At 44.4% G+C, this 56425-nt stretch carries 58 protein-coding genes, 1 rRNA gene and 1 riboswitch (1 of these 60 cut by a window edge); of the genes, 37 read left to right on the top strand and 22 right to left on the bottom strand.

Annotated elements, in window-relative coordinates; all coding sequences use genetic code 11:
- The 7 genes from rrf to RG959_RS16445 all read left to right on the top strand — a co-directional run.
- Positions 1-77: ribosomal RNA gene (gene rrf / locus RG959_RS25615) — 5S ribosomal RNA — on the top strand; the annotation flags it as partial.
- A gap of 468 nt (positions 78-545) precedes the next feature.
- Entirely contained in the window at positions 546-1514 is a 969-nt protein-coding gene (locus RG959_RS16420) for a glycosyltransferase family 2 protein (protein ID WP_242235390.1), read from the top strand.
- Entirely contained in the window at positions 1498-1914 is a 417-nt protein-coding gene (locus tag RG959_RS16425; RefSeq protein ID WP_342798039.1) for a GtrA family protein, read from the top strand. Before RG959_RS16420 ends, RG959_RS16425 begins: the two co-directional genes overlap by 17 nt.
- Complete coding sequence (locus RG959_RS16430; protein WP_342798040.1) at positions 1872-4508, top strand: YfhO family protein; 2637 nt, start codon at positions 1872-1874, stop codon at positions 4506-4508. Before RG959_RS16425 ends, RG959_RS16430 begins: the two co-directional genes overlap by 43 nt.
- Before the next feature lie 84 nt (positions 4509-4592).
- Positions 4593-5309, top strand: coding sequence for a hypothetical protein (locus RG959_RS16435; RefSeq protein ID WP_342798041.1), 717 nt, complete (start codon positions 4593-4595; stop codon positions 5307-5309).
- A 104-nt stretch (positions 5310-5413) separates the two neighbouring features.
- On the top strand, positions 5414-6502 hold the full coding sequence (locus tag RG959_RS16440; RefSeq protein WP_342798042.1) for a type III polyketide synthase: 1089 nt from the start codon (positions 5414-5416) through the stop codon (positions 6500-6502).
- A complete protein-coding gene (locus RG959_RS16445) occupies positions 6499-7023 on the top strand; it encodes an isoprenylcysteine carboxyl methyltransferase family protein (protein ID WP_342798043.1) in 525 nt (174 codons plus the stop codon). The genes RG959_RS16440 and RG959_RS16445 overlap by 4 nt, the downstream gene beginning before the upstream one ends.
- Positions 7024-7063: 40 nt before the next feature.
- Here the strand turns inward: RG959_RS16445 and RG959_RS16450 are convergent, their stop codons facing one another.
- The 3 genes from RG959_RS16450 to RG959_RS16460 form a co-directional block, all read right to left on the bottom strand.
- On the bottom strand, positions 7064-7765 hold the full coding sequence (locus tag RG959_RS16450) for an exonuclease domain-containing protein (RefSeq protein WP_342798044.1): 702 nt from the start codon (positions 7763-7765) through the stop codon (positions 7064-7066).
- A 6-nt stretch (positions 7766-7771) separates the two neighbouring features.
- On the bottom strand, positions 7772-8752 hold the full coding sequence (locus RG959_RS16455) for a DUF294 nucleotidyltransferase-like domain-containing protein (protein WP_342798045.1): 981 nt from the start codon (positions 8750-8752) through the stop codon (positions 7772-7774).
- Between the two features lie 62 nt (positions 8753-8814).
- Positions 8815-10086: an ammonium transporter gene (locus tag RG959_RS16460; protein ID WP_309091742.1), complete on the bottom strand. Its 1272-nt coding sequence runs from the start codon at positions 10084-10086 to the stop codon at positions 8815-8817.
- A gap of 326 nt (positions 10087-10412) precedes the next feature.
- Between RG959_RS16460 and RG959_RS16465 the strand changes: the two genes are divergently transcribed.
- The gene (locus RG959_RS16465) at positions 10413-11174 is read left to right on the top strand and encodes a YwaF family protein (RefSeq protein WP_342798046.1); all 762 of its coding nucleotides are present in this window, start codon (positions 10413-10415) and stop codon (positions 11172-11174) included.
- 62 nt (positions 11175-11236) lie between these two features.
- On the opposite strand, the gene RG959_RS16470 is transcribed toward RG959_RS16465, so the two are convergent.
- Both RG959_RS16470 and RG959_RS16475 read right to left on the bottom strand, forming a co-directional pair.
- Positions 11237-12124 (bottom strand): DMT family transporter, encoded by an 888-nt coding sequence (locus RG959_RS16470; protein WP_342798047.1) that lies wholly within the window; start codon positions 12122-12124, stop codon positions 11237-11239.
- Positions 12124-12507 (bottom strand): VOC family protein, encoded by a 384-nt coding sequence (locus RG959_RS16475; RefSeq protein ID WP_342798048.1) that lies wholly within the window; start codon positions 12505-12507, stop codon positions 12124-12126. The genes RG959_RS16470 and RG959_RS16475 overlap by 1 nt, the downstream gene beginning before the upstream one ends.
- A 96-nt stretch (positions 12508-12603) precedes the next feature.
- On the opposite strand from RG959_RS16475, the gene crcB reads away from it, so the two are divergent.
- From crcB to RG959_RS16490, 3 genes are all read left to right on the top strand, one after another.
- Positions 12604-12969 carry a fluoride efflux transporter CrcB gene (gene crcB, locus RG959_RS16480; protein WP_342798049.1) on the top strand — a complete coding sequence of 122 codons (366 nt, stop codon included), beginning with the start codon at positions 12604-12606 and terminating at the stop codon, positions 12967-12969.
- A complete protein-coding gene (locus RG959_RS16485) occupies positions 12966-13277 on the top strand; it encodes a fluoride efflux transporter FluC (protein WP_342798050.1) in 312 nt (103 codons plus the stop codon). Before crcB ends, RG959_RS16485 begins: the two co-directional genes overlap by 4 nt.
- A gap of 80 nt (positions 13278-13357) precedes the next feature.
- Positions 13358-14182, top strand: a complete 825-nt coding sequence (locus RG959_RS16490) for an aldo/keto reductase (protein ID WP_342798051.1) — start codon at positions 13358-13360, stop codon at positions 14180-14182.
- A gap of 56 nt (positions 14183-14238) precedes the next feature.
- On the opposite strand, the gene RG959_RS16495 is transcribed toward RG959_RS16490, so the two are convergent.
- Complete coding sequence (locus tag RG959_RS16495; RefSeq protein WP_342798052.1) at positions 14239-15186, bottom strand: LacI family DNA-binding transcriptional regulator; 948 nt, start codon at positions 15184-15186, stop codon at positions 14239-14241.
- A gap of 328 nt (positions 15187-15514) precedes the next feature.
- Here RG959_RS16495 and RG959_RS16500 point away from each other — a divergent pair, with 328 nt between their 5' ends.
- The 4 genes from RG959_RS16500 (at position 15515) to RG959_RS16515 (ending at position 19368) form a co-directional block, all read left to right on the top strand.
- Positions 15515-16279: an NUDIX domain-containing protein gene (locus tag RG959_RS16500; RefSeq protein ID WP_342798053.1), complete on the top strand. Its 765-nt coding sequence runs from the start codon at positions 15515-15517 to the stop codon at positions 16277-16279.
- 9 nt (positions 16280-16288) lie between these two features.
- The gene (locus tag RG959_RS16505) at positions 16289-16849 is read left to right on the top strand and encodes a cysteine hydrolase family protein (RefSeq protein ID WP_342798054.1); all 561 of its coding nucleotides are present in this window, start codon (positions 16289-16291) and stop codon (positions 16847-16849) included.
- On the top strand, positions 16846-18297 hold the full coding sequence (locus RG959_RS16510) for a nicotinate phosphoribosyltransferase (protein WP_342798055.1): 1452 nt from the start codon (positions 16846-16848) through the stop codon (positions 18295-18297). Before RG959_RS16505 ends, RG959_RS16510 begins: the two co-directional genes overlap by 4 nt.
- A gap of 153 nt (positions 18298-18450) precedes the next feature.
- Entirely contained in the window at positions 18451-19368 is a 918-nt protein-coding gene (locus tag RG959_RS16515) for a polyprenyl synthetase family protein (protein WP_342798056.1), read from the top strand.
- Position 19369: 1 nt separating this feature from the next.
- On the opposite strand, the gene RG959_RS16520 is transcribed toward RG959_RS16515, so the two are convergent.
- Entirely contained in the window at positions 19370-19528 is a 159-nt protein-coding gene (locus tag RG959_RS16520) for a hypothetical protein (RefSeq protein ID WP_315693290.1), read from the bottom strand.
- Between the two features lie 94 nt (positions 19529-19622).
- Between RG959_RS16520 and RG959_RS16525 the strand changes: the two genes are divergently transcribed.
- Positions 19623-21665 carry a sensor histidine kinase gene (locus RG959_RS16525; protein ID WP_342798057.1) on the top strand — a complete coding sequence of 681 codons (2043 nt, stop codon included), beginning with the start codon at positions 19623-19625 and terminating at the stop codon, positions 21663-21665.
- Positions 21662-22234 (top strand): response regulator, encoded by a 573-nt coding sequence (locus RG959_RS16530; RefSeq protein WP_342798058.1) that lies wholly within the window; start codon positions 21662-21664, stop codon positions 22232-22234. The genes RG959_RS16525 and RG959_RS16530 overlap by 4 nt, the downstream gene beginning before the upstream one ends.
- 149 nt (positions 22235-22383) lie before the next feature.
- Here RG959_RS16530 and RG959_RS16535 read toward each other — a convergent pair whose 3' ends face one another.
- Together RG959_RS16535 and RG959_RS16540 are read right to left on the bottom strand one after the other, a co-directional pair.
- Positions 22384-24003, bottom strand: coding sequence for an ATP-binding protein (locus RG959_RS16535; RefSeq protein WP_342798059.1), 1620 nt, complete (start codon positions 24001-24003; stop codon positions 22384-22386).
- A 114-nt stretch (positions 24004-24117) separates the two neighbouring features.
- Entirely contained in the window at positions 24118-25134 is a 1017-nt protein-coding gene (locus RG959_RS16540; protein WP_342798060.1) for a potassium channel family protein, read from the bottom strand.
- 188 nt (positions 25135-25322) lie between these two features.
- Between RG959_RS16540 and RG959_RS16545 the strand changes: the two genes are divergently transcribed.
- Positions 25323-25856 carry a GNAT family N-acetyltransferase gene (locus RG959_RS16545; RefSeq protein WP_342798061.1) on the top strand — a complete coding sequence of 178 codons (534 nt, stop codon included), beginning with the start codon at positions 25323-25325 and terminating at the stop codon, positions 25854-25856.
- A 27-nt stretch (positions 25857-25883) separates the two neighbouring features.
- Here RG959_RS16545 and RG959_RS16550 read toward each other — a convergent pair whose 3' ends face one another.
- Positions 25884-27149, bottom strand: coding sequence for a dicarboxylate/amino acid:cation symporter (locus tag RG959_RS16550; protein WP_342798062.1), 1266 nt, complete (start codon positions 27147-27149; stop codon positions 25884-25886).
- Positions 27150-27281: 132 nt separating this feature from the next.
- Positions 27282-28337 (bottom strand): DctP family TRAP transporter solute-binding subunit, encoded by a 1056-nt coding sequence (locus RG959_RS16555; protein ID WP_342798063.1) that lies wholly within the window; start codon positions 28335-28337, stop codon positions 27282-27284.
- Between the two features lie 121 nt (positions 28338-28458).
- On the opposite strand from RG959_RS16555, the gene RG959_RS16560 reads away from it, so the two are divergent.
- From RG959_RS16560 to RG959_RS16585, 6 genes are all read left to right on the top strand, one after another.
- Complete coding sequence (locus tag RG959_RS16560; RefSeq protein ID WP_342798064.1) at positions 28459-30063, top strand: ATP-binding protein; 1605 nt, start codon at positions 28459-28461, stop codon at positions 30061-30063.
- Positions 30060-30734, top strand: a complete 675-nt coding sequence (locus tag RG959_RS16565; RefSeq protein ID WP_342798065.1) for a response regulator — start codon at positions 30060-30062, stop codon at positions 30732-30734. The genes RG959_RS16560 and RG959_RS16565 overlap by 4 nt, the downstream gene beginning before the upstream one ends.
- 67 nt (positions 30735-30801) lie before the next feature.
- Complete coding sequence (locus RG959_RS16570) at positions 30802-31752, top strand: bile acid:sodium symporter family protein (protein ID WP_342798066.1); 951 nt, start codon at positions 30802-30804, stop codon at positions 31750-31752.
- Positions 31749-33326, top strand: coding sequence for a DcuS/MalK family sensor histidine kinase (dcuS, locus tag RG959_RS16575; protein WP_342798067.1), 1578 nt, complete (start codon positions 31749-31751; stop codon positions 33324-33326). Before RG959_RS16570 ends, dcuS begins: the two co-directional genes overlap by 4 nt.
- Complete coding sequence (locus tag RG959_RS16580) at positions 33323-34027, top strand: response regulator (protein ID WP_342798068.1); 705 nt, start codon at positions 33323-33325, stop codon at positions 34025-34027. Before dcuS ends, RG959_RS16580 begins: the two co-directional genes overlap by 4 nt.
- Before the next feature lie 117 nt (positions 34028-34144).
- Positions 34145-35479 carry a 2-hydroxycarboxylate transporter family protein gene (locus RG959_RS16585; protein ID WP_342798069.1) on the top strand — a complete coding sequence of 445 codons (1335 nt, stop codon included), beginning with the start codon at positions 34145-34147 and terminating at the stop codon, positions 35477-35479.
- A 39-nt stretch (positions 35480-35518) separates the two neighbouring features.
- Here the strand turns inward: RG959_RS16585 and RG959_RS16590 are convergent, their stop codons facing one another.
- A complete protein-coding gene (locus tag RG959_RS16590) occupies positions 35519-35743 on the bottom strand; it encodes a hypothetical protein (protein WP_342798070.1) in 225 nt (74 codons plus the stop codon).
- 165 nt (positions 35744-35908) lie between these two features.
- Here RG959_RS16590 and RG959_RS16595 point away from each other — a divergent pair, with 165 nt between their 5' ends.
- Positions 35909-37318: a DHA2 family efflux MFS transporter permease subunit gene (locus RG959_RS16595; protein ID WP_342798071.1), complete on the top strand. Its 1410-nt coding sequence runs from the start codon at positions 35909-35911 to the stop codon at positions 37316-37318.
- A 449-nt stretch (positions 37319-37767) separates the two neighbouring features.
- On the opposite strand, the gene RG959_RS16600 is transcribed toward RG959_RS16595, so the two are convergent.
- The 5 genes from RG959_RS16600 to RG959_RS16620 are packed head-to-tail and all read right to left on the bottom strand — an operon-like array spanning position 37768 to position 41465.
- On the bottom strand, positions 37768-38793 hold the full coding sequence (locus RG959_RS16600; RefSeq protein WP_342798072.1) for a ThiF family adenylyltransferase: 1026 nt from the start codon (positions 38791-38793) through the stop codon (positions 37768-37770).
- The gene (locus tag RG959_RS16605; RefSeq protein WP_309091323.1) at positions 38790-39557 is read right to left on the bottom strand and encodes a thiazole synthase; all 768 of its coding nucleotides are present in this window, start codon (positions 39555-39557) and stop codon (positions 38790-38792) included. Before RG959_RS16605 ends, RG959_RS16600 begins: the two co-directional genes overlap by 4 nt.
- 2 nt (positions 39558-39559) lie before the next feature.
- Complete coding sequence (thiS, locus tag RG959_RS16610; RefSeq protein WP_342798073.1) at positions 39560-39763, bottom strand: sulfur carrier protein ThiS; 204 nt, start codon at positions 39761-39763, stop codon at positions 39560-39562.
- The gene (thiO, locus tag RG959_RS16615) at positions 39760-40896 is read right to left on the bottom strand and encodes a glycine oxidase ThiO (protein WP_342798074.1); all 1137 of its coding nucleotides are present in this window, start codon (positions 40894-40896) and stop codon (positions 39760-39762) included. Before thiO ends, thiS begins: the two co-directional genes overlap by 4 nt.
- An 8-nt stretch (positions 40897-40904) precedes the next feature.
- Positions 40905-41465, bottom strand: a complete 561-nt coding sequence (locus tag RG959_RS16620) for a thiamine phosphate synthase (protein WP_342798075.1) — start codon at positions 41463-41465, stop codon at positions 40905-40907.
- Between the two features lie 73 nt (positions 41466-41538).
- A riboswitch (TPP riboswitch) is annotated at positions 41539-41649 on the bottom strand.
- Positions 41650-41816: 167 nt separating this feature from the next.
- Between RG959_RS16620 and RG959_RS16625 the strand changes: the two genes are divergently transcribed.
- Entirely contained in the window at positions 41817-41963 is a 147-nt protein-coding gene (locus RG959_RS16625; protein ID WP_342798076.1) for a Fur-regulated basic protein FbpA, read from the top strand.
- A gap of 7 nt (positions 41964-41970) precedes the next feature.
- Here the strand turns inward: RG959_RS16625 and RG959_RS16630 are convergent, their stop codons facing one another.
- A complete protein-coding gene (locus tag RG959_RS16630; protein ID WP_342798077.1) occupies positions 41971-43203 on the bottom strand; it encodes an MFS transporter in 1233 nt (410 codons plus the stop codon).
- A 110-nt stretch (positions 43204-43313) separates the two neighbouring features.
- Between RG959_RS16630 and RG959_RS16635 the strand changes: the two genes are divergently transcribed.
- The 5 genes from RG959_RS16635 (at position 43314) to RG959_RS16655 (ending at position 47805) form a co-directional block, all read left to right on the top strand.
- The gene (locus RG959_RS16635) at positions 43314-44210 is read left to right on the top strand and encodes a LysR family transcriptional regulator (protein ID WP_342798078.1); all 897 of its coding nucleotides are present in this window, start codon (positions 43314-43316) and stop codon (positions 44208-44210) included.
- A 62-nt stretch (positions 44211-44272) separates the two neighbouring features.
- Positions 44273-45277: a lactonase family protein gene (locus tag RG959_RS16640; protein WP_342798079.1), complete on the top strand. Its 1005-nt coding sequence runs from the start codon at positions 44273-44275 to the stop codon at positions 45275-45277.
- 1 nt (position 45278) lies between these two features.
- Positions 45279-46058 (top strand): SDR family oxidoreductase, encoded by a 780-nt coding sequence (locus RG959_RS16645; protein WP_342798080.1) that lies wholly within the window; start codon positions 45279-45281, stop codon positions 46056-46058.
- Positions 46059-46212: 154 nt separating this feature from the next.
- Complete coding sequence (locus RG959_RS16650; RefSeq protein WP_342798081.1) at positions 46213-47082, top strand: DUF6612 family protein; 870 nt, start codon at positions 46213-46215, stop codon at positions 47080-47082.
- A 78-nt stretch (positions 47083-47160) separates the two neighbouring features.
- Entirely contained in the window at positions 47161-47805 is a 645-nt protein-coding gene (locus RG959_RS16655; protein WP_342798082.1) for a uracil-DNA glycosylase, read from the top strand.
- On the opposite strand, the gene RG959_RS16660 is transcribed toward RG959_RS16655, so the two are convergent.
- Positions 47776-49047: an MFS transporter gene (locus RG959_RS16660; RefSeq protein ID WP_342798083.1), complete on the bottom strand. Its 1272-nt coding sequence runs from the start codon at positions 49045-49047 to the stop codon at positions 47776-47778. The genes RG959_RS16655 and RG959_RS16660 overlap by 30 nt on opposite strands.
- 194 nt (positions 49048-49241) lie before the next feature.
- Here RG959_RS16660 and RG959_RS16665 point away from each other — a divergent pair, with 194 nt between their 5' ends.
- From RG959_RS16665 to RG959_RS16680, 4 genes are all read left to right on the top strand, one after another.
- The gene (locus RG959_RS16665; protein WP_251273274.1) at positions 49242-50174 is read left to right on the top strand and encodes a manganese-dependent inorganic pyrophosphatase; all 933 of its coding nucleotides are present in this window, start codon (positions 49242-49244) and stop codon (positions 50172-50174) included.
- A 127-nt stretch (positions 50175-50301) separates the two neighbouring features.
- Positions 50302-51204 carry a YitT family protein gene (locus tag RG959_RS16670; RefSeq protein ID WP_342798084.1) on the top strand — a complete coding sequence of 301 codons (903 nt, stop codon included), beginning with the start codon at positions 50302-50304 and terminating at the stop codon, positions 51202-51204.
- 129 nt (positions 51205-51333) lie between these two features.
- Positions 51334-51864 carry a YceI family protein gene (locus RG959_RS16675; protein ID WP_342798085.1) on the top strand — a complete coding sequence of 177 codons (531 nt, stop codon included), beginning with the start codon at positions 51334-51336 and terminating at the stop codon, positions 51862-51864.
- Positions 51865-52250: 386 nt separating this feature from the next.
- On the top strand, positions 52251-52865 hold the full coding sequence (locus RG959_RS16680) for a PH domain-containing protein (protein ID WP_342798086.1): 615 nt from the start codon (positions 52251-52253) through the stop codon (positions 52863-52865).
- A gap of 33 nt (positions 52866-52898) precedes the next feature.
- Here RG959_RS16680 and RG959_RS16685 read toward each other — a convergent pair whose 3' ends face one another.
- The 3 genes from RG959_RS16685 to RG959_RS16695 form a co-directional block, all read right to left on the bottom strand.
- The gene (locus tag RG959_RS16685; RefSeq protein WP_342798087.1) at positions 52899-53324 is read right to left on the bottom strand and encodes a hypothetical protein; all 426 of its coding nucleotides are present in this window, start codon (positions 53322-53324) and stop codon (positions 52899-52901) included.
- A 70-nt stretch (positions 53325-53394) separates the two neighbouring features.
- On the bottom strand, positions 53395-54180 hold the full coding sequence (locus tag RG959_RS16690) for an HAD family hydrolase (protein WP_342798088.1): 786 nt from the start codon (positions 54178-54180) through the stop codon (positions 53395-53397).
- A 36-nt stretch (positions 54181-54216) separates the two neighbouring features.
- Positions 54217-54630 carry a MerR family transcriptional regulator gene (locus tag RG959_RS16695; protein ID WP_251273279.1) on the bottom strand — a complete coding sequence of 138 codons (414 nt, stop codon included), beginning with the start codon at positions 54628-54630 and terminating at the stop codon, positions 54217-54219.
- A 137-nt stretch (positions 54631-54767) separates the two neighbouring features.
- Here RG959_RS16695 and RG959_RS16700 point away from each other — a divergent pair, with 137 nt between their 5' ends.
- Positions 54768-55898 (top strand): diacylglycerol/lipid kinase family protein, encoded by a 1131-nt coding sequence (locus RG959_RS16700; protein WP_342798089.1) that lies wholly within the window; start codon positions 54768-54770, stop codon positions 55896-55898.
- Between the two features lie 124 nt (positions 55899-56022).
- Positions 56023-56425: the 5' portion of a DUF4178 domain-containing protein gene (locus RG959_RS16705; protein WP_342798090.1), read on the top strand. 107 nt of this gene lie beyond the right edge of the window; 403 of the gene's 510 nt are visible here — the first part of the coding sequence; it begins with the start codon at positions 56023-56025; its stop codon lies off the right edge, out of view.

The following is a 56425-nucleotide window of genomic DNA, read 5'->3' on the forward strand; positions in this document are numbered from 1 at the left end:
CCGAACACGGCCGTTAAGCTCTTCAGCGCCGATGGTAGTTGGGGGTTTCCCCCTGTGAGAGCAGGACGCCGCCTGGCAGCATAATGATCTGTATTGAAAACACGCTCATTCAAATGTAAAATTTGAATGAGCGTGTTTTTTTTTATTTGTAAGATACTGGGTGTGGTTTCAAAGGAATAAACGTTTTAACCTAATAAGGGCAGGGTAGAGTAAATTTGAATACATGTGAAAATGACACTGCCTTCTTCCTAGATTCCACTCATTTAAAGGAATCATTTCGTTTATCTTTTATTATGTCTAATCGGGGTGTGAAAAGCATAAAAGGTGGAGGTGGATGAAGCATAAGAGTAATCCTCTTTTTTATTTTCCTTTTGATTTCTTTTCAAAAAGAATGTTCAAAGCATTTTTAGCTAATAATATAAGGAGTTGATACCTATACCTTCACATCGGATAAGGTCACCTAAATCATGAAGCGGGCGAGTGGACTACTCACCTGCTTGAAAAGAATGATGAATTAAGATGTAAAAGAGACGGAGGATGACAGGATGAAACCAGTCAAAATTTCATATATTATTCCAGCCTACAATGAAGCTGAAAATATCCCTAAAGTACTTCAGGCCATCAATCAAGAAATGAATGGTCAATTCTACGCATATGAAGTTATTTTTGTTGATGACGGAAGCGCTGATGATACACTGGATGTTATAAAGCAGCTGGCATTTCATTGTAATGAAGTTCAATATATCTCCTTTACCCGCAATTTTGGAAAAGAGTCTGCTATGCTGGCAGGTCTTCAGCATGCCCAAGGTGATGCGGTTATTTTGATGGATGCCGATTTGCAGCACCCGCCTTCTCTTATTTCCCAGCTGTTAAAAGGATATGAAGAAGGGTATGACCAAGTTATTGCCAAGCGGAATCGAACTGGTGATTCTCCTGTTCGCTCTATTATTTCCTCTTTCTTTTATCGACTTGTTAACCATACAGTCGACGTAAAACTGACAGATGGAGAAGGCGATTTCCGTCTTTTAAGCCGCAGAGCAGTGAATGCCTTGTTAACGCTAAGTGAAGGAAATCGATTTTCTAAGGGATTGTATTCATGGATCGGATATGGACAGAAAACCATATCTTATGAAAATGTAGCCAGAGAATGTGGCGAAACAAAATGGTCTTTCCCAAAACTTCTGAATTACGCCATTGATGGGATTGTTTCGTTCAACCATAAGCCTCTTCGTGCCTGCTTTTACACAGGAGCGCTTGTGTTATTTATGTCGCTTGTTTATATAGCCATCACTTTTGTTCAGATCATGCGGACAGGAGTAGTCGTTCCTGGATACTTTACTCTTATCTCTGCTGTTCTTTTTTTAGGCGGGGTTCAGCTTGTTTGTATGGGTATTATCGGAGAATACATTGGAAGAATTTATAACGAAACGAAAAAGCGGCCTCATTATTTAATTCAGCATACGAGTATTGGGGCACCAAAAGAAAAGAGAGAAAAACATGCCATTTATTCCTAATGAATTTTTGAAATTTATTATTGTTGGTGTCATTAACACTGGTCATTATTATGCGGTATACATACTTATGCTGCATGGATTAGGATTACATTTTTTTGCCGCGCATATGATCGGTTTTCTCAGCAGTTTAATCGGCTCTTTTTTCTTAAACACGCTATATACGTACAAAGTAAAGCCGACTTGGTCCGCGTTTATGCGGTTTCCATTAACGCAGCTGTTTAATACAGGGATGACAGCTGTGTTATTATATCTGTTTGTTGAACAGTTTGGTATGAACAGTAGTATCGCGCCGCTTGTGGCCGTTTTCTTTACGCTGCCCGCTACGTTTATTCTGACAGGGAGAATTTTAAAAAAGCCATGCAAAAAAGAGAAAACACATCTACATTCTTACATAAAATAAGCCATTCAGGAAAAAAGGCTTCTTTTTTCTTTTTATTTTTATCGAGCTTAATTATAGCTCTTTTGAGTCATTTGTTTTTTATTATACAATGGTTTGATGGGCAGTACATGACAGGCATGAATGATGGCTTGTCACAAATGCAGCCTTTTAAGGAACTGCTTTACAATGAATTTAAAAAAGGCGAGTTTTTTTATTCTCCCGATTTTGGGCTGGGCGGGAGTATATATACACAGCTTAGTTATTATTTTTTTAATTCGATCATTTTTCTTCTTACAACAGGTGTAACATTTGTTCTGGAGAGTATAGGACTCATTGGAAAGCCGGATCTTTTTTATTGGGCGGATGCCATTTTAGTTGTCAGCGTCCTTAGGCTGACCGTCATTTTGATGATAACGACGTTTTACTTTTGGTACATGACTCTCTCAGCACTGCCTGCTTTTGTTGGTGCGGTTGTTTATGGTACAAGCATTATTTACTTTCGGTATGTGACCTACTGGGAATTTTTTTCGGATTCGATGATTTGGCTTCCACTGCTTTTAATCGGTGTCGAAAAAGTAATACGGGAAGAAAAACCATGGTTTTTTCTTGCAGCTGTTTCGGTCAGCTTATTTGATAATTTTTACTTTTCGTATGTTAACTTTTTGCTTGCAGGCATTTATATTTTATTCCGATGGATTTTCAAGCTCTCAGAGGGAGAAACATCAGTAAAAAAGCAAATTAAGCTGTTTTTGCTGACCGGCATTGCGGGATTTGGCATTAGTGCTTTTTCTTTTATTCCTGCTGTATATGGATTCTTAAATAATTACCGGCCGCCTTATACGGAGCAAATTCCTCTTATTGGTTTTACTGATAACTTTTTAATCAACGGCCTAATCGTATATATACCCGCTTTTGTCGTGTTGAGTCTCATGCTTGTTTCTTTGTACCAAAATCCGTTGTTCCGTTTTTTTGCTTTTATGACGATTTTTTTAGTCCTTCTACATATGAGCCCGTATGCGGCCAGTGTTTTTAATGGTTTTTCAGCCCCACAGTATCGATGGGAGCATCTTTTGTCTCTTACAGTGGGTGGTACAGCAGCTGCTGCGCTCTCTATTCCGATTCAAATTAAGCGAAAAAAGCTCATGATTGCTTTTGCCTGCGCAGCTGTTTTATATATTCTTTTTTATGTGCTGGACCCTGTCATAACGTTTCAGCGTGCAAAAGATGCCTGGATGGGTGTTTCCGCATTTATAGTCGTGGCTGTCTTTTTTGTTCTTGTTATCCGGAAAAGCCGGCATATAAAATCAATCATGGCGCTGCTCATTATTTTAACAAGTATAGGGGTGGCGAACGCTTATCAGGAAAACCGCCTGTCGGTTTCAGGAACATCTTTTAAAGTGTCCAAAGAGTATATGAATAGTGATCAATATCGAGGTGCTGACCAGCAAAAGGTGATTGCCTTGATTCAGGAGCAGGAAACCGACCCGCTTGCCCGGATCGATTGGACACTTCAGCGTCGGAACAATACCCCAATCATTCATGGCTTCAAAGGAATGAGTGCTTACTCAAGTATTTTAAATGAGCATCTTTTATTCTTTTATTTAAAAGATCTCTATATAGATATGGGTTGGGAAAGTGTCAGCCGCTATGGAACACTTGGAGATCGTGCTAATTTAGAAAGTCTGTTAATGGGCAAATATTATATCAAGAAGAAAGAAGAAGAAGCTGTTCCGTATGGATTCAAGGAAGCTGCCTCTGCCGGCGAATACGTTGCATATCAAAATGAAAACCTCCTTCCGTTTGTCCGTACGACAAGTACCGTATTTTCAGAACGGGAATTAAAGAATGCTTCGCCCGTGGCAAAAGAACATGCTATGCTCTCGGGAATTGTCCTCGATCGTAAAGAGCCGGGAGCTCCTATACCGGAGAGTACATCCATTATGAAACGTACATCGGTCGAACCTGTTCATGCCACTTATGAGAAGGATATACTCAAGGTACCCGAAAAAGGCGGGATTGATGTAGTGGTCAATCAGCCTAATCCGTCTGTTAAAGATTACTACCTTACCTTTACTTTAAGAGGAATCGATAATAAAGATTCGTACGTACTTCAAGTCAATGAGTATAAAACAACCCGAAAAGCGGCCCGTTCTATCTATAAGACGAACGTGGATCAGCTGGTGATAAGAGTAAAAGCGAACAGCCGTATTTCCCTTCGTGTGCCAAAAGGAACCTATGAACTAAAGGATGTGCAGCTGTACGAAGAAACATATGAAGTTCTGCAGGAAGCAAAAGCTGAAAGCCGTCAATCATCCGTCCAAGGGCTTCGCTGGGAAGGGAACCGCATTTCTTTTACGTACAACAATACGAATCATAGTCAATACGCAGCCATACCGCTTCCTTATGAAAAAGGCTGGCGTTTAACGGTAAATGGTGAGAAGCAGGAAATCAAAAAAGCAAATTACGCATTTACAGGCATTGAACTAAAAGAGGGACGAAACAATGTCGAGCTCGTGTATTATCCGCCTTTCTTTTTCCTACTTCTCGCTTTATCGGCTTGTACTCTTTTTCTTGTTCTTCTCTTGTTTTACCGAACAAAACGATCCACTTCTTAAAAAAGCGGATCGTTTTTTTGTATAAAAAAAGTATGGAATGGCAATGAAAAAGGGAAAGGGTTCCTGAAGGGAAGGAGGAGCGGCATGAAAATGTTAAGCTTGGTATTGGCGATAGGCTTTGCTGTTCTTCACTTTTCAGCCAAGTATATGGTTTTTTTAAAACGTGTTCCAAGAAGCCGGTTTTTATCTTTTGCTGGCGGTATCGCCGTGTCATATGTATTTGTGCACCTTCTCCCGGATTTACATACGCATCAGCAGGTGCTGGAGAAAGCTCAAAATGGTCTGCTTCGTTTCATTGAAAATCATGCTTATTTGATGGCGCTTATGGGCCTGGCTCTTTTTTATGGCCTTGAAGAAATAGTATCGCAGTCCACGAATAAAAAGGAAACAAAGGTAAGTTCAGGTATTTTTTGGATTCATGTGGGCGTTTTCTTCTTTTACAACATGCTGATTGGTTATTTGCTTATTCAAGAAACATTTGATCAAGTACTTGGAATGCTTTTTTATTTTCTTGCCCTGTCCGTTCATTTTATGACGATCGACCAAAGTATGCGTGAAGCGCACCAGCATGTATATGACCAATATGGCCGCTGGATTTTAATTTTTGCCGTGTTAGTCGGCTGGGCCCTGGGTGCTTTAACAGAATTAAAAGAAGCGGTAGTGTCGACAATGGTGGCTTTTTTGTCGGGTGCTCTTATTTTAAATGTCTTAAAGGAAGAACTGCCAAAAGAAAGTGAAAGCAGCTTCGGCGCATTTGCTGCCGGATTGATTATTTATTCGGCGCTGCTGCTAGCCGTTTAAACAAGCCTTGCTTTGCTTTTGTTTTGTGCTGTTCCAATCTGTGGCTGATTGTTTAAAAAAAGAAAGAGGGGGAAGGATAAACAAAAAAGAAAAGTGGGATAAATATGCCGAGTATTGTTTCTGCCAGTACGTACCACCCTCCGCATATTGTTGAGCAGGGTCAAACTGCCGCTTTTGCCCGTGAATTATTCAAGGATGATTTCCGGGATATTGAGCGGCTTTTAACCGTTTTTCAAAATGGGCAAATTCAAAAGCGGCATTTTGCTATGCCGTTAACTTGGTTTGAGCGCGACCACAGTTTACAGGAACGAAATGATTTATATATTGAAAAAGCCGTTGAATATGGAACCGAAGCTGTTAAACAGTGTTTGGATGACGAACGCTTTTTACAGCAATCGCTGACAGCAGGCGATATTGATGCCATTTTTTTTATTTCCAGCTCGGGCATGGCAACGCCAAGCATTGAATCGAGAATTATGAACTGTCTGCCGTTTTCTGATGAAACAAAGCGGATTCCGATCTGGGGGCTTGGCTGTGCAGGCGGAGCGGCTGGGATCAGCCGTGCTTATGAATATTGCCTTGCCTTCCCACAGGCAAAGGTGCTCGTGTTAGCGATTGAATTATGCAGCTTAACGTTCCAGCGAAATGACCGGTCAAAAAGCAATTTGGTTGGAACGTCGCTGTTTGCGGATGGGACGGCTTGTGTGCTTATGACGGGGGACGAAGCTGGGATAGAAACAAAACGGCCTGTACCGTCTGTTTTAAAAACCGCATCCAAATTAATGCCCAATTCTGAAGATGTAATGGGCTGGGAGGTCAAAAACAGCGGTCTTCATGTCGTTTTTTCACGGGATATTCCTGTAATTGTCCGAGACTGGCTGGGAGGATTTGTAGATACTTTTTTAGAAAAGGAAGGGTTATCTATGAAGGAAATCACCCACTTTGTTGCACATCCAGGCGGGAAAAAAGTGCTAGATGCATACGAAGAAACACTGAAGCTTTCAGCAGAAAAAACACTTCATGCCCGGAACGTTCTTTCATCGTTTGGTAATATGTCATCTCCAACTGTTTTATATGTGTTAGAACAATTTATGCTTGGCAATGTGAAGCAGGGAGACTACGGGTTGATGACTGCTTTAGGACCCGGCTTTTCCGGAGAATTAGTGCTGCTGAAGTGGGGGGAAACAGTATGAGCGGCATTTTTTGGCTGTTTATTCTTTTTCTTTGTGTACAGCGAATTTCTGAGCTTTTTATCGCCAAACGAAATGAAAAGTGGATGCTCAGTCAGGGAGCCTATGAAGCGGGGACACGTCATTATCCATTTATTGTGGCACTTCACACGCTTTTTTTCATCAGCTTAATTGCTGAAGTGACCATGATGGAAAAAACGCTCAGCTCAAACTGGCCGATGTGGCTGACATTATTTTTGGTTACGCAGCTTGGTCGGGTATGGACACTTCGCTCACTCGGCCCTTTTTGGAATACAAAAATTATCGTGCTTCCCGGCGCAAAAGTTGTTAAAAGAGGCCCTTATCGCTGGGTTCGCCATCCAAACTATATCATTGTTACACTTGAATTTATTGTGATACCGCTGCTGTTTCAAGCCTACTACACAGCAATTATTTTCACGCTCTTAAATGCATGGATGCTGTCTGTCCGCATCGCTGCAGAAGAGCAGGCTCTTATAGATGCTACGGATTTCGGGAAAAGCTAAAGAATAAACAGACGGCAAAGCAGCTGGCTCTGTCGTCTGTTTACCGAATAACAGCGAGCCTTTCATAAACTTGTGACAGTGTAGTGATACCCATTTCTTGAAGTTTTTCAATATACACCGCCCAAAGCGCCGCAGTAAGACGCGCATCACCAAGAGCATGGTGCCGGCCGGTTAGAGGAATTTGATTGTGTTCACAGCAGTCCTCCAGGCGTACATAAGGATTGTCCGGCTCTGCAATCCGGTACATAAAGGATGTATCGATCAGCCGGTGGGAAAACGGTGTCCGAAAATATTTACGGCTCGCATACGTCATAAAAGCTTTTTCGTGGCTGGCGTGATGGGCAACGAGAGGAGAAGCCCCGGCAAATTTAAAAAATTGTGCCAGCGCTTCAGCCGGCTCAGGAGCCTCTATCAATTCTAATTCCTCAAGTCCTGTTAATTCCTTTACGAGAGGCGGGAGTGGTTCAGTAAAACGGACCAATGAATAGAATTCATCTTCAACGTGTCTTCCGCATACTTTTACAGCGCCAATCGATAAAATTTGATCCCCTTTGTCTGGATGAAATCCGGTTGTCTCCAAGTCAAATACAACTATCTGCAATTTGTCGAGCGGGACCGAGGTCGCCTCCTTTGTTTTTAAATCGCGCTGCAGACTCCGCATAAAAGCGATATCATGACGGCCGCCCTGAAGGCCTGTGAAGCGGTTTCCACTTAAGTTTTTCATAAAATCATTAAAGCCCATTCTGCATCATCCTTTTGCTATGAATCGCTGTACATAATGATGAAGGGACTCTGCGGTTTTTAAAATATGGCGCAGTTCCCTCTTGCGGACCGGTCCAAGTGAATCAATGTTTATATAGTGAGAACTATCATAATCGGGCGCGTTTCTTAAGACGCGCAGCCTGAATTCGAGCAGCAGCCGAAATGCTTCCTCATATTCCTGCATGCGGCCGTTATGAGCAGGAACAGCTGTTAAAGCCTTCATGCGCAATAAAGTAGAAGAAGCATCAATTCCTTCTTTAACGGCAAGCACGCGAATGGCATTTACGTAAGGAAGAAAAGCGGATTGTTTTAAATTAAGTGACCCGGCATGCTGGCCGTTTTGTTCCGTGAAAATTTGTCCAAAAAGGCCAATCGATTTTTTCATAAATTGAATGTTTTCAAAAAAGCGCTTCAGCTTGTGCGGATTTTTTTTCATGTTTGCAGCCACTTGTTGTTTCAAAGTGGAAACGGGTTCTTTGTCACCGTGAATCACACGGGCATCATAGATCATATGAAGAGAACGCATCGTATCCAGTGTTTCAGATTCAATCCATAAAGCGATTTGCTGCTTCCAATCCTCTGCTGATCGGCACCAGACTGGATTAGAACTCATGACTTTTCCTTCACAGTACGAGTACCCAGCTGCATGTAATCCATCTGAAAAAGTTCGGCCTAAATCTAAAAAATAAGCAGCGGCTTCATCTGTATGGGCCTCGAAGACGATGCCATGATCCTGGTCGCTGATGGTGCCTTGTTCAGAACGGCCGGCGCTGCCAAGCAAAAAAAGGGAATAAGAACAGGGGGGAGGGCCATACTCGTGCTCGTGAATTTGCAGAGCGATCGTAAGAACCTGCTTCATAATTTCATCGTGAAAGGCATTCAAGCGCTGTGTGGAGTGAAGGTGCCGATCCATTTTCGCTTCTTTTTCCTGGCGAATGTTTGCGTACGTTTGCTCCCGCGTTGTCATGATTTTTCACATCCTTTTAAACAATAATACGCAAAGCGCCGCCGCTTTGCGTATTATTTATCTTATTTATCGCCTACAGCTTTAGATTTTGTGTCAGCGAATACTTCCGGATAGCCGTATGTGCCGTGTTCACTGATATCAAGCCCCATAATTTCTTCTTCTTCTGAAACGCGGAGCCCGCCAAGAAGCTTCTTGATGACGAAAAGAATGACGAACGAAGCAACAAACGCAAATGCGCCGGAGACGAATACACCCATCGCCTGCACCCCAAGCTGTTCGAAACCGCCGCCGTAGAAAAGACCAGGACGGCCAACGGTAGCAAGATCAGGTGTAGCGAAGAAACCGGTTGATAGTGTTCCCCAGATACCAGGAATACCATGAACAGAAAGAGCAAAGATCGGATCATCAATCCCCATTTTTTCCATCCATTTTGCTCCGTAGAATACGAGAACGCCGGCAATTAAGCCGATTACAACGGCTGCCCATGTGTCAACGAAAGCACAAGATGCGGTGATGGCTACAAGACCAGCCAGAGCGCCGTTTAAAATAGTTGGAATATCCGATTTTCCAAGGGTTACCCAAGAGATAATCAATGCGGCAACAGCGCCTGCGCCAGCTGCAAGCTGTGTATTAAGTGCTACAAATCCGAAGAACCCGGCATCAACAGATACTGTACTTCCGGCGTTAAAGCCAAACCAGCCTACCCATAAAATCAATACGCCGAGTGATGTGAACACTTGGTTATGCCCATGAATGGCATTAGCAGAACCATCTTTATTAAAGCGGCCGATGCGAGGTTTAAGAAGGATCGTAGCTGCCAGAGCCGCCATAGCGCCTGTTAAGTGAACAACGGTTGAACCGGCAAAATCCTGCTTGCCATGCTCCGCAAGCCAGCCGCCGCCCCAAATCCAATGTGCAACAACGGGATAAACAATTGCTGAGAAGAGAATGGTGAATAAAACGTATACAGATAACTTTGCACGTTCCGCGAAACCGCCCAGAGCGATTGTAATCGCGATCCCTGCGAATGCCAGCTGGAATACGAAGAATACAGTAGATGAAAGCCCTAAATCTAAGTCAGCGCCAGAGTAGAAAAAGTTCGACATTCCTACAAAGAAGTTCGCGTTATCACCGAAAATGAAAGCAAATCCGACAGCCCAGAAAACGAGGGAAGCGAGTCCAAATGTGAAAGCTGTCTTTCCGGCAATATGGCCAGCGTTTTTCATACGAGTTGATCCAGCCTCAAGCATAATGAATCCGGCAATCATGAAAATAACTAAAATAGCACTAACCATGACCCAGAGGCTGTTCATTAAGTACAACATATCTTCCATGTTAAAACCCTCCCGAACGTTATTTTTGTTAACTGATGATGTTACTTTTTATAACATGTACCTATCTTATGCGGAAAATTAAGATTAGTCAATAGATTTTTTAGGATTTTATTCTCTTGTGTAATAAAACATTACATAAACAAGACGAATAATATATAGAAAAACTGGTTTGATATACGGATTCATAAGATTTTCAATAGGTAGTAGATATTTGGGCATGATAAAGAAGTTTCTTTCATAGAAATAAAACAAACAGAAAGAGAAATGACAAAAAAAGGATTTAGCAGCTGATGTATGATACACTCATTAAAAAAGGAGGCGTAACGATGGGCTGGTTCGGCGGGAGTTATCAAAATTATGACTTCACGATGTTTTCAGGAAGCCATTTTATTGTTGTGGCGGCTGTTAGTACAGCACTGGCCGGATTATACGTCTTTCGCCAGCAGCTGGGCAGATTGGTCGGGAGAAAGATGGAAATAGGTACAGCTTTCTTCTTATTATTAATAGAAGCCGTTTATCATGTCTGGATGATTACCACAAACAGCTGGAAGCTGAGTCACGCTATTCCGTTGGAGCTGTGCAGCATCAGCTTATTTTTGGCGGTTCTGCTCCTCGTAACGAAACAAAAAGGCATTTATGACATTTTATTATTTACCGGTTTACTTGGAGCTTCGCAGGCGTTATTAACTCCCTATTTGAATTTTGACTTTCCTCATTTTCGTTTTTTTCATTTTTTCACGGTACATGCTTTTCTGCTAATTGTTCCTCTTTACTTTACCTGGGTAAAAGGATACAGGCCAACGCTTTATTCGGTTGGGAAAACATTGCTGTTTTTAAATTTGCTCATACCACCTGTGATGGTGATTAATAAGTGGACGGGCGGAAATTATCTTTATTTAAGCCACAAGCCGTCAAGCGCCAGTTTGCTGGATTTGCTTGGACCTTACCCGTGGTATATTGTATCTCTTGAAGCGCTGGCACTTATGCTCAGTCTGCTAATCTGGGTGATGTTTCGCGAAAAGCCGTCAGGCCATCAAGCGGAAGGGCTGTTTCGGCGTAAAACAGCAAAAAGAGCAGAATCGTCTTGATCTGCTCTTAGAGGAAAGACAAAGTAAGAAAGCGGGCGTTTGCGGGCAGCCCGAGAGCGGAATCATCCTGATCCGCTCTTTTTGCTATGTGCAGGCTGCTGTTTTAATAGAAAGAAAAAAACACCTGCTAAAATAAAAATGCCGCCTGTTATCTGCCAGCTCGTCAGCTGTTCATTCAGCAGGAGAACAGCGAGCAGGGTGGCACCGACTGGTTCACCGAGAATGCTCATTGAAATTGTTGTGGCATTCACGTAATTCATAAGCCAGTTGTTAATGACATGTGCAATCGTCGGAACAATCGCAAGAAGAAGAAAAATACCCCATTCGTGCTTGCTGTAGCCGGTTATCTGCGTACTGGCTGCTAAGTTGTAAAGACACAGAAAAAGAGCAGCAAAAGAAAAAACACAAAAGCTGTAAATCCAATGAGATACTTTGCGCACGGTCTGCTGCCCAATGAGCAGATAACCGACAACGGCAATGACGCTTAAAAAAGAAAGCAGGTCCCCTAAAATAGCCTCTCTGCTTAATCCGAAGTCGCCCCAGCCAATCATTACTGCACCAATAATAGCAATGCCCATCGTAGCAAGAGATGCGGCATTTGTTCGTTCCCGAAACAGTAAAAAGCCGCCCGCCATCGAGACGAGTGGCTGCAGAGCTAAAATAATCGTCGAGCTGGCAACAGTGGTCAGCTTTAACGAGCCGAACCACAGCACAAAATGAAAAGCCAAAAACAATCCGGAGAGAATTAAAAGCATCCAGTCTTTTCTTTGGATACGCTCAAATTCGGATCTTTTTCTCCACACAATAGGCAGTAGGAACAAGCTGGCCAGAATCATGCGGTACATACTTAAGATAGAAGCAGGGGCGTCTGACCACTTAACAAAAATCGCTGAAAAGGAAATAGCGACAATCGCAATAAACAATGGAAGCCCGATCGATCTGTTTGCCATTACCGCCCAAACAGCTCAATCCACTCGCCGTCCGGCCCGTAGAAAAAGACATATTTTGCTCCGTTCGGAAGAGTTGTAACGGTTTCGTCAACAAAAACAACGTTATGTTCCTTTACACGAGCGATTTCTTCTTCGATATTATCGACCGTAAAGGCGATATGGTGCACCTTTCCTTCTGCCGGCAGATTTGGATTATAGCCTTCGATGATTTCAATTAACGTTTCATCTGACTGCTTAAAGCCGAGAAACGCAATGCGGAGATTTGGATCAGGATGACCCTGCTTCTCAAGAAGCTCAAGCCCGAGAACCTTTGTGTAAAAATCAATTGTTGCTTCTAAATCCTTTACTTGAATACCGACGTGTTCTAATTTTGAAATACCCATATGTATACCTCCTTTTTTCTCCATTATCCCCCTGCCTTGACAAATACGCCAGCAAAAATAAAGATAAAAGAAAAGCAAATAGAGAGAAGGATTTTTTTGATTTATATATGGATTGGACTAGGGGGCGTTATGGGTGCATTGCTGCGATACGGTGTATCGGCCGTAATAGGCCACGGAGCGGCTGGCGGTTTTCCAATTGCGACTCTTTTTGTGAATTGCCTTGGCTGTTTTTTGCTTCCGTTTTTAAACGAAAAAGTAAAAGACCGTATTCCGGTACCGATACAAAAAGCTGTTACAGCCGGGGTTATCGGTTCCTTTACAACGTTTTCTGCTTTTAGCGTAGAAGTCATAACGCTCATCGAAGCAGGAAGGGCAGCTTCAGCTCTTTTGTATATAGGTTTAAGCATAGGCGGCGGGCTTCTGTTTGTACGCCTCGGCCGTAAAGGAGCGAAAGCAGTATGATAGTGGTCGCGATTGGCGGTTTTTTCGGGGCGATAGCCCGTTTTTGGCTGAGCAGCCGGTTCAACAGCACGGCTTTTCCGTTCGGAACTTTGAGCGTCAATGTACTTGGTGCCTTTTTGCTTGGGCTGCTTATAGGCAGCGGGGCAGGAGAGAGCGCTCGTTTACTGTTTGGAACGGGGTTTCTTGGCGCCTTTACTACCTTTTCAACCTGGCTGTTTGAAGCGGAGCAAATGAAAATGAAAAAAGCCTTTCTTTATATATTCCTTACATGTGCGGTCGGTTTTTTTGGTGCATGGCTTGGCCTATAAGTCGTTTCAAGGGAAATCCATATAAAGGATATGCTATACTTTCAACGTGAATAATTTATTTGATGAAGGGATGCGGAAACATGCAATTTGTAACGTTAAACAACGGACTCAAAATGCCACAGCTTGGCTATGGTGTATGGCAGGTTGAAGACGAACAGGCAACACCGGCCGTTTTAAAAGCGATCGAAACAGGATACCGCTCTATTGACACAGCTGCTGTCTATGGAAACGAACGCGGCGTTGGCAGAGCAATCAAGGAATGCGGTGTGCCTCGTGAGGAGTTGTTTATCACCACAAAAGTGTGGAACTCGGATCAAGGTTATGATGCTACGCTAAAAGCATTTGATACGAGCCTTGAGAAGCTGGGCCTTGATTATGTGGATTTATATTTGATCCATTGGCCGATGCCGCAGGAAGACACATATGTGGAAACCTACAAAGCGCTTGAAAAGCTGTATGCAGATGGGCGTGTAAAAGCAATCGGTGTCTGCAACTTTGATATCGACCACCTGCAGCGCCTGCTGGATGAGTGCGATGTAAAACCGGTTGTAAACCAAGTGGAATGCCACCCGCACCTCGTTCAAAAAGAACTTAAAGCGTTCTGCAAAGAGCATGACATCTACGTGGAAGCGTGGAGTCCGCTGATGCAGGGCGGTGTTGTGCTTGAAAACAATATTGTAAAAGAAATTGCGGAAAAGCACGGTAAGACTCCGGCACAAGTTATTTTGCGCTGGCATTTGCAGAATGGTTCGATCGTCATTCCAAAATCCGTTACACCATCTCGTATCGAAGAAAACTTCAATGTGTTCGACTTTGAACTTACACAGGAAGAAATCGATCAAATTACGGCTCTTGACCGTGGTGAGCGTACAGGCCCGGTGCCAGCAGAGTTTAACCGTAAATAATGAGTATAGGAACATCAAAAAAGACCAGCAGATTCAAATGCCGGTCTTTTTTATGTTTATACACTGTCTCGTTCAATTAAGCGAAAAGGCACTTCTTTGTGGGAAGTGTTTGAAGAAATGACCTGTTCAAATGCTGTTTCCCCGAGCAGATGCAGCGGCAGCTCAACAGTTGTAATGCCGAGTGCACCGGCAATAGGGTGATTATCAAAGCCGATAAGAGCCACATCCTCCGGCACAGAAAAGCCAAGCCGCCTGCATTCGAGCAAAAAACCGGCTGCCACGAAATCGTTTGTAATCACCATGGCATCAGGCCGTTCGGAAAGCGCTGACCATTCACCGGCAATTCTGATGCCGTCATCAATGGTCAGTGCCTGGTTAAATACCCAGCCGCGCTTTGCCTTGCCATACTGTTCTTCATACGCCTGCTTTCTTGCCAGGCTGCTTTTTCCCTCCGTCCGCAAAAGAGTGTAACCAACTTTCTGATGACCTTTTTTCTTTAAGAAAGACAGAGCGGCCTGGAATGCTTTGTACTGGTCGACAAATACAGAGGAAAGGGACGGGTCAGCCAGTGCTTCGCACAAAACAATTTGTCCGTATTCACTGTAGTCCTTCACGATATCAACAGGACACTCCCGTGAAACGATAATCACTCCGTCAACTTGTTTTCTCTTCAGCATATCCAGCGCCTCTATTTCCTGGCTCACCTGATAATTGCTTTGCGTAATCATCAGCTTGTAGCCGCTTTTTTCGGCAGCTGAAGCAATTCCGCTCAAAATCACCCCGAAATAAGGATGGCTGACAAATGGCAGAATCACCCCGATGATCTTTGTTTTCCCCAGTGAAAGGTGAACAGCATTAATGTTTTTCACGTAACGAAGCTGCTCGGCTGCTGCAAGGACAGCTCTTCTTTTTTCCTCTTTTACGTAAGGGTAGTTATTTAACACTCTTGAAACCGTAGCGGCAGAAACACCAGCCATTCGAGCGATATCATGAATATTGCCCATCTTTATCCCTCTTCCAAAAAAAGTGCTTGTTCTGAAACGCGTTTCATCCTTTACATTGTAAAAAAGAAGGGAAGGTGTGGCAATGATGTGGGGGATTTTATCCATAATCTTTTTGTGTACAGTAGAACTTTTATTAGCGGGTGCGGCAGTAAAGGAACGGGAAAAGCATTCTTATTGGGAATAACACGGTTTTGATTAACGAATGGAAGGGAAGGAAATCACTAATGAAAAGAATCCGGCTTTAAAAGCCGGATTTTTCTTGCTAAATGGAAATACTTTTTATATAATTAGTAATTATAGAATTAATAATTAGAAAGAAGGCGGAGCAATGACAAGCTATGACTCCTCCAAATACCGGACACCAGACGGTTATACAGCAGACATTGCGATCTTTACCATTTTATCGAAAAAAAGAGAAGAAAAAGCGCCTCCTGACATGAAGCTTTACATGATGCTTATTCAGCGCGCGGCAACAGACAGTGAAGGAAATCCCAATATCGAAACTTTGAAGTGGGCAGTTCCTGGCGGGTTTATCCAGCCGGAAGAAACAGGCATCCAAGCTGCGCGGCGGGAGCTGCTAGAAGAAACAGGTGTTAGCGGTCTTCATATGCGTCATTTTGGTGTATACGATACACCAGGACGCGATCCGCGCGGCTGGATCGTTTCAAATGCCTTTTATGCCATTGTGCCGGAAGCGTCTCTTGTAAACCGGTCAGCGTCAGATGATGCGGCGGACGTACAGCTGTTTCCGATCGAAGAAGTGCTGAATCTAGACCTGGCTTTTGATCACAGGCAGATTGTTCAGGACGCGCTTGCATTGATCCGGTCAGACATGCTGAGAACAACGCTGGCGAAAAACTTTTTGCCGAAGGAATTTACACTTTCTGAATTGCAGCGGGTGCTTCTGACCGTAACGGATGATGCGAAAATCGCTTCTGATCCGGTTTTCTTCGCTCGTGCACCGAAGCTTCCATTTTTAGAGCTGGCACTGGATGAAGACGGACAGCCGAAAAAAACAACCCGTCACTCGTACCGGCCGTCCCGATTGTATACTTTTAATGATTTAGATGTAATTGAATCCATTTACGGATAAGAAAGGCGGATGTGTATGAAAGCATTGCTGAATATTGATTATACGTATGATTTTGTTGCAGATGATGGAAAATTAACGTGTGGAAAGCCAGGCCAGGCCCTTGAAAGAGCGATTGTCGATATAACAGAGCAATTTATCCAAAACGGCGACTATGTTGTTTTTGCGATTGACGTGCATGATGAGCGCGACCCTTATCACCCGGAAACAGGGCTGTTCCCGCCGCATAATATTCGCGGTACGAAAGGGCGCGACCTGTATGGCTCTCTTCAATCCGTGTACGATCAAAACAAAGACCGGGATAACGTCTATTACATGGATAAAACGCGTTACTCTGCTTTTGCCGGAACAGACCTTGATATGAAATTAAAAGCGCGGGAAATTACAGAGGTGCATCTTGTCGGCGTATGTACAGATATATGTATTTTGCATACAGCAGTGGATGCGTACAATAAAGGATACAAAATTGTTGTGTATGATCACGCGGTAGCGTCTTTTAACCAGGCAGGCCATGAATGGGCACTTGGGCATTTTGTCGATACACTTGGCGCCAAAAGGAGGAAAGAATTATGATGAAGCATCCAGATGACAGCTTTATGCTGCATACCGATTTGTATCAAATTAATATGGCGGAAACGTATTGGAGAGACGGCATTCACGGTCGGAATGCGGTTTTTGATCTTTATTTTCGCCGGCTTCCCTTTGGGAACGGCTATGGCGTTTTCGCTGGTCTCGAGCGCATTATTTCGTTTATCCAAAAATTCGGCTTCACAGACAGCGATATCGACTATTTGCGTAAACTGGGCTACGGAGAAGATTATTTAGCTTTTTTAAAGAATATGACGTTTACGGGGACGATCCGCTCCATGCAGGAAGGAGAAATCGTTTTTGGAAACGAGCCTATTATGCGGATCGAAGCACCGCTTGCACAGGCTCAGCTGCTTGAAACACTTCTTTTAAATGTGGTGAACTACCAGACCCTTATTGCGACGAAAGCATCACGTATGATGCAGGTTGTAGGTGGTGGAACGGCACTTGAATTCGGAACACGGCGGGCGCAGGAAACCGATGCCGCTATCTGGGGAGCGCGGGCGGCTTATCTAACTGGTTTTTCAGGCACCAGCAATGTGCGGGCAGGCAAACTGTTCGACATTCCGGTATCCGGAACGCATGCCCATGCTATGGTGCAGGCGTACCAGGATGAATATACAGCATTCACAAAATACGCTGAGACGCATGAGGATTGTGTATTCCTGGTCGATACATATGACACGCTGCGTTCTGGCGTGCCGAATGCAATCCGGGTTGCCAAGGAATTTGGCGATGCCATCAACTTTATTGGTATCCGTCTTGATAGTGGCGACCTTGCGTATTTATCTAAAAAAGCCCGCACGATGCTTGATGAAGCGGGCTTCCCGGATGCGAAAATTATCGCTTCCAATGATCTTGATGAAGAAACGATCATGAGCTTGAATGCACAGGGTGCAAAAATTGATGTGTGGGGCATCGGAACAAAGCTGATTACCGCTTTTGACCAGCCGGCTCTTGGCGCCGTGTTTAAGCTTGTCGCAATCGAGAACGACCAAGGAGAAATGGTGGATACCATTAAAATCTCCGGCAACCCGGAAAAAGTGACAACACCGGGTAAAAAGAACGTTTATCGTATCATTAACAATGCAAATGGAAAAGCGGAAGGAGATTATATCGCACTCCAGGAGGAAAACCCGCAGGAGGAAAAAAAGCTGAAAATGTTTCATCCTGTTCACACGTATATCAGCAAATTTGTCACTGATTTTACCGCTGTTGATCTGCATAAAGATGTTTTTGTAAACGGAAAGTTTATGTACCATCAGCCGTCGCTTGCCGATATACGAGAACATGTGAAAAAGGGGTTATCGGTTTTATGGGATGAATACAAGCGTCCCATTAATCCAGAACAGTACCCTGTCGATTTAAGTCCAGCCTGCTGGGAGCATAAAATGAAGAAAATTGAAGAAATGATGCCGCCATCTGCGCGTTAAGAAAAAGCCTGCTCTTAAGCAGGCTTTTTTTAGTAGTACATTTTAGGCAGGAGGCCGCGTATGTATCGTGAATGTTTGGCTGGTATCCTGTGTTAATGAGTGTTTCTTTTTGCCTATTAACTGGTAAGATTAATAGAAAAGGAGCAAAGGTACATGACAAATAGCCTGATGAATATTGCTTGTGAGTATATTCGTACATATTTTAAAGAAGCCGCTTTGCAGGAGAAAACACTTGTGTATGTAAGATACACGTTTAATAAAACCGGTTTTTTTGCGAAGCTGTCCGGCCTTCATTACGACGTTTTCTGGCAAAGAAAGAGGACGGGAGAAAAAGAGCAGCTTATGGTGATTGTCGAGCTGCTTTTTTTAGCACTCGACATTATGGATGATATTCAAGACGGAGACGGACATGAACATCCATGGGGAGAGGTGGACACCGCACAAAATTTAAATATATTGACGGGCCTGCTGATGATTTGCTTTTTAGAAGTAAACCGTCTGCAAATGGACGAAACGGTTAAGAGTGGGGTTCTTCATATGATTCAAGCCAATGTAGTCAAAGCGATCAACGGCCAGGCAGCTGATTTGCAAAATTGCTTGGAAACCGAAGAAGACTACTTGAACATGGTATCTATGAAATCCGGCTCTTTGATCGAAATAGCCTGCCTGCTCGGAACGGGAGAGGTAAAGCCTGCCATCGAAAAAGAAATGAAGGTGTATGCCCATTATCTCGGCATTGTCGAACAGCTTCGAAATGATGTGTACGATCTGTTTCAGCCGGAGAAAAAAAGTGATCTATATCATAAGAAAAAAACATTGCCCGTGCTGTTTTGTTTAAATAGCGAACAGTCAAAATATGAAGCAGTAAAAAGGTATTACGAGAGCGGGAGAGAGGAGCCATCAACAGAAGAAGAAAGGGCTGCGGTGCAGTCGCTGCTTATTGAAGGGGATGCCCTTTCCTATTGCAGTGTAATCGAAAAGCTGTATCTTTATAAAATTCGAACCTCTGTCACTCGAATGCCAATCAGTGAAAAACAAAAGAAGCAATTAATGGCGGGCTTATTTTCATAACTTATCTCCATCCTTGAGGATGAATAGGCTGATGTTCAATAGATTCAAAGATAACGGCTAACTCTGACTCTGAATAGGTTTCAAGCAGACGGCGATCTTCTTCGCTCCAATCCGAAAGTGATGGTTTTGCCAGCAGCAGCTCGACTAGTTTCATTGCCATATTTCTCTTTCATCTCCTTTATTGGTGTATAATTATATATATTACAAAAAATTGAAGGAATCGTCACTTATTAAGCAATACGGGGAGAAAACATATGTTAAAACATTATTGGCAGCTGGTTGTTGCTTTTGCCATTTACATTGTAAGTCATGTTTATCTTATGATAAAAATGGCGGCAGAGAAACAAAGCTTTTCATCGGATATGATCGAGTTATACGTACCTGGCTTGTTTTCACTGCTGTCCATTATTTTAATTGCACCGATTATTGGCAAGCAAACGACATCCGCCCGCCGGTTTATTTTATTCCTGCTTGCAGTGTCCCTCAGCTTGTTTGCTTCTAAAGAGTCTGGCGAAGGAGATCCTGTATCCGTCACCATCTTAACGGTTGCTTTTCAACTGGCTGCTCTTTATTTTCTTCTCTTTGCAGAAGCGGTTTTAAAGGAAAAACAGCTTGATCTCGGTTCTCTCCCTGCGTGGCTGTCTGCCTTTTCGTGGGTAACACTTTTGTTTATCGGGTTTAATGTTGGCAATTATTTTGCATCGTGGGTCCCATCTTATGTAGTGAATAACAGTATGCTCGTTCACTTTAGTTTTTCTATTTTTGCTGCTTTAGGTATCATCGCCTGGCAATACAATCGGACAGAAAACACGGAGCACAAAAGCTTTTTAAAGTGGATGATGATTGTGCCGGCTATTGCGTTTGTCCCTTTTATTGTGATTTATGTTCTTCCATATGTGGCGGCAGGAGTGGATGGGCTGGATCGAATCGCCGTCTTTTCTCTTTTTGCACTTCCATATGGCTATACACGCCTTTTGATGAACCGGCAGCTGTTTGATTTCGATTTTGTCCTCAGCCGTTTTTTCTACTATAGCGTGCAATCCGTTATTCCGGCTTTTTTACTGGCGGTGATCATATACAGCGTCGCGGGGAAGTTTATCATTCCTTTTGCTGCTGCTCTCTTGATCATAGCTCTTTCTTTTTTAATGAAAGAGCAGTTTGATTTTTTTATTCGAAACAGCTTGTTTCAGGATCGGAAAAATATGGTGCAGGGCATTGAGATTCTAGCAGGGAAGCTGTCGGCTGTCATGAAAACGGATGAGCTGGAGCGCATGTTTGCACTGGAAGTTCTTCATGCCCTGCATCCGTCTGCCTTGTTTATTACCGAAAAAAGAAACGGAGAGTGGCTGATCCGGCACGCGGAAGGAGTGGTTCCGGCTATACCATCTGAAGCGCAGCGCCTGTTAATGGCAAGAGACCGTGAAAAAGGGCTGCTGGTTCATCAGCAGTGGCTTGGCATTCAGCTGTTTGAGCGGTCAGAGCAAAATATTTATCTATGGATTGGTCCGAAAAAAAACGGATTAAGGTGGAATATCAGTGAAAAAGCATGGCTGCTTGCTGGAGTTCCCTATGTCCGGCTCGTAGCCGATAATCTGCAGGTGGCCCAAAAGAAAATGGAGGAATTAGAGGTGCAGGCGATGAATCACTCACCGGGCACGATTCGGCTTCTTTTAGCGATTTCTGAAAAAGAAAGACGGAGGCTCGCTGCTGATCTCCACGACTCAGTGCTCCAGGAGCAGTTCGTTGTACAGCGAAAATTAGAGCGCCTTGCCCGGTCAGAGCATCTGAAAGACACGCTTTTAAAAGACGTAAAAGAGATTCAGAGGGACATGAAACAAGTGACTCGCCATATTCGGGAAACGTGCCAGGAGCTGCGTCCGGTTTTTCTTCAGGAGGAAGGGCTGCGCGGTACATTAGAGGAGTTGTTTTCCCGGTTTAAGCTAACATCCGATATTTATTTGCAATGTGATATTGATCTGCCGTCCCATTACAGGTCGGACCAGGACAAAGAACTTGCTGTTTATCGGATTGTACAGGAGCTTTTGCATAATGCCCGCAAGCATTCAAAAGCATCCCGTCTGTCTATTTCTGTGTGGGAGGAAAGCGAAACCTTATTTTTGGATTATCTGGATAATGGAATTGGGTTTGACATGAGCTGTATGGATGAGCAGGGAAACCAGATGGGGATATCCGGGATAAAGGAGAGAGTGGCCATGCTTTCAGGATATGTAGAGTGGATGACATCGCCTAACAGCGGTGTGCAGGTTCAAATGACACTGCCAGGGTGGAGAGAATGACACGAATTTTGCTGCTGGATGACCATCAAATTGTCGGGCTGGAAACGAAAAGCATGATTGAAGCATATTCGGATTTTCAAGTCACATGTGTATCCGATCATCAAACAGCTATTGAGATGAGCGAAAGCGAGCCGTTTGATCTGTACCTGCTCGATATGAATATTTCTGAAGAAGTGAGTGGTGTAAAGGTAGCCGAAAACATTCGTGAATCCCAGCCGGGAGCGAAGATTATTATTTATACGGGATTTGATTATACGAACCGAATCGATTTAATCGTCTCATCTGGTGTTGGCGCAATTATTAATAAAGATGCACCCGCAGCAGAGTTAATGACGGCGATCTATGCTGTGCTCAGCGGGTACGCCATCGTGCCGCTTGCTGCGTTGAAGCGGCTGTCATTAAAACAAAGCAGCAGCCGGTCAAATCAAAAGCAGGATACCTCTTATACATTAACAGAACAAGAGCTTCAACTGCTAACGGCTCTGGCAGGCGGAAAGAAAACCGAGGAGCTGGCAAAACAATTTTTACAAGCAGCCGGACGATCGAGTACTGGTTGTCCAAGCTATTAAACAAAATGCAGGTACAAACAACGTCTCAAGCTGTTACTGAAGCGGTTCGACACAATCTTATTAGCCTTTAATTTGCACGCTTTCTTGATGGAAGCGTGTTTTTCTTTTGAAAAAATAAAAGACCTGTCCTGCAGGCCTTTTGTAATTCATTATTCGTTTTGCTTGAGCGTTTCTTCTTTTTTGACTGGAAAACGAAGCGTGATCGTTGTTCCTTTTCCTTTTGTGCTTTGTATATCAATGGAGCCGTCGTGCTGTTTTAAAATACGCTGTGTAATCATAAGGCCAAGCCCTGTTCCGTCTTTTTTTGTTGTGTAAAAAGGAGTACCCAGCTGTCCGAGCTGTTCATTCGTCATGCCGACGCCTTTATCAGACACCACTGCTACAGCTTCTCCCTGTACGTTCATATGAACGTCAACCGAAAGGGTCCCGCCGCCCGGCATGGCGTCCAAGCTATTTTTAAACAAGTTAATAAACACCTGCTTCAGCTGATTTCCATCTCCATGTATAAAAATAGGAGAGGGATCATCAAAGCACTTTATAATCTGCACATTGCTCATGCTCGCCTGCGGTTGTGATAGGGCAATCGTATCATGAAGAATCTGTATTAAGTTTTGTTCGCCGAAACAAGTGTCCTGCGGCTTTGATAAAATAAGAAACTCGCTAATAATCAAGTTAATTCGGTCAATTTCCTCCAAAACGAGATTGAAATGCTCCTGATCGAAAAACGATGGCTGCAGCAGCTGAATAAAGCCCCGAATCGTTGTTAAAGGATTACGGATTTCATGGGCAGCGCTGGCAGCCATTTGACCGACAGCAGCGAGTTTTTCTGTGTTAAGCAGTATCTGTTCCGTTTCTTTTCGCTGGGTAATGTCACGGAGCTGCGCGAAGGCACCGGCCAGTGTATCTGTTTGATCGAAAATCGGCAGCACATCCAGCAAGTACGTTGTTTCACGGCCTGATGTGCTTTTAAATGTTCTTTCAATGTCTGTAGAAGGAAGTCCTTTTGACAGCGCCTGCTCAAGATAATCGCCAACGAATGGGCAGTTCGCAGCCGTTTCGGAGAGCAGTGACTGTTTATCTTGCTTCACCATCCGTTCTGCGGCCTTGTTAACGTTAATAATATTGCCTTCCTTGTCAGAGACAATCAAGCCGCTCGTGGTAGTCTCCATAATAAGCTCATTAAGGAGGCGCAGATTCTCGTTTTGCTTCATTAACTGAAGTTCACGCTCGAGGGATTCCTTCATTGTCATAAGCAATGATAGAAAGAGAGGGTGGGCAAAATCAACAGCCGTCATAAATGAAAGTGTGCCGATTTCTTCATTTTGAGTTCTGTTCCAAATAGGGATGCTGTAGCACGCAGCATTATGCAGATAATGATGATAATGCTGCGAGCCGACTATACCGACTGGCTGCTGATAATCCAGCGCCAGGCAGGCAGAATTAATACCATTGTATTCATTTGTCATTTGAACTCCGTTTTGAATTCCTAGTTTCATAACCATTTTTTTAATGCTGCTGTCCCCAATCATATGAAGAACGTAGCCATGCTTATCCGTTGCTGCTGCAAGAATAGGAATGCCAGGCAGCGAAGCAATAAATTTATCAAAAAAGTACGTAACCGCATGAATGAATTCAGCGTGTTGGCGCTGTCTTGCTGCTAATGCCTCTGCATCTAATATATGTTTAAAAGAAGGAATGCTCTTTGGATCAAGTCCCCTCGCTGCACATTCCTTTTTTAATGTATCAAAACAAATATTGTTTTGCTTCATTTGTTGTTATCTCCTCGCTATTTTCCTTCGTATTCCCATCTACTTCTATTATAAACGAAACAGGCTTATACGAAAGGAGGGAAGGAGAAAACTGGTTTAGGGAAAATATTTTTCTTAAAGCCTGTGATACGCTTGTTCATTGCAGATGATAAATAATGGAGCATGTTGAGGAATATACTCGTCCAGTTTTTCCATAATAGAGAGGTCGTGGCGGCTGGCGACAAGAAGAATCCCTTTTTCATCTAACGCCTGCTTAGCTTCACGATACGTCTGCCAGCCAAATGTATTTTCAATCCGGTAAAGATCGTATCCATCACTGCATGTTAACTGACGGATAATCTCACTGGATCCGTTAAACAAAATGGAACGTGCAGCTAAATGAGCTGCTGTATCATTTGGCGTAATAAACTCTTCTACATTTGCATGTGAAAAAGCGGGCAGGTTAGCTGAATCCGCCACTTCGCAAATTGTGTACACATTTTGCTCCTGTCTTTGAGCAGCAGCTTCAATACTTGAAGCGATCAATAGAGTCAGGCCGTCAGCCGTCGAGGCGTTCGGCGCATGATCCGGTGAAAAAATCATAATGGATTTAGCTTTTAAAAAGTTTGCCTGCCGAAGCGTTTGCTCAGAAGCTGGAGCCCCTTTAACAAAATCGACACGTTCATGGAGGAAAGGCGTTTTCGCTTCTGTTTCATCCATAATAACGATGCAGATGTCGGGAAAGGTGTCGAGCAGTTCTAGTAAAGTAATCCGTGCCCGGTTCGTCCAATTAATCAATATAATGTGCTGTTCACGTGTAATCGTCAATCGTCCTTCCTCCTTCAATCGTTTTCGCGCACTAAGTGTGTCAATGGCTTTTCCGATCAATACGGTCATGAGGCCAATGCCGAATACGTACAGCAGCATGGCAAAAATCTTTCCAGAAACAGATACTGGCGATAAGTCACCGTAACCGACTGTCGCAACGGTTGTCATCGTCCACCATAGTCCGTCAAAAGGGGAAGTGAACGTTTCAGGTTCTATATAATACATAAAAAAGCTGCTGAACAGCACAAGGGACATGGTGGCGAAAAAAAGTGTCCAGCTGCTCATGTGCATGGCTTTAAAGAAAAGTCTTCGAAAAAAAATCATCTGCAGGTTCCTCCTTTCAGAGTAAATCTTCTGTATAAGATACGAGTGGAAATAGGGCGGAATACTATAAATCGTTTATTTCGCCAATAATCGAGGGTATTCCTCCAAATTCGGTCTATTAACCGATTTACATTTCGGCCAATTGCCGGTATTTTGAACATAATCCATGAAAGCGGGAGGGTGAGAATATGCTGTTTCGAAAAGGAAAGCTGTCTGTCCGAAAGCTGGAAGATAGAGATGAAGGCCGGCTTGTTAAATGGTTATCAGATCCGGTCGTACTGGAATTTTACGAAGGCAGAGACAACCCGTTTGATACGGAAAAAGTCCGGAAAGAATTTTACACAGACGAAGAGGGACTGGTTCGCGGTATCATTGAATTCGATCAAAATGAGATCGGTTACATTCAATATTATCCACTTGGAGAAGAAGAAAGAGCGTTATATGGCTATGAAGCAGATGAAGTGGTTTATGGAACAGACCAGATGATCGGAGAAGTACATTATTGGAACAAGGGTGTTGGCAAAGTGCTTGTTAAAGCACTAGTAGAGCATTTGATCCGTACGAAACAGGCACAAAAAGTGGTAATGGATCCGCAGGAACGGAATGTGCGGGCGATCCGCTGCTATGAAAAATGCGGGTTCCGGAAAGTGAAACTGCTGCCAGAGCGGGAATGGCACGAAGGAAAATACCATAATTGCTGGCTGTTGGAATATAAAAAATAAAAAGCGGAGCCAGAGGGCCCCGCTTTTTTAATTGATCATTTTATTTGGCGGCGGTGTTATAGTAAGGTCAGCCGGCGGATGAAATTCATTTTCCATCTTAGATACTACAACCGTTGCTACGCCATTTCCGATTAAGTTTGTAATAGCGCGTGCTTCAGACATAAAGCGGTCTACACCAAGAAGAAGGGCGATTCCTTCCACCGGAATCATTGGAAAAGCTGCCAGTGTAGCGGCTAGTGTAATAAATCCAGAGCCTGTTACGCCGGCTGCGCCTTTAGAAGTCAGCATCAATACGCCAAGCAGTGTCAGCTCCTGCCAAATCGTTAAATCTACTCCGTAAGCCTGGGCGATAAAGATCGCGGCCATAGAAAGGTAGATCGAAGTGCCATCCAGGTTAAACGAGTAGCCAGTTGGCACAACCAGCCCGACAACCGGCTTTGAACAGCCATAATCTTCAAGCTTTTTCATTAGCTTTGGCAGGGCAGATTCAGAAGAAGATGTTCCAAGAACAAGTAAAATTTCCTCTTTAATATACGCGATAAATTTAAAAATGTTGAATCCGTAGAATTTGGCAATACCGCCTAAGATGACGATAACGAAAAGAGCACATGTAATGTATACACCCAGCATCAGCTGGCCAAGTGACACAAGAGAGCCAAGCCCAAATTTTCCAATTGTGTAAGCCATCGCTCCGAATGCAGCGATTGGAGAAACCTTCATAATCATGTTGACGATTCCAAAGAAAATATCTGTTAAGCGTTCAAACAAGTCTACAACTGGTTTGCCGCGCTCTCCAAGAGCGGCCAGTGAAAGGCCGAAGAAAATCGCAAAGAACAAGATTGGCAGCAATTCGCCGCCTGCAAGAGCAGCCATTGCGTTGTCAGGCACGATTCCAAGAACAAAATCCATAAAGCTGTGACTGGATTCTTCTGCTCCTTTTGTATATTCAGAAATATCACCGCCATCTACAGAACCAGTATTAAAACCTGAACCCGGCTGAAGAAGGTTGACGACTAAGATACCGATTGCTAAAGCAAAAGTGGTAACGATTTCAAAATACAAAAGGGCTTTTCCGCCGATGCGGCCGACTTTCTTTAAATCACCCATGCTGCCGATTCCAATGACAACTGTGAGGAAGATAATTGGTGCGATGACCATTTTAATCATTTTAATAAAAATGTCCGCCAGTACTTTCAACTGCTCCCCGAAAGCAGGAAAAGCCAAGCCTACCGCGATCCCTAGAAGAATACCGATGATAACACGAACCGTTAAGTTATTTAACACTTTCTTCATATGAAAACCTCCTTTAATGAATTTGATAGCGTTTTCATTTACTTGATAAAATCATATCAGACTCCAACAGGAATAAATATTTTTGGTTTTAATGGTTTTTTTGGTCTTTTTGGTCAAAAAAAGAACGCTTATTCAGCGTTCTTCATCAGGAGGAAATTGAATTCGTTTGATTAAGTCGGAGCCGACTTCGTTTTCAACCTGTTGATACAAAGGGTTGAAAAGACGAAGCCACTTTTTCTGCTGTTCGGCTGTCAAGGAATGAATAGTAATCGGAGAAGTCCGCTTAATTTCTTTGAGCTGCTCCGCATTCATTTGGCCTGCTTTTTTCATGTTCCACTCGGTCGTTTCGTTCATGGCTTCCGTGATCTTTTCCTGAATTTCTTTTGGAAGCTCGTCCCAGAATTCCTGATTAATCATGACCGCGTAACCAAGATAGCCGTGGTTGCTGATCGTCAGATGCCTTTGTACTTTATAAAGCCGTTTAGAATAAATATTGGAAATCGTGTTCTCCTGCCCGTCAATTTGTCCGGATTCAAGCGCCTGATACACATCGTTGAACGGCATGACGGCAGTATCCGCTTCCAAAAGACGAAACTGTTCCGCGATAATTTGACCTGGCATTACACGAAAGGTCTGGCCGCGAAAATCATCCGGCTCAAGCAGCGCATTTTGGCTGCTGGTCATCTGCTTAAATCCGTTCACCCAAAAGCTAAGCCCCTTCACCTGCGGATCCTGGATCATCGAAAGAAGCTCTTTGCTCGTTTTTCCGGTAAATACCGCTTCCGCCTGGCTTTCACGCTTGAAAATAAACGGAAGATCGAGTACCTTCCATTGGGGAACGGTATCAATCAGCTTCGGAAATGAAGCCGCTATCATTTCTACTTTTCCGTTTTGCAGCGCTTCATATTCATTATCATCCGAATAAAGAATACCGTTCGGATAAATTTCAACTTTCACCTGGCCTTTTGTTTTTTCTTCTACAAGATCGGCAAATTTCCGAACTGTCAATCCTTTTGGTGTGTTTTCCGCTACTACATGCGAAAAGCGAATCGTAATGCTTGTCCCGAGCTTTTCCTGTTCATCATCATATGAAAGCAATTGTGTTTTGGCGGCTTCATTGTATTGGTAAAAATAATAGCCGGTCAGTATAAGGAGAGTAAAAAGGCAGAAGCTGATGTATTTGGCCATAGGCACCACCTGTTTTAAACATCTTTTTTCTTATCATATCACGTTTTGACCGTCCGGCTTGTTTTCTTTAACATGGTAAAATACATATACACGAGAATCTTTTAGAATGGCGGCGTTATGAATGGTGCGTATTCCAATTCAGTGGAAAATAACAGGGCTGATCATATTTATACTCCTTTTCTCTTTTTTTGCACTTGGCATTGCCCTAACCGGCAATTATCTTCAGACGAGAGAGAGCGAGCTGCGGGACCGGGCCATTTTAACGGCACGCACAGTCGCTGAACTGCCTGGTGTACCGGGCGAACTCGCTTCGTCGGGCAGTGTCACAAAAGAAGCGGTGGAGGCAGTGGAAGAACTGCGGGTAATTAATGGAGCGGATTATATCGTTATTTTAAATATGAACCGTATCAGGCTTACTCATCCGATCAACAGCCAGATTGGTAAAGTATCGGAAGGGGAAGATGAAGGGCCTGCTTTTGCTGAGCATGCATATGTATCAAGAGGAAAAGGTGAAACGGGGACGATGATCCGGGCTTTTGTGCCAATCATGGATACATCACACAATCAAGTTGGCGTTGTAATCGCAGGATACAAACTTCCAGAAATTGTAGATATGCTGCTGTCTGTAAAAAAAGAGATATTCATTGCGACTGGTATCGCATTGTTTATTGCCCTGTGGGGAGCGTATATGATGGCAAGGGACATCAAGCGGCAGATGTTTCAGCTTGAGCCGCATGAAATTGCGCAGCTCGTTGTAGAAAGAACCGAAGCATTCAATGCGATGCATGAAGGAATCATCGCAATTGACAGGGATGAACAGATTACTATCTTTAATCATAAAGCAAAAGAAATGCTTGGTATCAGTGGAGAAGTGATTGGCCGCAAGATCAGGGACGTGCTTCCGGATACCTATTTGCCGGAAATTCTTATGCTGGACCGTCCCATTTTAAATAAGCAGCTGCATATAAGCGATAGAGTCATTGTCTCCAATCGGATTCCCATTCGGGTAAAAAACGTTACCGTTGGGGCCATTGCCATCTTCCAGGATCGAACACAGGTCACAAAGCTTGCGGAAGAGCTGACCGGAGTGAAGGCTTTTGTGAGTGCCCTCCGTGTGCAAAACCATGAGCATATGAACAAGCTTCACACGATTGCCGGCTTGATTCAGCTCGGGAACCGGGAAAAAGCGCTGGAATATGTGTTTCAAGTATCGGAGGAGCAGGAAGAATTAACCCGCTTTTTAACAAAGAACATCCGCGATGACAGCGTGTCGGGGCTGCTGCTCAGCAAAGTAAGCCGGGGAAAAGAACTTGGGGTTCAGGTGACCATTGATCGAAACAGCTCACTGCATACGTTTCCGCCCCACATGGATCATCATGATTTTGTACTCATACTTGGCAATTTGATTGAAAATGCTTTTGACTCGTTTGAAGATCCTAAAGAAGACAATGAAATTTATGTAAGTATTCAGCAAACAAGTGATATTGTTTCGCTTTTAGTTGAAGACAACGGGTCGGGGATCAAGGAAGAAGACCAGCCATTCATCTTTAAACAGGGCTTTTCAACGAAAGCGCATACAGGAAGAGGGATTGGCCTGCATTTAGTGAGCGAAATCACCGCTAAAGGGAGTGGGCGCATTCATATTGAGTCTGCGCCGGGTGAAGGAACAACTTTTTCTCTTGTATTTCCAATGAAGCCAAAAAAGGATAGGGGGACTGAAATGTGATCAAGGTGCTGCTTATTGAAGATGATTTAATGGTTCAAGAAGTAAACAAGGAGTTTATCAACAAAGTAGACGGATTTGAGGTAATCGGCATTGCGGGCAACGGAAGAGAAGGAATGGAGCTGATCCGCCGCTTGTCTCCGGATCTTATTATTATTGATTTATATATGCCGTTAATGGGCGGGCTAGAGACGCTTCATTTACTGCGGCAGGAAAACATTCAAGTAGACGTAATCGTGATCACGGCCGCAAGTGATATAGATACCGTCCGCCAGGTGATCCAGCATGGCGCATTTGATTATATTATGAAGCCGTTTAAATTTGAGCGGATGAAGCAGGCGCTTGAACATTATCAATCTGTTCAAAATCGATTAAGTGAAAAAGGAAGAATCAGCCAGGAAGAGCTTGACAGCCTTTTGTTTCAAAAAGCAGGCGGACCGGATGAAGCGGAGCAGCTTCCGAAAGGGCTGAATGCTGTTACATTGCAAAAAATTGTTTCGCACCTGCAGAAAACGGACAAGCCTTTGTCAGCGGAAGAAGTCGCGGAAGGAGTCGGCGCTGCCCGGGTTACCGTGCGCCGCTACTTAGATTATTTAGAGAAAAGCGGAAAGGTGAAAATTGATATTCAATACGGCGTGATTGGCCGGCCTATCAACCGTTATATGCTGGCATAACCGGATGCGCCGAATTCTTTTCATAATGATACAATAGAAGCAAACAAAAAGAATGGAGTTCCTTTGTATGCTTCGAGCAATGAACATATTTTTAACGCGGTGGATGCCGCTTTTAACACCTGTGAGTGTTCTTGCCGGCGTTTTATTAGCGGAATGGATTCACTCATGGGTTTTTATTGTGCCATGGGTCTTTGCTTTTATGACGTTTACCGGCAGTTTAAATTCAAATTTTCGGATGCTGCATCATACGATGACTCATCCGTTTCCTGTTTTTCTGGCGCTTGTGATTCTTCACATGATTACGCCGCTGTTTGCCTGGACGGCTGGACATCTTTTATTTCCTGATGATCCGCTGATTGTTACAGGCTTTACACTGGCGCTTGTGATTCCGACTGGAATTACAAGTGTGATCTGGGTAACGATGTACCGGGGCAGCGTACCGCTTGCGCTTGTGATTATTTTACTTGATACGATTCTGTCACCCATTGTCGTGCCGTTCAGCATGTCTGTGCTGGCCGGAAGTAAAGTGGAAATGGATGTTTTCGAGATGATGAGCGGGCTGTTTTGGATGATTGTGCTGCCGTCTTTGCTTGGCATGCTCGTGAACGAGTGGGTAAAATCAGAAAAAGCAAGCCAGATCAGCCAGACGCTGTCGCCTTTTTCAAAGTTGTCGCTTCCACTCGTTATTGCGATTAACAGTGCTGTGGTCGCCCCTTATTTACGTGATATTGATTTGAAATTTGTTCAGATTCTCACGACTATTTTATTTGTCGTGTTGTGCGGCTATCTGCTTTCCTGGGCCCTTGCCGTGGCGTGCAGACAGCCGCATGAAACCATTGTGACGCTTATTTACACAGGCGGTATGCGCAACATCAGCGCAGGTGCCGTCATCGCCGTTAACTTTTTTCCGCCGCAGGCAGCAGTGCCGGTTGTGGTATGCATGCTCTTTCAGCAAATGCTCGCGGCATTTCATGGGTTTCTGCTTAAAAGAGTGTACCCTAGGGAGGTCAGGGCATGAGAAAAGGAAGATGGAAGCTGCAGACCGTTATTATTGCTTTTGTTTGTGCAGTCGTTGCTTTTTCTCTGCTTGTCACAGATATTTTAGTTACAAAAACCGTTACCGATTCCGTTGAAGCAGGACAAGCAGAAAAAGCGCAAAATGCATCGCGCATGGTGGCGCATACGCCGCTTGTCGCTCAGGCGCTTACGGGAGCACGAAGCGAAGAGGACATTCAGGCCTTTGCTAGCGATATCCGCAGGGAAACCGGTGTTCAGTTTGTTGTTGTCATGGATATGAATGGGATACGCAAGTCACATCCAGACCCTGACAAAATCGGCCAGCCCTTTACTGGAGGCGATGAGGAACATGTACTCGCTGGTGAGGAATATGTGTCTACAGCTGAAGGGACACTGGGACCCTCTGTCCGCTCGTTTACCCCTGTCTTCGATCCAGGTGGAAAACAAGTTGGAGCAGTGGCCGTCGGCATTTCATTGGAAAGTGTTCAAAATGCGGTTGCCAGCAGCCGAAACAATATTCTGGCAGGAACAGCTGCTGGTATTTTGGCTGGTGTTCTCGGCGCTGTACTGCTGGCTCGTTACATCAAAAAAGTGCTGCTTGGCCTGGAGCCTTTTGCGATTGCCCGGCTCGTTGAAGAACGTGATGCCATCCTTCAATCCGTGCATGAAGGCATTATTGCAGTAGACCGCGATTCGACGATTACGCTCATGAACAGGGCAGCCATGTCCCTTTTTAAAGAGGGGAAAACAGAATCGATTCCTCTTCATTCTCTGCAGCGCGTAATGGAAACAAAGCAGCAGGAAATTGACAGGGAGCAGCGGATCAATGGGGTTGAGCTTCTCGTAAACAGCGTACCGATTCACGTGGATGGAATGCTTGCCGGAGCAGTTGCTACATACCGTGATAAAACAGAAGTGAAACTGCTGGCTGAACAGCTGACAGGGGTTCGTTTATACGCAGACGCACTTCGGGCGCAGACACATGAATTCATGAACAAGCTTCATGTAATCCTGGGAATGGTTCAAATGAAGTCGTATGAGGAGCTTGCCTTGTTTATTCAAGAGACGGTTGATTTTAAAAGCAATGAGATTCAAATGATGACAGAAAAAATAAAAGATCCGGTACTGGCCGGCTTTCTCGTCGGCAAGCTAAGCTATGCGCGTGAATCAGGTGCTTCTTTGCACCTGAAAAGCGATTTTCCGATTCCGCAGCCGGAAGATCCAGCGCTTACACATGATTTGATTACGGTCGTTGGCAATTTAATTGATAATGCGATCGACGCGGTACAAAAAAGCCGGAAAAAAATCATTCATGTTGCGTTCAGCTATGGAGATGATATTCTAACAGTCGAAGTCGCCGACTCCGGTACCGGCATTGAAGAAGAAAAACAGCATCTCTTATTTGAAAAAGGGTTTTCGACGAAAGGAACCGGCCGCGGGATTGGGCTGTCACTAGTGCAAGATATTCTTGCCCAGCGGGACGGTGAGTTTGATTTGTTATCAGAACCAGGCAAAGGAACAAAATTAACCGTTTATATACCATTCCAGGAGAAAGGAGAGGAAAGGAAAGCATGATACGCGTTTTATTAGTAGAAGACGAACAGCGGGTGGCTGCTCTGCACGCAAAGTATGTAGAAAGCATCAGCGGGTTTTCACTGGCGGCATCGGCTGGAACGGTGGAAGAAGCTATTTCGGTTATAGAAAACCAGGAAATTGACCTTATTCTGCTCGATATTTTCATGCCGGGTCCACACGGATTATCATTGCTTACGTATGTAAGGGAAAAGGAAAAAGAAATAGATGTAATCGTCATATCTGCTGCTTCCGATATGGAACGGGTACAAAAAGCGATTCGCTATGGCGCAGTTGATTATTTAATTAAACCGTTTCAATTTGACCGGTTTGAAGAAGCATTAAAAGAATATCATGATAAACGAGCATTTATGACACAGTCCCGCCAGGTCAGCCAGGAAGAATTGGACCGCCAGCTGCTTGGCAGGGGAGAACAGGATATGCCGAAGGATATTCCAAAAGGGCTGACGAAAGCTACACTCAATCAAGTATGGGAAGAGATTCAAAAAATAGAGGATGCTTTTTCAACAGAAGACATTGTTAAAAGAGTTGGCATTTCCGGTGTGTCTGCACGCAAGTATTTAAAGTTTCTCGCAGATATCGAAGTGCTTGATGTAAGGGTGGTTTATGGCACGGTAGGACGCCCGGTTTATCAGCATACACGCAACCTTTCCAAGGAGTATATAATGAAAAACTTTCTGTAAGCAGTTTGAAACTGCTTACTTTTTTTAATTAAAAAACAATTTAAAAAAATAAATAATATATGATAACGCTTTAATTCCGGATAAGATGAAGCAAGAAACAAACAGGAGGTTATCACCATGGGAGCAGAACGGAAATTGGAAACGTTTCCTTCAAACGAGCAAAAGCCATCTTTTTTTCAAAAATTAAATAGTATTACTGTAGGACCAGTTCCACTGCCGCTTTATGTGGTGCTGGCTGCTGTGATTTATGCAGCGTCTGTATACAATCAGCTGCCGCCGGACATGATTGGCGGGTTTGCCGTTATTATGATTATGGGTATGCTGATGGGCGATCTTGGAATGAAAATCCCCATTTTAAAAGACATTGGCGGTCCAGCCATTTTAGCACTTCTTGTTCCATCTATTTTAGTTTTCTTTGATTTAATTAACCCTAGCGCAACAGAAGCTGTTACAACGCTTATGAAAACATCGAACTTTTTATATTTATATATTTCGGTGCTTGTCGCCGGAAGTATTCTTGGGATGAACCGCAAAGTATTGATCCAAGGGTTTACACGCATGTTTATCCCGCTTGTATTAGGGACGCTGGCATCTGTTGTGGCAGGCTGCTCTGTCGGCATGTTGTTTGGCTACAGCATTAAGCATACGTTCTTTTATATTGTTGTGCCAATTATTGGCGGTGGTATTGGCGAAGGTATTCTGCCGTTGTCGCTTGCTTACGCGCAAATTTCTGGCGGTGCAGCTGAATCATTTGTTTCTCAAATGATCCCTGCAGCAGTAATCGGAAATATCGTCGCCGTTGTATGTGCCGGCCTTATGATGCGTCTTGGAGAGAAAAAACCTGAATTAACAGGAAACGGTGTCCTTGTTAAATCAAAAGAAGGGGACCAGATCTCCTCAGAAACAACGATTAACAAACCAGTTGATTTCTCGTTAATGGGTGCGGGACTGTTAATTGCCTGCAGTTTCTTTATCTTCGGAAGCTTTGCCCACTTGTTCCTTGGTATTCCGGGACCTGTATTGATGATTGTCGGGGCAACGTTAGTAAAAGTCTTTCAGGTTATGCCGGCACGAATGGAACAAGGCGCTTATCACTTGTACAAATTCGTTTCAACAAGCTTAACGTGGCCTTTAATGGTCGGTCTTGGCATGCTGTACATTCCGCTTGAGGATGTAGTGAAAATTGTAACACCGGCTTACGTGATCGTATGTGCAGCCGTTGTCATTTCAATGGTTGCAACAGGCTACTTTGTCGGAAAGTTCATGAAAATGCATCCAATTGATGCAGCAATCGTAACAGGCTGCCACAGTGGTCTTGGCGGAACGGGTGATGTCGCGATTCTCTCAGCTTCAAATCGTATGTCACTGATGCCATTCGCACAGGTAGCAACACGCTTAGGCGGCGCCTCTACGGTTATTTTAGCGACATTGCTAATGAAAATGTTTGGTTAAGAAAAGAAAAACGCTTGTCTCAATCGAGACAAGCGTTTTTTACTTTTTCCTTCTGTTTTGGCGATCCCGGTGGGCGGCAGCCAGCTCTTCTGCATCACCTTTTAGTAAGGAAAATGAAATCACACCGGAAAAAAGGGCCGCTCCCGCTGAAATAAGCAGGCGGGTATCATGTGCAATCATTGCATAATCCTTGTTTAACATCCAGGTGGCAATGGAAAAAACAATCACCATAACAGGAACGACAAAAACGAATCGCTTCAGCATTCTGGCCGCGTCCTTTCCGCTTTTTTCTTAGTGTAGCATATTCTTTTCCAAAAAGCGGGCTGCGCTGAGCTAATGCAGAGAAGGAAAAGCCCGCCTAACATTTCGTGACACGAAGTTTTTTGTTATAATAGTGCAACAGAATAAATAGAAATCGGGTGTAAAAACGTGGAAGAAAAAAAAGAGACAGCCTTTTGGTCGATTATTTTTGCGGTTTTCTTCGGCAATTTTTTAGCTGTGATGAATACTTCTACCGTAAATGTAGCTGTCCCGGCGTTTATGAATCAATTTCATGCGGATCTGCCGGCAGCACAATGGACGGTAACAGGATTTATGCTGGCAGCCGGAGCAGTAGCGCCGGCGGCAGGCTGGTTCGGTGCGCGCTTTGGCTTTAAGCGTGTGTATTTGGCTGCGCTGATTGGCTTTTTTGTTTGTTCACTGATCAGTGTATTTGCCTGGAGTATTGAAAGCTTGATTGTGCTGCGTATTCTACAGGGGATATTCAGCGGCATGATTATGCCGTCAACGATGACACTTGTTTATAAAACGATTGAAAGAAAAAAACAGGCATACGGTATCAGCTTATGGAGTTTATCTGCTGTACTTGCTCCGGCTCTTGGCCCGGTACTGGCCGGCTTTTTTATCGATGCCGCGGGCTGGCCGGCGCTGTTTTATGTAAACCTTCCGATTGCAGCGGCAGCTATCTGGGCAGCTGCGGTATTTATTCCCGGGACCGATGCAGGAGCGAAAATGCCGTTTGATCTGCCAGGGCTCCTTCTGTCTTTTATCGGCAGTATTCTTCTTTTAACCGCTTTTGCTGAAGGAGAGTCATGGGGGTTCACGAGTGCAAAAACGCTCGGCGTTGCCGGAATCGCACTCGTTTTGCTGTTTTTATTTGTGCGGCGCGAGCTCCGTATCCAGTTTCCACTGCTGAACTTTGAAGTGCTGACGCACCGCCGTTATGCTTACAGTCTTTTGCTTAGTGCCGTTATGTCTATTGGGCTATACGCAGGGGCATTTCTCGTGCCGATTTTTCTACAAAGCTCACTTGGATTTGGCGCCCTGGAAACAGGACTGATTATGATGCCCGGTGCGCTCGTGATGGCGCTGTTTACACCGGTAACCGGCAGGCTGTATGACAAAACAGGCCCGGCTCCTCTTATATTGTCAGGCCTCGTCATTATGATTATTGGCAGTTATATGATGGGGAATTTGGATATCGAGACAACGATCGCTTATGTCATCATCTGGACATCGGTGCGCTATCTTGGAATCGCTCTTTGTAATATGCCTATCACTAATGCGGGCATGTCCGCCATCCCAGTGGAGATTGCCGGGTATGCCTCTGCACTCAACAACTGGGCGCGCCAGTCGATTGCTTCTTTGTCTATCGCTTTGTTTTCGGCTCTGCTTGCTTTTCGTTCTTCGATTTATGTAGGAGAAGGAACAGAGGTTCACGCTTCTTCTGCGATGGCAGCAGGGGATGTGTTTGTATACTCGCTCGTTCCGCTTGTAGTAGCATTGCCGCTGTCATTTTTGTTAAAAGAAAAACGCGCTTTGGCTGAGAAAAGAGGCTAGTTATTGGAACAGCTGAAAAACGAGAGAGCAGACTTTTCATCCTTGGCGGGTTGAGATTGTTTACTGAAGATAAAAAACGATCCGGGGCTTCCGGATCGTTCAGACTGTAGACAAATTATATGGATGACTGTGCACATGAATGGGATGGATCGGCGGCGTCCAGGCAGCTCCGCTTTCCATGGGGCAGGCGCAGAGCCCGACTTCGCCTGGCGGCTTCACCGGTCTCAGCTACCCGCTAGTCCCATAGGAGTCTGCGCCGCCCTCCCGCCACCAAGTGGCTTGCGACAAGATGGTATAGAGCTCATAAGGTCGTATCTTTTTGTTTAAAAAAGAGAAAATGTCTAGTCAATCCTTGCTTATGGATTTTCAACACCACTTATCGGCTCTTTTTTAAAAGCGAAAGACTTTATCTACACACTGAACGATCCGGGGCTTCCGGATCGTTTTTTTTATTGGAAATATTGATAATAAACCCGCTTGCTTTCTTCAACAGAAGATACCCCTTGAATCAAAACGCGGCCGTCGCGGAAAGCCGTAACCGTATAAGGTGTTTGCTGAAAAGAAAGCAAAAAGCCATTTTGGTGCGTAATCGTGGTTGTTTGTTTAATATGATCCGCCAGCTTGGCCAGGTTTCGCTTCATTACATCAGCTGGCCGGATTTGTACCGTGTCGCGTCCGCACAAAACCGCAAACTTGGTTGTCCGCTCGTACGATAAAAAAGGATAAACAGGTTCTGTGCCGCAGGAAGGACAGTCTCGTTTTTTCATACGCTGTACATCAACCGACGAAAATTGGTTTTTCCATAAATCAAAGGAAAAAATGGTTCCACGCAGTGCCTCCGTGTTTCCTGAAAGCCATTTGAGCGCTTCCGCTGTTTGAACAGACGCAGTCATTTGCACAGCGGGCGAAATAATGCCAGCGGTGTCACAGGTGGCGCCCGCTCCCGGCATCGTATCCATCAAGCAGTGGAGGCATGGTGTTTCGCCCGGCACGATCAGCATGGATAAGCCGCCCGATGCTACACAAGCTCCGTACACCCAGGGAATGCGCTTTTTTTGGGCGACATCGTTTAAGATAAAACGCACATCAAAATTATCGGTGCCATCCACAATCAAATCGATATGGCTTCGGGCCGTGATCTGCTCCAAAAAGGCTGCGTCGGCATCTTGGGTAAGGGCGGTGATGTGAACGTCAGAATTAACTGCGGCCAGTCTTTTTCGCGCTGCTTCTGCTTTTGGCATCCGGTCTACAGCATCTTGCTCAGTGTACAAGGTCTGCCGCTGTAAATTAGAAAAATCTACGTAATCCCGGTCTACAATCGTTACCTGCCCGACACCAGCCCGGACAATCATTTCTGCATTAGCCGCACCAAGAGCTCCAGCGCCAATGATCAGCACATGTTTTGTCCGCAGCAAATTCTGTCCGCTTCGTCCAATGCCTGGAAACAACACCTGTCTTGAGTACCGGTCTGTCAAAGCACGCTCATTCCTTCAAGCGGGCTTGAAGCGTTCGCATGAAGTTTTTTTGGAATCCGCCCCGCCTGGAATCCACCCCGTCCGGCAAGCACCGCATATTTCATTGCTTCAGCCATTTGAACCGGGTCGGCTGCGCCGGAAACCGCTGTATTAAGCAGTACGCCATCCGCCCCAAGCTCCATTGCTTTGGCTGCGTCTGATGGTGTGCCGATGCCCGCATCCACAATAACGGGTACATTCGCTTGCTCAATAATGTAGTGAATATTGAGCGGATTGACAATTCCAAGGCCGGTGCCAATGGGGGATGCGCCCGGCATAATCGCATGGCAGCCAAGGTCTTCGAGCCGCTTGGCCAAAAGTACGTCATCTGATGTATACGGAAGAACAATAAATCCTTCTTCTAAAAGCATTTCGGATGCACGCAGGGTTTCAACAGGGTCAGGCAGCAATGTTTTGTCGCAGCCAATGACTTCCACTTTAATCATGTCGCATAAACCGGATGCTTTCGCGAGCTTGGCGATCCGTACTGCTTCTTCCGCCGTTTTGGCGCCCGCTGTATTTGGCAGAAGGGTATATTTTTTAACGTCAATTTTTTCTAAAAAGTTCGGCTGATTCGGCTCGAAAATATTCATTCGCCGCACCGCAAACGTTAAAATTTCTGTTTGAGACGCTTCGACCGCCGCTTTTTGTATATCAAAATCAGGGAATTTGCCCGTGCCGAGCAGCAGCCGGGATTCAAATGAGTAAGGTCCAATCTTTAACATGTTTATCCGCCTCCTACAAATTGTACAATTTCCACACGGTCGCCATTTGCCAGCTTTTGATCGTCCCGTGTTGTTTTATCTAAAATAGACTGATTCAATTCCACAATGGCCAGATCTTTATTTAAACCAAAGTGATCCAGCAGGTCACGTACCGTCCTTACATTTTCCGGTACACCTACTTCGCGTCCGTTTACAGTCATTTTCATACAGGTGCCGCCTCCTTTTGGGGTAAAAAGCGCGTTGGAGAAAACGGCGCAAGACGCGCCGCCGTTCTTGAACAGCCGCTCAAATATTTTTCCATTAATAGCCCAGTGGCAGGGCTCAGCAGGATGCCGTTTCGGTAATGCCCGGTGCATATGTATAAGCCGTCAATAAAAGGGTGCGCACCGATAACAGGAAGATGGTCTGCCGCTTGGGGCCGGACTCCGGACCAGGTGCGTTCGATCATGCCCGTATCTAAAACCGGGAGCAGGCGGGCTGCGCGGTTTAACAGCGAGCGAATGCCGCCTGCTGTAACAGATGGATCAAACGTATTTGGCGTGGAAGTCGCACCGATCAGCATTTCATTGTTTCTTTTTGGCACGATGTAGCAGCCATCAACTGCAAATACCGTTTTAACAGGCGCTTTTTCTGTCAGCTTCACAGATACACATTCGCCTTTTACAGGAATAACGGGCAAAGAGAAGCCGGTGTCTGAAAGAAGAGAAGAACTCCACGCACCCGCTGCGTTAATGACACGATTCGCGTAAACGTCACCCGATTTTGTTTGGACGCCAAGAACTTGTCCATTTTTGATAAGCAGCTTTTGAACGGCGGTGTGCTCATAAACGTGAACGCCTGCATTAGCTGCTGAACGAAGCAATGCGAGCGCAAGCAGCGGCGCTTTAACTTGATTGTCTTTTTCTAAATAAATCGCACCGGCTGTACGGCCCGTTAACTGAGGTTCTATTTTGGGAATCTCTTCAGGCTCAAGCCAGGAAACAGTCGGATCTTTTTCTAATAAAAAGTGGTATTGGTGGGCTAAAGCATCCCGATCTTCTTCGGATGCGGCTACTTTCAGCAGGCCGGCTTTTCTGAGCTCGATGTCAACGCCGGACTCTTCAAAAAGCTCATCACGCAGATCGGGGAACAAATCCCTGCTTTCAAGAGCGATTTCCATAAGCGGGTTTTCACACTCAAACTCATTTTGCGCTCCAAGCATACCACCGGCGGCCATCGACGCTTTCCCGGCAGCGCCCGAATCAAACAGTGCAACTGAATAACCTGCTTTGGCAAGACGGTAGGCAATAGAACAGCCAATGACACCGCCGCCGATTAAAATATACTCGTATTTGTTCATATACGGTTTCACACCTTTCTGTTGAAAAAAGCCGAAATCATTGCAACACCGGAAGCACCTGCCTGCCGGACTGCTGGAATATTGCTTTGATCAATTCCGCCAATAGCGATAACCGGAATAGCAACAGACTCGGTTACTTTATGAAGAGCGTCGAGTCCTCGTCCAGGCAGGTTTTTTTTGGAGTTTGTGGCAAATACATGTCCAAAGTAAAGGTAATCAGCTCCGTCGGCTTCCGCTTTTTGGGCAGAAGAAACAGAATGAACGGATCGGCCGGCAAGCTTGTCAGGATGCTTCTGTTTAAAATGTGTCAGCCGTTCATCATATTCAGAAAAGTGAACGCCTAATACCGGCAGAAAGGGCACCAGATCGGGGGATGAGTGAAGAATCATTTTTTCGGGCGGCATTCCCCGCTCAATCAAGCCGATCAGGTGAGTGAAAAGCTGTTGTGCAGACAATCCTTTTTCTCGGATACAAACAGCATCGATTTCTGGAAAAAGAGAAAGCAGCTTTGTTTGTACGTGATCCGGCAAGCCGGCTCCATCAGTTACAGCATGAATCAGCTGCCTCACCTCCTAAATCAAAATAAAAAGCGCTGCTTTCTATAAAAGAAAGCAGCGCTGAATACACAAAGATGAACGGTTAAAAAGGTTTTCGCCACTTTCCTACGCCAGTATGAACTGGATCAGGTTCCAGGAATCCCAAAGTCACTCACTTTGATCTCAGCCTTTTTAAAAGGCACCTCCAGTGGAAGAATATTCAGTTTTTTTTAGGATAGCACAAATGAAAACAGGTGTCACGATAAATTCGCAAACTAAAAAAGCGCTCTCTTTTTCTTGTCCTTATTTGTCGCAAAGTATGTTTCATAAAGTTTATTTCGGGGGAATAAAATAAAGGCAACAAGAAAAAAGGAGAAGAACACCATGCACACGACAGAAAATGAACAAATGATCTGGATTGAAAAGCTGATGGCTCAAGGGATTTTCAAGCATGGCGACCGCCAGCTTTATGAATTATCAATGGAAGAATTAATGCACTTAAGCGATCAAAGTGAATCAATAGATAATTAAAAACCGTTCAAGCGTTTCCGTGCGCTTGAGCGGTTTTGTTTTTCCAGATGCAATAAACACCGGGCTGTTTGTTTTCAGCATAGAAAATAAGAGGGATTGACCCGGCCAGAAGGGAAAGAATAAATCCAATGACACCGATCCAATTGAAATGTATCCAAAACCAGCCGCCGAATGATCCAACAACACTAGAGCCAAGATAATAAAGAAGTAAGTACATAGAAGACGCCTGTGTTTTGTTAAATCCCGCATATTCTCCTACCCATGTGCTTGCGATCGAATGAGCGGCAAAAAAACCGAACGTAAAAACAGCAATGCCGATAATTTTCATGAAAAGAGAAGGGAAAAGCGTCAATACGGCACCGGATGCCATGATGCCAATCGACCATTTCAGCAAAAGCGGAATTCCATACTTGTCTGCTTTTTTGCCCATATAAACCGCACTGAACGTTCCTGTTAAAAAAACAATAAAAATAAATCCAATTAGCGTCTGGCTAAGCGAATAGGGAGGAGTAATCAGTAAAAAACCAATATAGTTATACAGCGTAACGAAGCCGCCCATTAACAAGAAACCAAGAGAGACAACAGCCAATAAGGGGCGGTTATACAAATGAATTTGGTATGTGAATGCCATTTCTTTGAAAGAAGGCTGCTTCTTTACGGAATGGCGCGGGTTTGGCAGTGAAGTTAAAAAGAGAACACTGGCTGACAGCGCCGTCAGTCCAATCAATAGCAAAGCGATTCGCCAGTTGAAGAAATCGGTTAAAAGCCCCGTTAAGACACGTCCCGACATTCCGCCAATGGTTGTGCCGCTAATATAAAGCCCCATAGCCGATCCGACGGCTTTCGGATTGAATTCTTCCGCTACATATGCCATTGCAATAGCCGGTACACCCGCTAAAAAGAGGCCGAGCAGTGCCCGGAAAGCCAGCAGCGTCCAAAAGTTTGGGCTCAAAGCTGTCAAGATCCCGATGATAGAGGCTGCAAACATCGAAATGGCCATCAGCTTTTTTTTGCCGTAGGCATCAGAAAGCGCGCCTGCTCCGATCATGGAAAGTGCCAAAACACCGGTAGACAGGGACAGAGTGAGACTTGCAGTTGAAGCAGAAACACCAAATTGCTCCGAAAACAGCGGCATGAGCGGCTGTGTGGTATACAGCGTCGCAAAGGTAACGAAGCCTCCTAAAAACAAAGCAAAGCTCGCTTTTTTTTGTTCCACGGTTCCTTTTTCAATAAATGACATGTGCATCCTTCTTTCCTCATCAGCCTATGTTTTACTATACGCTTCTGAAAATGATAGTTCCAATTTATAATTAACATAGGAACAATGCGTTTTAGTTATGGAGGGATTCAATGGAATGGCATCAAATTGAAAATGCCGCAGCCGTGGCGCAAACGCGCAACTTTACAAGAGCAGCGAAAAAGCAGGCAATTTCCCAGCCCGCCCTCAGCCGATCGATCATGAAATTAGAAGAAGAGCTTGGTGCACCTCTTTTTTTACGCGGGAAAAAAGAGGTTCAGCTGACGCAGGCAGGTGTCATTTTTGTTCAGAAAGCGCAGCAGGCACTTCAACTTATGAAAGAAGCAAAGGAAGACATTCAAGAAATTGTATCTCCCGATAAAGGCCATATATCGATTGCTTTTTTACCGACGTTTGGGCCGCATGTGCTGCCAAATTTAATTGCAGAGTACAAGCGGCTCTACCCAAACGTAACTTTTCAGCTTTCTCAGGGAGCAGGAGAAGTCAATATGAAAAAAGTACAGGAAGAAGAAGCAGATTTATGCATTACCGCACCGCCTTATAAACGCCATGATATCGAGTGGACGGTTATTCGGGAAGAGCAGTTGTATATAACTGTTCCCGCGAGTCATCCATTTGCAACACGGCCGTGTCTTTCATTTCGTGAAGCAGCGGCTGAACCTTTCGTGACCTTTAAAAAGGGGTTTGGCCTCCGATTTATGTTTGATGAGATGTGTGAAGAGCTGGGAATCGAGCCGCAGATCACTTTTGAAGGAGAGGAGGTCCCGACCATTGCCGGCTTTGTCGCGGCAGGGCTGGGCCTTTGTGTACTTCCAAAAAAACCGGAAATTGCTCATGAGCCGCTTGTTTTTATCGAGATCAGTGATTATTCTCTTGTTCGAAAAATCGCTATCGGTGTAAAAAAGCGTGGAGCCTTATCACCGGCTGCCCGCCAGTTTAAAACATTTGCTGAAAAATATCTGCAACAAAATCATGGCGGCCAGGTATGAAAAAGAAAAAGACGGGGTAATAAGAAGAAATAGAATGAAACCGTAAATGGAGGGATTAGCTGGTGAACCACACACTCTGGGCAGGCAGTTATGCCAAAAAAGAAGAGCCGGGTATTTACAAAGTAATCGTAGACACGGAGTCGGAAACGCTGACGATCACAAACCGTTTCAGCGGCGTAGAAAATCCGTCTTTCCTGGCAGAAGCAGATGGTTTTTTATATGCAGCGTCTGAATCAATGGACGGAAAAGCGGTTCTTTTTAGTATTGAGCCTGATGATCTCATTTTGAAAGCAGAAGCTGATGCAGGAGAAATGGCTCCCTGTCATATTTATGCAGAAGATACATATGCATGGACAGCGAATTACGGAGGATCTGTAACGAAATACGAACGCAACGGTGATACGCTTCAAAAAAACGCTTTTTCAAAACATGAGGGAAGCGGTCCAAACGAAGAAAGACAGGATGCGCCGCACGTTCATTCGGTTACGCCTTTCCCGGATGGGCGTCACTTGCTTGTCTGCGATCTTGGAACAGATACGCTTGTGGTTTACGACAAACATAAACTGGAGATTATAAAAGAAGTTAAAGCGGCACCCGGAGCAGGGCCGCGCATGGCTTTTTTTCATCCAGAGCAGCCCGTCGTTTATGTGATGAATGAGCTGGATTCTACGGTTTCCGTTTATAAAGTCGGAGATGGGGGCGCCATTACGCATCTCGATACACTTGCCGGGCTGCCGGCCGGTTACAGCGGCGAACATACAGGAGCGGATGTGCAAATAAGTTCCGACCGCCGATTTTTATATGGAGCCATCCGGGGCTGGGATGGGCTGGCGGTTTTTGATATCGGCCCAGACGGTACCTTATCTGAACCGCGTCATGTAAAAGTGGATGGAAAAACGCCCCGCAGTTTTTATGCATTGCCAGATGAGCCTTTTCTAGTGGTGGCTTTCCAAGATTCGGATGAAATCTGCTTGTTTAAAATTCAGCCAAATGGCCTGCCTGTGTTTACAGGGGGAAGAGCCGCTGTCACAAAGCCAGTTTGTGTTATTAAGAGAGGAGAGAGGTAAGATGAATACATCCTTATCAGGTAAAACAGCACTTATCACAGGAGCGGGGTCAGGAATTGGCAGAGCCACCGTGATCAAAATGGCGGAAGCTGGTGCGAACATTATCCTACTCGACCGCAGCCGGGAAGATTCAGACGAGCTTGTGAGTGAAATCGGCGAAGACCGCGCTTTTCACGTAACAGCTGATGTATCAAAAGCGGATCAGATGGAAAAAGCCATTCGAGAAGGCGCAGAAAGATTTGGTGGAATCGATATTGTTTTTGCCAATGCAGGGCAAAATGGCACTTTTACGCCGCTTGAGCACTTGGAGCCGGACGATTGGAATTCCGTCATGATGACCAATTTAACCGGCACCTTTTTAACATTAAAATACACCATTCCTTACTTGAAAAAGCAGGGCGGCAGCATTATTATCACGTCGTCCATCAACGGGACGCGTACGTTTAAAAACTTTGGATTTTCAGCTTACGCGACTACGAAAGCAGGACAGGTGGGTCTTGGTAAAATGGCTGCGGTCGAGCTTGCGCAGTTTAAAATCCGTGTTAATATCGTCTGCCCGGGAGCCATTGATACGAACATTGACGCCAGCACAAACAAAGAAGAAGAAAAACTGAAAGAAATTACGATTCCGATTGAATACCCAGAAGGCAATCAGCCGCTTGCCGGAGGGTCCGGAAAGCCGGAGCAGGTAGCAGACCTTGTTCATTATCTGGCTAGTGACGCGGCCAGTCACGTAACAGGATCTGTTGTGTATGTTGATGGGGTTGAATCGCTTCTGTAAAGAACTTCAGTCATATTTTTATAAAAAAGAAAAACCGGTGCAAGCTGGTTTTTCTTTTTTTTATGGTCCTTTTTTACTTATTAGGCATTTTTCTGGAACTTTTTTCTTCTTCCTCCGTATGTAGGGTGAGAACCAATGAAAAGGAGAGAAAAAAATGAAAAAGTGGGCTCAGCTAACCGCAGCAGGTTTTCTGACAATGGGTCTTGCAGCATGCGGACAGACAGCGGAACCAACACCGGAAACAACGAAGGAACAAACAAGTGATATGACGCTTAGCGAAGTCTTCGATAAGTCGATGGAGGTTTCAAACGAAACGAAAAGCTTAAGTGCTAAAGTGGACATGACCCAGCAATTGGAGCAGCCGTCTCAAGATTTAAAAATGAAAACTGATTCTGTCATGGATATGAATATTACGAACGATCCGCTCGCTATTTATCAAAAAGGAACAACGAATATGAATATGGATGGAGCAGAAGAGGGCCAGAAGATGGATATGGAGATGTACATGACGGAGCAGGGCTTTTTTATGAAGGATTCAGCAAGCGGACAGTGGATGAAAATGCCATCTGAAATGTACGATCAAATTACGCAAATGACCGAGCAACAGTCGGACCCGTCTCAGCAGCTGAAGCAGCTCGAAGCATTTAAAGATGATTTTACTTTTGAACAGACAGAGGATGCTTACATCCTAAAGCTGTCGGCTTCCGGCGACAAATTTAATAAGCTCATTCAAGACCAAATGAAGCAGTTTGTCCCGCAGCTTGAGGGAGAGGAAGACCAGGCGGCCATTGACGAAATGATGAAAGGCATGAATATTGAAAAAGTGGACTACACGATCAATGTAGACAAAGAAACCTTTCAGACTACAGCGGTTGATATGATCATGGATATGACGATGGAAATGGAAGGAGAGTCCATGAAAGTTAATCAAGTAATGAACGCGGACTACAGCAACTACAACAAAGTAAAAGCGATCACTGTTCCGGAAGATATTGTGAAAAACGCACAGGAAATACAGATGTAAAAGAAACCCGCCCTTAAAGGCGGGTTTTTCTTTTGAGGAAAAGGGAAAAATGAGTAAAAAAAAGAAAGAAGCGATCGTATGAGAATTCCCGAAGAGCTTGCTGAGCTCGGCAAAAAAAGAATCGAGCCGTATCCGGTCGAAGGATTTGTCTACGGAAGCGGGCCGAAGCACCCAAAGCTTATGCTTGTTGGAGAAGCACCCGGTGAAACCGAAATTGGAAACGGCATTCCGTTCAGCGGCCGGGCAGGAAAAGAGTTAATGAAATTTCTAGAGATGGCAGGGGTTGGCCGGGAAGAGGTGTATATTACAAGTGCCGTACGAAGCCGCCCGTACAAATGGGGTGAAAAAAGGGGACCGGACGGTGCGACCGTGAAAAGAAAATACAACCGCGCCCCGACCAGCCGTGAAATTCTTGCGCACGCACCGCTACTTGATTATGAGATTGAGCATGTAAAAGCACCGATTATTGTCACACTGGGCAATATCGGCTTAAAACGGCTGGTCGGAAATGACAAAAAAGTATCCGATCTTCATGGTGAACTGCTCGTACAGCCAGTACTGCAGCTAAAGGAAGAACAGTTTGAATGGACTAAAAAGAACTATCGGATTTTCCCCACTTTTCATCCAGCGTCCATCTTTTATAATCGCCGCCTGCTTGAGCTTATTCATGAAGACATGGAAAAGCTTCGCCTGCTACGCCGGGATTTTCCGATGTACGATTAAGCCAATTAACACAAACAGCATCAATGATGAAAGAGCTGCCCGGCTGGCAATGTCACCATGGTCAGCGAGCAAGAGCGTGATTGTGCCATACATAAGCGGGCCGACAATAGCGGACAGCTTGCCGGAAAAAGCAAACAGCCCAAAAAACTGGCCTCGCTTGTTTTCAGGAGAAAGCTCGATAATCAGCACGCGGGACGTGACCCAAACTGCGCCGAGTGCCACGCCGAATAAGCTGCCTGTTATCCAAAACATCGGCTGATTGATGGCAAAGGTCCCGAGCAAAAGGGCGGCGAACAAAATGATCCCGACGTAAAAAACAGCTTGTCTTGCACCGGCTGACCGCGTAACATAGCCGAAAATAAATGAACCGATGATGCTCGAAATGGTTGAAACAAGGTAAAGCAAAATAAATTCGCCCGATGAAAAACCGACAATGGCTTTTGCATACACTGCCATCATGGCGATGGCAGTGGCAATGGCGTCATTGAGGAAGAAGTAAACGATCATAAACAAAAAGATTGGGCGGTATCTTTTCATATCTTTAAATGTTTCCCACACATCCCGGTACCCGGCGAAAAAAGGCCGTTTTGCCTGCGCAGGGCGCGGCGTTTCTTTGTAAAACAGAACAAGCGGCAGAGTGAAAAGTAAAAACAAGCCTGCAGTCGGTAAAAAAGCATCCGCATACGTACCGCCGCTGGCGAGCGGATAAACAGCCAGGCCGACAAGTGTACCCATATAACCGATGGCCACTCCGAACCCTGACAGAAGCGGCATCGTTTCTTTTGTACTGATGTCAGGCAGCATCGCATCATAAAAAATTAAGCTGGACTGGTAGAAAAACTTGGCCGCCACAAACAATACAACAACCACCATAAAAGCTGCCGGCATCCCGTGCCAGTTTCCAAAGTTCTGCGGGGCGGCCAGCCCCATAAGAGCAGTGGACAAAATGGCAGCAAAAGCAAAAAACATGACGCAGCGCTTTTTGCGTCCGCTTTGATCAATCCATACACCGAACAAAGGAGAGAAAACAACGAGGAAAAAACTTGAAACAGCATTGGCATAAGACAAGAAGGTACTGGCAATTTGATCAAGCCGTTCGCTTCCGCCCGCGATTTCTTGTACATAAAAAGGGAAGAAAATCGTTGTAATATTCGATGAAAAAATCGTATTAGCGAAATCATATAAAGCCCAGGAAAGAATGGGCATGGTAAAAAACCATTTCCAGCCCCCTTTGTTTCGCATAGAAACACCTCCATAGTAATATAATTCCAATCTGCATTCTTTCATTCCTGCTCTTTACAATAATTTAACGTTTAAACCAATTAATCTTATAGGTTTTTAAAATCATTTCCGCTATACTGTAATTAAAGCGGGACACTTTTTTCGTTTTACGTTAAAATGAAACGGAATACTCTACATAAAGCGAGGGAAAACAATTGGGAAAAACATTTATTTTTGGCCACAAAAACCCGGATACGGATTCAATCTGCTCAGCAATCGTTTATGCTGATTTGAAAACGAAGCTTGGCTTTGACGTGGAAGCGGTTCGCCTTGGTGATATCAACGATGAAACGGCTTTTGCGTTAAAAACATTTAATGCGGAAGCGCCGCGTTTAATTGAAAAAGCGTCACCAGAAGTAGACTCTGTTATTTTAGTGGACCACAATGAGCGTCAGCAAAGTGTAGATGACATTGATGACGTACATGTTCTTGAAGTTATCGACCACCACCGGATTGCTAACTTTGAAACAACAGATCCGCTTTACTACCGTGCGGAGCCAGTTGGCTGCACCACGACTATCCTAAACAAGCTTTACAAAGAGCATGGTGTGGAAATCGAAAAAGAGATTGCCGGCTTGATGCTGTCAGCGATCATTTCTGATTCTCTTTTGTTTAAATCACCAACATGCACAGAGCAGGATGTAAAAGCTGCGCAGGAACTGGCCCAAATTGCTGGGATAGATGCGAATGAATACGGGCTTAATATGCTGAAAGCGGGCGCGGATTTAAGCGGCAAAACAGCAGAAGAGCTTATCGGTATCGATGCGAAAGTATTCCCGATGGGCAGCAAAAAAGTAGAAATCGCACAAATTAACGCTATTGATCCAGCTGACGTGTTAGCACTGAAAGCGGAGCTTGAGCAAGCTGTAACAGATGCGATCGTAGAAAAAACACTTGATCTGTTCCTTGTAGTCATTACGGATATCTTAAACAGCGACTCTGTAGCTATCGCGATTGGTGCAGAAACTTCAGCTGTGGAAGAAGCGTTCAATGTAAAACTTGACGACAACCAGGCGCTTTTAAAAGGCGTTGTATCCCGTAAAAAACAAATCGTTCCTGTATTAACTGAAATTCTTCAAAATCGTTAAGTTCAAATGCCCTTGTTATGCGGGGCGTTAACAAACAGAAAAGCGTCTCTTTTTAAGAGGCGCTTTTTTTGCTTTGGGGAACTTGTTATAATAGAAAGAATAAATATAGGAATAAAGGGGTGAGCGGATGGAACAGCTGCAAGCAGCACCACAAGAACCGAATCGTCAAAGGCAGCATCAAAAAGCAGGGCCGAGGCGCTTATTGAAACGAACATTATTTATTTTTATCGGCGCTATATTAATGGCTATTGGCATTGAAATTTTTCTGGTACCCAACTCGATTATGGACGGTGGTATTGTAGGGATTTCGATTATTTTATCTAGTATAACTGGTGTCAAGATAGGTCTTTTTTTATTTTTACTGAATATTCCGTTCTTTTTCCTCGGCTATAAACAAATCGGCAAAACCTTTGCGCTTTCAACGATTTTTGGGATTACCGTGTTAGCGATTTTCTCCACGTTCCTGCATCCAGTAGCAGCTTTTACAAGCGATATTCTGTTGGCTTCTGTGTTTGGCGGCATTGCGCTTGGAGCGGGAGTAGGAACAGTCATCCGGTATGGGGGCTCTCTCGACGGCACGGAAATTTTAGCGATTTTGATTAACAAGAGGCTGCCATTTTCAGTTGGTGAAATTGTCATGTTTTTTAACGTGTTTATTTTTTTATGGGGCGGCTTCGTATTCGGCTGGGACCGGGCTATGTATTCTGTGCTCACGTACTTTGTAGCCTTTAAAACAATTGACGTAGTAATTCAAGGGCTGGATGAGTCGAAATCAGCCTGGATTATCTCTGATCAGTACAAAGAAATCGGTGAAGCGATTATCGCCCGCCTTGGCCGCGGTGTTACGTATTTAGATGGAGAAGGTGCTTATACTGGCGAAGACAAAAAAGTCATTTTCTGTGTCATTACCAGGCTTGAAGAAGCGAAATTAAAATCCATTGTAGAAGATTTGGATGAAGGAGCATTTCTTGCAGTGGCAGATATTGCGGAAGTGCGAGGCGGACGCTTTAAGAAAAAAGATATTCACTAAGCCAAAGGCTCGGCCAATGCCGAGGCTTTTTTTATGGAAAAAAACTGTACTATTATCTTGAATTCTAAATATATATAGTTTGCATTAAAGTTACAAAGTTACTTTTATGAACTAATGGGGGTATGCAAAATGACAGTATTAACATTTGACCAGGTACACAGCGGGATTGCGTTTCAAGTAAAACATATGATGGTATCGAAAACAAAAGGTGAATTTACAAGCTTTGATGTACAATTTGACGGTGATATCAATCAATTAGAAGCTGCAAAATGGAGTGTATCGATTGATACGGCATCAATTGATACAAATAATGAAGATCGGGACAACCACCTTCGTTCAGGTGATTTCTTTAATGCGGAACAGCATCCGGAAATCACATTTATCAGCGATACGATCCAAAAGGTATCCGAAAATGAATACGAGGTAACTGGCCAGCTCACATTAAAAGGTATTACAAATACAGAGACATTTACCGTTGAATATAACGGGACATCAAAAAGCCCAATAGATGGCAGCACAATTGCCGGTTTTGATGCAGAAGGCAAAATAAACCGTGAGGCATACGGTTTAACATGGAATGCTCCGCTTGAAACAGGTGGCGTTCTTGTAGGAAAAGACGTAAAATTCAGCGCGAATTTTGAATTTGTCGTTGGTGAGTAAAAAAGAAAAAGCATACCCCTCAAACAGGGGTATGCTTTTTCTTTAGCAGTCAGCACCGTTATTACAATTTAGGACTGTTTTCTGAATGTGAAAGAATGTATCCATGCATAAACAGGACTGAACGAAATAGTTGCGGATAAACGATGTTAGACACCGGCTTAGAACACCAAACATATGGAAGCCTGGGATAGATAATCCCAAATCGAAATGGCCCGCTTATCGTCATGAATTATTTTTAACCGTTAAAATGCCCTGCTGGTGAATAATTGAACTCTTTCTTGAGTAAAAATAGTTTGTCGTGAAAGGGGCCTTTAAAAAAGTGAAACCTTTAGCGAGAGAATAACGTATGCATTCATATACTTCGTTATAAAAGGAGCTGGTATATCGTGTTTGGAAAAGTAGCAGCAGATGTATTGGGATTGAGCGATGTCGGAGCGGTTATTAAGCCTGCAGATTATGACAAGGTCGATGCAGACGATTACATTATGCATGAAGACGATGAGAAAATTTATTTTCTGATCAAATCAAAAGCAGATGAATATTGTTTTACCAATCTTGGGCTTGTTCACGTAGATGGAGCGAACGCAGTCAGCAAAAAGCGGCTGCTTCGCCGGTATAACTATGTGGCAAACCGTGTTTCAAGCGTGTACCTTGAAACAGCAGGTACTGTCGATCTGGATGTGGAAATCAAGTTTACGCTTGGAACCCAGACGTATTCGATTGATGTGCATAAAAAGCACCTGGAAGAGCTAAAGGATTTATACAAAGCGCTATTGAAAATTGCTGAAATGCAGCAGGAAAACGAAATGAATTTTGGCTATGCGCAGCAAAGCTTAGAAATGTCCGCCAATTCTATTAAAAACATTACAAAAACACAAATTGATTTGGCTGCCGAGTTTGAAAAAGTGAATGTATACGCTTTTGACTGGCTGAAAAAATCGAGTGATACGTACCGGGTAAAAGACTTCGGTGCCGTATTTGAAAAATATATCAACAATTAAAAAATACCCCGCCGGTTACCGGCGGGGTATTTTTTAATATTCTACAGTCACATTTTGCAGGTCAGCTTCTTCACACGGAAGAATGGTATAGCCGAGCTCTTTAACTTTCTCTTTCATGCTGGCAGAGCAATCCGGCCCGAGCACAAGAAACGTCCGGTCGCGCTGTACGTTTTTGCGAAAAGACGACAGCATGCCAAACAGGGCAGATGCTTTTTCTTCCGACAGGGACTGAGTAAAAGAGGAAGTGGACTCTATTACGGGAACAATCCATAATTCACATGCGTTTTCCGTTTGAAGAAGCTGTTCAAATACATCTGCTTTTTCAAGCGGTGTGCGCATCGTATCGTCCCGAAGCTCATACACTTCTTTATTGTCTAATGAAGCCTCCACGAACGGGCGGCTGTTTTTTTTATCAAAAATTTTAATATCCAGCTTGGATGGTTCAAGATGCTTTTCCATTTAAGTCTCTCCTCTTAACAGGTAACTGTTTCTTTTCAACATTATTTACCCGTTTTTCGTCAGGATAAACCTATTCGATCAGTGAAAGAATATCTTTTAATCGGCTGAGTGTGTGTACAGGATTTGCTCCTTCAACGATTTTTCCTTCTCCGCCATGGTTAATCCAGGCTGATTCGATGCCGGTGCGAGTCGCACCTAAAATGTCCGTACCTTGATTATCGCCTACCATTAACACATCACCCGGCTCCAGGTCCATTAAGCGGAGGGCATGATCAAAAATTGCTTTTTCCGGTTTTCCAAAACCAAAATGTCCGGAGATAAGCACGTGTTCAAAATACGGGACAAGTTCGGGCGTCATCGTCAGCTTTTCCAATTGAAGCGAAGGAGCTCCATTGGTTAAAAGCAGAAGGCGGATGCCTTTATCGCGCAACGTGTTTAAAACATCAAAGGTTTCTTCGTACACAAAAGCAGATTTGCGGCGGACGTTACGGAAACGCTCGCGTGCCCATTCTGCTTCGGACGCAGGAATCCCGGCTTGTTTCAAGCCATTTTCCCAGGCTTTTAATTGATAATCGGCAATTTGATCTCCCATAGACCGGAAGCCGTTATGGTGCACGTCACCGAAATTACCCCAAAGACCTTCGAACGGATTGATTCCAATGGAAAGAGTGACCGGGTAAAAGTCATATGTTTGATATTGCGCATGAGCAGCCGTGCGGACGTGTTTTTCTATCTCGGCTGCATCCTTTCCATATTTTTCCGACAGCTCGCCGCAAGTTACATCAAATGCGGTTTGGATGCTTTTTCTATCATCCAGCAGTGTATCATCAAGATCAAAAAAAACAGCTTTTTTCAACGTAACGTTCTCCTTCTTTTTAGCATAGTTCTTTACCTATTTCGACAAAAAATTCAAAAATCCTGCTTTTCGACGCGGCAAAAGAAAAAAAGAAGGCGGTGAATAATCAGGAATGTGGTGGGCAGGCAGGCGTGCGAGCTGGGAAGAAAGGTTATCGTATAAATGAATTAAATGCTCCTGACGTTGTTCGATGGCAGACAGGCGGTCTTCAATCAAAGACAGATAGGCGGTTTGTCCGATCATATTGGCTGCCTGGCCGGGAGGAAGGTCTTCGGAGGCGGCGGTTTCGATCATCTGGCGCAGCGTAGCCATTTCTTTTTCATCAAACATCCGGACATTCCGTTTTCCAGACTCGAACCGGAAGCCAGCTCCCTCAAGAGCGATTACATATTTGCTTAAGGTTGTTGGACTGATGTTTAAAGCAGCGGCCGCTTCTTTTGTAGTATGCACAGAAAATCCCTCCTTTGTTCTTTTTAAACTCATTCTTCACCGGACGCTGATTTCCTTTCACTAGTTTTGACGAAAAAGGGCAGCCAGCTATGTTCTTTTCGTCAAAATCCGGGTATACAAGCGGTAGGTGACTTATTATGAAATTAATCAGCTGGACGTATACAAAGCGGTATAACGTGAAAGCCATATTTGATCGGTTTCCGCAATCGAATGTGATTTTTCGGCTTATAAACAAATATTATTTTATTTATATTGTGAACTGGTCGGAGCAGGATCCGCCGGTTCGTAAGCAGGATTTAGAGAGGATGGAGCTGCTGTTGAACGATGAACTTGGAACCGGGCAGTTTTACCGGAATCGCCGATCAAGTAAACAAGGAGGCAAAGAAAGCATGAAAAGAGCCATGATTATTGCGAATCCTTCTTCTGGAAAAGAACAGGCGGAGGAATACATTGACTCTATTTATAAACAGCTCCAGGTGTCAGGATATGAGGTGGAAACCCGTTTAACCAGAGGGGAAGGAGACGCCATGCTTTTTGCAAAAGAAGCCTGCGAACGGCATTTGGATGCAGTGATTGCAATGGGCGGAGATGGAACGATGAACGAAACTGTAAACGGTCTGGCTGAACAGCCGCACAGCCCTGTTATGGGGGTTGTTCCGCTCGGTACCGTAAATGATTTTGCGCGTGCGCTGCATATTCCGCTCGAGCCGGAGGAGGCTATTCGGGTATTAGGAGGCAGAACAAAGCCTGCTGATATTGGCAAAGTAAATGGCCGTTATTTTTTAAATATTTTAGCCATTGGCGGGATTGCAGAAGCAACCGGTGAAGTAACGTCGACTCAAAAAACGACGCTGGGCGCGCTCGCTTATTTCGTAGAAGGCTTTAAAACCCTGCGGGATAAAACACCATTTCCCCTGACAATTGAAACGAAGGACCGAACATTTGAAGAAGAAGCCCTTATTTTTCTGGCCGCTCTTACAAATTCAGTGGGCGGATTTGAAAAGCTTGCGCCTGAGGCAAAATCAGCAGACGGTTTTTTTCATTGCTTTATCGTTAAAGATGTAGCACTGCCAAAATTGATACGTATCGGTGCGAATTTATTAAAAGGAGACCTGGGAGAAGACCCGGATGTTTTATATTTCCGCTCCCAAAAATTGAATGTCCGCTCTACAACGGAATTAAAAGCAAATGTAGACGGCGATATGGGGGATGCTGTTCCGCTGAGCCTCGAAGTACTGCAGGGCCATATTAAGGTGTTCATTCCATAAGCGATGTCTTTTAACAAAAAACACCTGTTCCCGTTTATGGCTAAAAATGACTTTTTCTTCGTTATAGTTAAAAAAGTGAAACGATTCTGCCATCAGTCCGTACATAAAAGTGAGGTGAGTAGAGATGGGGTTTTGGAAGAAGCTTTTTGGAAGCACTGCAGAAACCGTACCGGAAACAAAAGAGCGGACTCTGTTGAATTTACGGGTTGGCGATTTTGTCACGTATGACTTAGCCGATTATCAAGTAACGGGAAAAATCCATTACAATGACAGCGGTTATACGTGGGATGCTTATCAGCTTGCTGCATCCGGTAAAACCCTTTGGCTGAGCGTAGAGCTCGATGATGAGCTGGAAGTTGGCATGTATGAAAAGGTACGGATCCCCGGATTAGAGCCGGGAGCGAAAAAAGTAACGCATGATGGGCGCACATACTACCTTGAAGAAAGCGGACGTGCTTATGTAAAAGCAGAAGGCCGAAGTGAAAACGTCCACGGCAGAAACGTTGATTACTATGATTATACAGATG

Source organism: Domibacillus sp. 8LH (assembly GCF_038806185.1).
GTDB lineage: Bacteria > Bacillota > Bacilli > Bacillales > Domibacillaceae > Domibacillus > Domibacillus indicus_A.

What these genes read in the sequence shown, in the direction of transcription:
- RG959_RS16645 (WP_342798080.1), top strand. Translation starts at nt 45,279, where the DNA reads ATGAATACATCCTTATCAGGTAAAACAGCACTTATCACAGGAGCGGGG.
- RG959_RS16435 (WP_342798041.1), top strand. Translation starts at nt 4,593, where the DNA reads ATGAAAATGTTAAGCTTGGTATTGGCGATAGGCTTTGCTGTTCTTCAC.
- RG959_RS16625 (WP_342798076.1), top strand. Translation starts at nt 41,817, where the DNA reads ATGCACACGACAGAAAATGAACAAATGATCTGGATTGAAAAGCTGATG.
- RG959_RS16630 (WP_342798077.1), bottom strand. Translation starts at nt 43,203, where the DNA reads ATGTCATTTATTGAAAAAGGAACCGTGGAACAAAAAAAAGCGAGCTTT.
- RG959_RS16440 (WP_342798042.1), top strand. Translation starts at nt 5,414, where the DNA reads ATGCCGAGTATTGTTTCTGCCAGTACGTACCACCCTCCGCATATTGTT.
- RG959_RS16545 (WP_342798061.1), top strand. Translation starts at nt 25,323, where the DNA reads ATGCTGTTTCGAAAAGGAAAGCTGTCTGTCCGAAAGCTGGAAGATAGA.
- RG959_RS16475 (WP_342798048.1), bottom strand. Translation starts at nt 12,507, where the DNA reads ATGGGTATTTCAAAATTAGAACACGTCGGTATTCAAGTAAAGGATTTA.
- RG959_RS16460 (WP_309091742.1), bottom strand. Translation starts at nt 10,086, where the DNA reads ATGGAAGATATGTTGTACTTAATGAACAGCCTCTGGGTCATGGTTAGT.
- RG959_RS16590 (WP_342798070.1), bottom strand. Translation starts at nt 35,743, where the DNA reads ATGCTGAAGCGATTCGTTTTTGTCGTTCCTGTTATGGTGATTGTTTTT.
- RG959_RS16450 (WP_342798044.1), bottom strand. Translation starts at nt 7,765, where the DNA reads ATGGGCTTTAATGATTTTATGAAAAACTTAAGTGGAAACCGCTTCACA.
- RG959_RS16430 (WP_342798040.1), top strand. Translation starts at nt 1,872, where the DNA reads ATGCAAAAAAGAGAAAACACATCTACATTCTTACATAAAATAAGCCAT.
- RG959_RS16570 (WP_342798066.1), top strand. Translation starts at nt 30,802, where the DNA reads ATGCTTCGAGCAATGAACATATTTTTAACGCGGTGGATGCCGCTTTTA.
- RG959_RS16685 (WP_342798087.1), bottom strand. Translation starts at nt 53,324, where the DNA reads ATGGAAAAGCATCTTGAACCATCCAAGCTGGATATTAAAATTTTTGAT.
- RG959_RS16670 (WP_342798084.1), top strand. Translation starts at nt 50,302, where the DNA reads ATGGAACAGCTGCAAGCAGCACCACAAGAACCGAATCGTCAAAGGCAG.
- RG959_RS16605 (WP_309091323.1), bottom strand. Translation starts at nt 39,557, where the DNA reads ATGTTAAAGATTGGACCTTACTCATTTGAATCCCGGCTGCTGCTCGGC.
- RG959_RS16465 (WP_342798046.1), top strand. Translation starts at nt 10,413, where the DNA reads ATGGGCTGGTTCGGCGGGAGTTATCAAAATTATGACTTCACGATGTTT.
- RG959_RS16540 (WP_342798060.1), bottom strand. Translation starts at nt 25,134, where the DNA reads ATGATTTTTTTTCGAAGACTTTTCTTTAAAGCCATGCACATGAGCAGC.
- RG959_RS16445 (WP_342798043.1), top strand. Translation starts at nt 6,499, where the DNA reads ATGAGCGGCATTTTTTGGCTGTTTATTCTTTTTCTTTGTGTACAGCGA.
- thiS (WP_342798073.1), bottom strand. Translation starts at nt 39,763, where the DNA reads ATGAAAATGACTGTAAACGGACGCGAAGTAGGTGTACCGGAAAATGTA.
- RG959_RS16655 (WP_342798082.1), top strand. Translation starts at nt 47,161, where the DNA reads ATGAGAATTCCCGAAGAGCTTGCTGAGCTCGGCAAAAAAAGAATCGAG.
- RG959_RS16500 (WP_342798053.1), top strand. Translation starts at nt 15,515, where the DNA reads ATGACAAGCTATGACTCCTCCAAATACCGGACACCAGACGGTTATACA.
- RG959_RS16515 (WP_342798056.1), top strand. Translation starts at nt 18,451, where the DNA reads ATGACAAATAGCCTGATGAATATTGCTTGTGAGTATATTCGTACATAT.
- RG959_RS16470 (WP_342798047.1), bottom strand. Translation starts at nt 12,124, where the DNA reads ATGGCAAACAGATCGATCGGGCTTCCATTGTTTATTGCGATTGTCGCT.
- RG959_RS16495 (WP_342798052.1), bottom strand. Translation starts at nt 15,186, where the DNA reads ATGGGCAATATTCATGATATCGCTCGAATGGCTGGTGTTTCTGCCGCT.
- RG959_RS16650 (WP_342798081.1), top strand. Translation starts at nt 46,213, where the DNA reads ATGAAAAAGTGGGCTCAGCTAACCGCAGCAGGTTTTCTGACAATGGGT.
- RG959_RS16520 (WP_315693290.1), bottom strand. Translation starts at nt 19,528, where the DNA reads ATGGCAATGAAACTAGTCGAGCTGCTGCTGGCAAAACCATCACTTTCG.
- RG959_RS16700 (WP_342798089.1), top strand. Translation starts at nt 54,768, where the DNA reads ATGAAATTAATCAGCTGGACGTATACAAAGCGGTATAACGTGAAAGCC.
- RG959_RS16505 (WP_342798054.1), top strand. Translation starts at nt 16,289, where the DNA reads ATGTGTATGAAAGCATTGCTGAATATTGATTATACGTATGATTTTGTT.
- RG959_RS16510 (WP_342798055.1), top strand. Translation starts at nt 16,846, where the DNA reads ATGATGAAGCATCCAGATGACAGCTTTATGCTGCATACCGATTTGTAT.
- RG959_RS16675 (WP_342798085.1), top strand. Translation starts at nt 51,334, where the DNA reads ATGACAGTATTAACATTTGACCAGGTACACAGCGGGATTGCGTTTCAA.
- RG959_RS16490 (WP_342798051.1), top strand. Translation starts at nt 13,358, where the DNA reads ATGCAATTTGTAACGTTAAACAACGGACTCAAAATGCCACAGCTTGGC.
- thiO (WP_342798074.1), bottom strand. Translation starts at nt 40,896, where the DNA reads ATGAACAAATACGAGTATATTTTAATCGGCGGCGGTGTCATTGGCTGT.
- RG959_RS16635 (WP_342798078.1), top strand. Translation starts at nt 43,314, where the DNA reads ATGGAATGGCATCAAATTGAAAATGCCGCAGCCGTGGCGCAAACGCGC.
- RG959_RS16535 (WP_342798059.1), bottom strand. Translation starts at nt 24,003, where the DNA reads ATGAAGCAAAACAATATTTGTTTTGATACATTAAAAAAGGAATGTGCA.
- RG959_RS16560 (WP_342798064.1), top strand. Translation starts at nt 28,459, where the DNA reads ATGGTGCGTATTCCAATTCAGTGGAAAATAACAGGGCTGATCATATTT.
- RG959_RS16485 (WP_342798050.1), top strand. Translation starts at nt 12,966, where the DNA reads ATGATAGTGGTCGCGATTGGCGGTTTTTTCGGGGCGATAGCCCGTTTT.
- RG959_RS16425 (WP_342798039.1), top strand. Translation starts at nt 1,498, where the DNA reads ATGCCATTTATTCCTAATGAATTTTTGAAATTTATTATTGTTGGTGTC.
- RG959_RS16660 (WP_342798083.1), bottom strand. Translation starts at nt 49,047, where the DNA reads ATGCGAAACAAAGGGGGCTGGAAATGGTTTTTTACCATGCCCATTCTT.
- RG959_RS16420 (WP_242235390.1), top strand. Translation starts at nt 546, where the DNA reads ATGAAACCAGTCAAAATTTCATATATTATTCCAGCCTACAATGAAGCT.
- RG959_RS16585 (WP_342798069.1), top strand. Translation starts at nt 34,145, where the DNA reads ATGGGAGCAGAACGGAAATTGGAAACGTTTCCTTCAAACGAGCAAAAG.
- RG959_RS16550 (WP_342798062.1), bottom strand. Translation starts at nt 27,149, where the DNA reads ATGAAGAAAGTGTTAAATAACTTAACGGTTCGTGTTATCATCGGTATT.
- RG959_RS16580 (WP_342798068.1), top strand. Translation starts at nt 33,323, where the DNA reads ATGATACGCGTTTTATTAGTAGAAGACGAACAGCGGGTGGCTGCTCTG.
- RG959_RS16555 (WP_342798063.1), bottom strand. Translation starts at nt 28,337, where the DNA reads ATGGCCAAATACATCAGCTTCTGCCTTTTTACTCTCCTTATACTGACC.
- RG959_RS16530 (WP_342798058.1), top strand. Translation starts at nt 21,662, where the DNA reads ATGACACGAATTTTGCTGCTGGATGACCATCAAATTGTCGGGCTGGAA.
- RG959_RS16525 (WP_342798057.1), top strand. Translation starts at nt 19,623, where the DNA reads ATGTTAAAACATTATTGGCAGCTGGTTGTTGCTTTTGCCATTTACATT.
- dcuS (WP_342798067.1), top strand. Translation starts at nt 31,749, where the DNA reads ATGAGAAAAGGAAGATGGAAGCTGCAGACCGTTATTATTGCTTTTGTT.
- RG959_RS16455 (WP_342798045.1), bottom strand. Translation starts at nt 8,752, where the DNA reads ATGACAACGCGGGAGCAAACGTACGCAAACATTCGCCAGGAAAAAGAA.